The sequence below is a fragment of the Flavobacterium sp. KBS0721 genome (assembly GCF_002007065.3).
GTDB lineage: Bacteria > Bacteroidota > Bacteroidia > Flavobacteriales > Flavobacteriaceae > Flavobacterium > Flavobacterium piscis.
The window spans coordinates 4,844,248-4,901,918 of the sequence record NZ_CP042170.1; the positions used below are offsets into that span (position 1 = coordinate 4,844,248).

General features: G+C 34.5%; 49 protein-coding genes (1 of these 49 running past the window's edge). 29 read left to right on the forward strand and 20 right to left on the reverse strand.

All coding sequences use genetic code 11. The features are described from left to right. The 3 genes from B0M43_RS20310 to B0M43_RS20320 all read left to right on the forward strand — a co-directional run. On the forward strand, nucleotides 1–2,807 hold the 3' portion of the coding sequence (locus B0M43_RS20310) for an efflux RND transporter permease subunit (RefSeq protein WP_078007967.1). The gene continues 298 nt to the left of window position 1, outside the view; the window shows 2,807 of its 3,105 coding nt (coding positions 299–3,105); the start codon falls outside the window, past its left edge; its stop codon occupies nucleotides 2,805–2,807. 349 nt (nucleotides 2,808–3,156) lie between these two features. Further along, nucleotides 3,157–3,582, forward strand: coding sequence for a response regulator (locus B0M43_RS20315; RefSeq protein WP_078007968.1), 426 nt, complete (start codon nucleotides 3,157–3,159; stop codon nucleotides 3,580–3,582). A 333-nt stretch (nucleotides 3,583–3,915) separates the two neighbouring features. Further along, nucleotides 3,916–4,368 (forward strand): GNAT family N-acetyltransferase, encoded by a 453-nt coding sequence (locus B0M43_RS20320; protein ID WP_078007969.1) that lies wholly within the window; start codon nucleotides 3,916–3,918, stop codon nucleotides 4,366–4,368. A 471-nt stretch (nucleotides 4,369–4,839) separates the two neighbouring features. On the opposite strand, the gene B0M43_RS20325 is transcribed toward B0M43_RS20320, so the two are convergent. Next, the gene (locus tag B0M43_RS20325) at nucleotides 4,840–5,676 is read right to left on the reverse strand and encodes a helix-turn-helix transcriptional regulator (protein ID WP_078007970.1); all 837 of its coding nucleotides are present in this window, start codon (nucleotides 5,674–5,676) and stop codon (nucleotides 4,840–4,842) included. 100 nt (nucleotides 5,677–5,776) lie between these two features. Here B0M43_RS20325 and B0M43_RS20330 point away from each other — a divergent pair, with 100 nt between their 5' ends. The 14 genes from B0M43_RS20330 to B0M43_RS20395 all read left to right on the forward strand — a co-directional run bounded on the left by B0M43_RS20330 (nucleotide 5,777) and on the right by B0M43_RS20395 (nucleotide 18,788). Further along, on the forward strand, nucleotides 5,777–6,706 hold the full coding sequence (locus B0M43_RS20330) for a ketopantoate reductase family protein (RefSeq protein ID WP_078007971.1): 930 nt from the start codon (nucleotides 5,777–5,779) through the stop codon (nucleotides 6,704–6,706). A gap of 280 nt (nucleotides 6,707–6,986) precedes the next feature. Beyond that, entirely contained in the window at nucleotides 6,987–7,214 is a 228-nt protein-coding gene (locus B0M43_RS20335) for a DUF2683 family protein (RefSeq protein WP_065449067.1), read from the forward strand. Beyond that, nucleotides 7,204–7,503, forward strand: a complete 300-nt coding sequence (locus B0M43_RS20340) for a type II toxin-antitoxin system RelE/ParE family toxin (RefSeq protein ID WP_055091471.1) — start codon at nucleotides 7,204–7,206, stop codon at nucleotides 7,501–7,503. Before B0M43_RS20335 ends, B0M43_RS20340 begins: the two co-directional genes overlap by 11 nt. Before the next feature lie 286 nt (nucleotides 7,504–7,789). Then, a complete protein-coding gene (locus B0M43_RS20345; protein ID WP_065449068.1) occupies nucleotides 7,790–8,383 on the forward strand; it encodes a TetR/AcrR family transcriptional regulator in 594 nt (197 codons plus the stop codon). Nucleotides 8,384–8,627: 244 nt separating this feature from the next. Then, complete coding sequence (locus B0M43_RS20350; protein ID WP_078007972.1) at nucleotides 8,628–9,851, forward strand: efflux RND transporter periplasmic adaptor subunit; 1,224 nt, start codon at nucleotides 8,628–8,630, stop codon at nucleotides 9,849–9,851. A gap of 11 nt (nucleotides 9,852–9,862) precedes the next feature. Beyond that, the gene (locus tag B0M43_RS20355; RefSeq protein ID WP_078007973.1) at nucleotides 9,863–13,024 is read left to right on the forward strand and encodes an efflux RND transporter permease subunit; all 3,162 of its coding nucleotides are present in this window, start codon (nucleotides 9,863–9,865) and stop codon (nucleotides 13,022–13,024) included. A gap of 130 nt (nucleotides 13,025–13,154) precedes the next feature. Beyond that, complete coding sequence (locus B0M43_RS20360) at nucleotides 13,155–14,573, forward strand: TolC family protein (RefSeq protein ID WP_065449071.1); 1,419 nt, start codon at nucleotides 13,155–13,157, stop codon at nucleotides 14,571–14,573. 289 nt (nucleotides 14,574–14,862) lie between these two features. Then, nucleotides 14,863–15,468, forward strand: a complete 606-nt coding sequence (locus tag B0M43_RS20365; protein ID WP_078007974.1) for a Crp/Fnr family transcriptional regulator — start codon at nucleotides 14,863–14,865, stop codon at nucleotides 15,466–15,468. A 63-nt stretch (nucleotides 15,469–15,531) separates the two neighbouring features. Continuing rightward, the gene (locus B0M43_RS20370) at nucleotides 15,532–16,269 is read left to right on the forward strand and encodes a GNAT family N-acetyltransferase (RefSeq protein WP_078007975.1); all 738 of its coding nucleotides are present in this window, start codon (nucleotides 15,532–15,534) and stop codon (nucleotides 16,267–16,269) included. Nucleotides 16,270–16,724: 455 nt separating this feature from the next. Further along, nucleotides 16,725–17,105 (forward strand): DoxX family protein, encoded by a 381-nt coding sequence (locus tag B0M43_RS20375; protein WP_065449074.1) that lies wholly within the window; start codon nucleotides 16,725–16,727, stop codon nucleotides 17,103–17,105. 9 nt (nucleotides 17,106–17,114) lie between these two features. Further along, complete coding sequence (locus B0M43_RS20380; RefSeq protein ID WP_065449075.1) at nucleotides 17,115–17,324, forward strand: hypothetical protein; 210 nt, start codon at nucleotides 17,115–17,117, stop codon at nucleotides 17,322–17,324. 73 nt (nucleotides 17,325–17,397) lie between these two features. Then, entirely contained in the window at nucleotides 17,398–17,775 is a 378-nt protein-coding gene (locus tag B0M43_RS20385) for a VOC family protein (protein ID WP_078007976.1), read from the forward strand. A gap of 11 nt (nucleotides 17,776–17,786) precedes the next feature. After that, nucleotides 17,787–18,296 (forward strand): DinB family protein, encoded by a 510-nt coding sequence (locus tag B0M43_RS20390; protein WP_078007977.1) that lies wholly within the window; start codon nucleotides 17,787–17,789, stop codon nucleotides 18,294–18,296. Nucleotides 18,297–18,323: 27 nt separating this feature from the next. Next, nucleotides 18,324–18,788, forward strand: coding sequence for a DUF1440 domain-containing protein (locus B0M43_RS20395; RefSeq protein ID WP_078007978.1), 465 nt, complete (start codon nucleotides 18,324–18,326; stop codon nucleotides 18,786–18,788). Between the two features lie 233 nt (nucleotides 18,789–19,021). Here the strand turns inward: B0M43_RS20395 and B0M43_RS20400 are convergent, their stop codons facing one another. Continuing rightward, on the reverse strand, nucleotides 19,022–19,183 hold the full coding sequence (locus B0M43_RS20400; RefSeq protein ID WP_065449079.1) for a DUF1328 family protein: 162 nt from the start codon (nucleotides 19,181–19,183) through the stop codon (nucleotides 19,022–19,024). Between the two features lie 347 nt (nucleotides 19,184–19,530). On the opposite strand from B0M43_RS20400, the gene B0M43_RS20405 reads away from it, so the two are divergent. From B0M43_RS20405 to B0M43_RS20435, 7 genes are all read left to right on the forward strand, one after another. Further along, complete coding sequence (locus tag B0M43_RS20405; protein ID WP_078007979.1) at nucleotides 19,531–21,807, forward strand: glycosyltransferase; 2,277 nt, start codon at nucleotides 19,531–19,533, stop codon at nucleotides 21,805–21,807. 268 nt (nucleotides 21,808–22,075) lie between these two features. Further along, nucleotides 22,076–22,834 carry an ABC transporter permease gene (locus B0M43_RS20410; protein ID WP_065449081.1) on the forward strand — a complete coding sequence of 253 codons (759 nt, stop codon included), beginning with the start codon at nucleotides 22,076–22,078 and terminating at the stop codon, nucleotides 22,832–22,834. Nucleotide 22,835: 1 nt separating this feature from the next. Then, nucleotides 22,836–23,621, forward strand: coding sequence for an ABC transporter ATP-binding protein (locus B0M43_RS20415; protein WP_078007980.1), 786 nt, complete (start codon nucleotides 22,836–22,838; stop codon nucleotides 23,619–23,621). 25 nt (nucleotides 23,622–23,646) lie between these two features. Beyond that, a complete protein-coding gene (locus B0M43_RS20420) occupies nucleotides 23,647–24,528 on the forward strand; it encodes an MlaD family protein (protein WP_078007981.1) in 882 nt (293 codons plus the stop codon). Between the two features lie 137 nt (nucleotides 24,529–24,665). After that, nucleotides 24,666–27,485: an AsmA family protein gene (locus B0M43_RS20425; protein WP_078007982.1), complete on the forward strand. Its 2,820-nt coding sequence runs from the start codon at nucleotides 24,666–24,668 to the stop codon at nucleotides 27,483–27,485. Between the two features lie 7 nt (nucleotides 27,486–27,492). Then, nucleotides 27,493–27,981 carry a low affinity iron permease family protein gene (locus B0M43_RS20430; RefSeq protein WP_065449132.1) on the forward strand — a complete coding sequence of 163 codons (489 nt, stop codon included), beginning with the start codon at nucleotides 27,493–27,495 and terminating at the stop codon, nucleotides 27,979–27,981. After that, nucleotides 27,978–29,177, forward strand: coding sequence for an FAD-binding oxidoreductase (locus tag B0M43_RS20435; RefSeq protein ID WP_078007983.1), 1,200 nt, complete (start codon nucleotides 27,978–27,980; stop codon nucleotides 29,175–29,177). Before B0M43_RS20430 ends, B0M43_RS20435 begins: the two co-directional genes overlap by 4 nt. A 365-nt stretch (nucleotides 29,178–29,542) precedes the next feature. On the opposite strand, the gene B0M43_RS20440 is transcribed toward B0M43_RS20435, so the two are convergent. Continuing rightward, entirely contained in the window at nucleotides 29,543–30,568 is a 1,026-nt protein-coding gene (locus tag B0M43_RS20440) for an AraC family transcriptional regulator (RefSeq protein WP_078007984.1), read from the reverse strand. Between the two features lie 219 nt (nucleotides 30,569–30,787). On the opposite strand from B0M43_RS20440, the gene B0M43_RS20445 reads away from it, so the two are divergent. After that, nucleotides 30,788–31,270 carry a DNA-deoxyinosine glycosylase gene (locus B0M43_RS20445; RefSeq protein WP_078008031.1) on the forward strand — a complete coding sequence of 161 codons (483 nt, stop codon included), beginning with the start codon at nucleotides 30,788–30,790 and terminating at the stop codon, nucleotides 31,268–31,270. Between the two features lie 349 nt (nucleotides 31,271–31,619). Continuing rightward, complete coding sequence (locus B0M43_RS20450) at nucleotides 31,620–32,054, forward strand: DUF6526 family protein (RefSeq protein ID WP_078007985.1); 435 nt, start codon at nucleotides 31,620–31,622, stop codon at nucleotides 32,052–32,054. 187 nt (nucleotides 32,055–32,241) lie between these two features. Here the strand turns inward: B0M43_RS20450 and B0M43_RS20455 are convergent, their stop codons facing one another. Next, a complete protein-coding gene (locus B0M43_RS20455) occupies nucleotides 32,242–33,411 on the reverse strand; it encodes a hypothetical protein (protein ID WP_168199967.1) in 1,170 nt (389 codons plus the stop codon). Between the two features lie 569 nt (nucleotides 33,412–33,980). On the opposite strand from B0M43_RS20455, the gene B0M43_RS20460 reads away from it, so the two are divergent. Further along, on the forward strand, nucleotides 33,981–34,898 hold the full coding sequence (locus B0M43_RS20460) for a hypothetical protein (RefSeq protein WP_078008033.1): 918 nt from the start codon (nucleotides 33,981–33,983) through the stop codon (nucleotides 34,896–34,898). 195 nt (nucleotides 34,899–35,093) lie between these two features. Here the strand turns inward: B0M43_RS20460 and B0M43_RS20465 are convergent, their stop codons facing one another. The 6 genes from B0M43_RS20465 to B0M43_RS20490 form a co-directional block, all read right to left on the reverse strand. Continuing rightward, nucleotides 35,094–37,112, reverse strand: coding sequence for a glycoside hydrolase family 97 protein (locus B0M43_RS20465; protein ID WP_078007986.1), 2,019 nt, complete (start codon nucleotides 37,110–37,112; stop codon nucleotides 35,094–35,096). 26 nt (nucleotides 37,113–37,138) lie between these two features. Further along, nucleotides 37,139–38,383 carry a glycoside hydrolase family 71/99-like protein gene (locus tag B0M43_RS20470; RefSeq protein WP_078007987.1) on the reverse strand — a complete coding sequence of 415 codons (1,245 nt, stop codon included), beginning with the start codon at nucleotides 38,381–38,383 and terminating at the stop codon, nucleotides 37,139–37,141. Nucleotides 38,384–38,725: 342 nt separating this feature from the next. After that, the gene (locus tag B0M43_RS20475; protein ID WP_078007988.1) at nucleotides 38,726–40,240 is read right to left on the reverse strand and encodes a RagB/SusD family nutrient uptake outer membrane protein; all 1,515 of its coding nucleotides are present in this window, start codon (nucleotides 40,238–40,240) and stop codon (nucleotides 38,726–38,728) included. A 24-nt stretch (nucleotides 40,241–40,264) separates the two neighbouring features. Then, nucleotides 40,265–43,285: a TonB-dependent receptor gene (locus B0M43_RS20480; protein ID WP_078007989.1), complete on the reverse strand. Its 3,021-nt coding sequence runs from the start codon at nucleotides 43,283–43,285 to the stop codon at nucleotides 40,265–40,267. A gap of 119 nt (nucleotides 43,286–43,404) precedes the next feature. After that, on the reverse strand, nucleotides 43,405–44,487 hold the full coding sequence (locus B0M43_RS20485) for a hypothetical protein (RefSeq protein WP_078007990.1): 1,083 nt from the start codon (nucleotides 44,485–44,487) through the stop codon (nucleotides 43,405–43,407). 8 nt (nucleotides 44,488–44,495) lie between these two features. Beyond that, nucleotides 44,496–45,020 (reverse strand): DUF5004 domain-containing protein, encoded by a 525-nt coding sequence (locus tag B0M43_RS20490; protein WP_065449095.1) that lies wholly within the window; start codon nucleotides 45,018–45,020, stop codon nucleotides 44,496–44,498. Between the two features lie 484 nt (nucleotides 45,021–45,504). Here B0M43_RS20490 and B0M43_RS20495 point away from each other — a divergent pair, with 484 nt between their 5' ends. Next, nucleotides 45,505–47,103: a DUF6377 domain-containing protein gene (locus B0M43_RS20495; protein WP_078007991.1), complete on the forward strand. Its 1,599-nt coding sequence runs from the start codon at nucleotides 45,505–45,507 to the stop codon at nucleotides 47,101–47,103. A 240-nt stretch (nucleotides 47,104–47,343) separates the two neighbouring features. On the opposite strand, the gene B0M43_RS20500 is transcribed toward B0M43_RS20495, so the two are convergent. The 10 genes from B0M43_RS20500 to B0M43_RS20540 form a co-directional block, all read right to left on the reverse strand. Next, nucleotides 47,344–48,567: a sterol desaturase family protein gene (locus B0M43_RS20500; protein ID WP_078007992.1), complete on the reverse strand. Its 1,224-nt coding sequence runs from the start codon at nucleotides 48,565–48,567 to the stop codon at nucleotides 47,344–47,346. Nucleotides 48,568–48,919: 352 nt separating this feature from the next. Further along, the gene (locus tag B0M43_RS20505; protein WP_246860156.1) at nucleotides 48,920–50,206 is read right to left on the reverse strand and encodes a Glu/Leu/Phe/Val dehydrogenase; all 1,287 of its coding nucleotides are present in this window, start codon (nucleotides 50,204–50,206) and stop codon (nucleotides 48,920–48,922) included. Nucleotides 50,207–50,673: 467 nt separating this feature from the next. Further along, nucleotides 50,674–51,528, reverse strand: a complete 855-nt coding sequence (locus B0M43_RS20510) for a DMT family transporter (protein ID WP_078007994.1) — start codon at nucleotides 51,526–51,528, stop codon at nucleotides 50,674–50,676. 65 nt (nucleotides 51,529–51,593) lie between these two features. Continuing rightward, nucleotides 51,594–52,187: a 2OG-Fe(II) oxygenase family protein gene (locus tag B0M43_RS20515; RefSeq protein WP_065449100.1), complete on the reverse strand. Its 594-nt coding sequence runs from the start codon at nucleotides 52,185–52,187 to the stop codon at nucleotides 51,594–51,596. Between the two features lie 606 nt (nucleotides 52,188–52,793). Further along, nucleotides 52,794–54,257, reverse strand: coding sequence for an AAA family ATPase (locus B0M43_RS20520; RefSeq protein WP_078007995.1), 1,464 nt, complete (start codon nucleotides 54,255–54,257; stop codon nucleotides 52,794–52,796). Between the two features lie 163 nt (nucleotides 54,258–54,420). Continuing rightward, nucleotides 54,421–55,539 (reverse strand): VWA domain-containing protein, encoded by a 1,119-nt coding sequence (locus B0M43_RS20525; RefSeq protein ID WP_065449102.1) that lies wholly within the window; start codon nucleotides 55,537–55,539, stop codon nucleotides 54,421–54,423. Nucleotides 55,540–55,645: 106 nt separating this feature from the next. Continuing rightward, on the reverse strand, nucleotides 55,646–56,023 hold the full coding sequence (locus B0M43_RS20530; RefSeq protein ID WP_078007996.1) for a YchJ family protein: 378 nt from the start codon (nucleotides 56,021–56,023) through the stop codon (nucleotides 55,646–55,648). Further along, a complete protein-coding gene (locus B0M43_RS20535) occupies nucleotides 56,013–56,240 on the reverse strand; it encodes a hypothetical protein (RefSeq protein WP_168199968.1) in 228 nt (75 codons plus the stop codon). Before B0M43_RS20535 ends, B0M43_RS20530 begins: the two co-directional genes overlap by 11 nt. 92 nt (nucleotides 56,241–56,332) lie before the next feature. Then, the gene (locus B0M43_RS24520; protein ID WP_089477420.1) at nucleotides 56,333–56,479 is read right to left on the reverse strand and encodes a hypothetical protein; all 147 of its coding nucleotides are present in this window, start codon (nucleotides 56,477–56,479) and stop codon (nucleotides 56,333–56,335) included. Then, a complete protein-coding gene (locus B0M43_RS20540; RefSeq protein WP_078007997.1) occupies nucleotides 56,479–57,021 on the reverse strand; it encodes a hypothetical protein in 543 nt (180 codons plus the stop codon). The genes B0M43_RS24520 and B0M43_RS20540 overlap by 1 nt, the downstream gene beginning before the upstream one ends. 87 nt (nucleotides 57,022–57,108) lie before the next feature. Between B0M43_RS20540 and B0M43_RS20545 the strand changes: the two genes are divergently transcribed. Beyond that, a complete protein-coding gene (locus B0M43_RS20545) occupies nucleotides 57,109–57,360 on the forward strand; it encodes a hypothetical protein (protein WP_065449106.1) in 252 nt (83 codons plus the stop codon). Nucleotides 57,361–57,671 lie beyond the last annotated feature (311 nt).

Below are 57,671 nucleotides of genomic sequence, written 5' to 3' on the forward strand. Positions count from 1 at the left end.
TTGATGATGATGTCGAGGATTTTTACGCACAGCAATATGCTTCAAATCGCCTTAACGGATTAGATCTTCCGGAAGGTGCTGATGTTGATATTGAACCGCCATCCGGAGCAACGGGTGAGATATTCAGATATATCATCAAAAGTGATTTACCAATTAAGGAAATCAAAGCCATTCAGGATTGGGTAATCGAAAGAGAACTAATTGCCGTTCCCGGAGTTGCCGATGTGGTGAGTTTTGGTGGTGAAGAAAAAATCTTCGAAATCAAAATTAATCCAACCGAATTAGAAAACTACAACTTATCTGCACTTGATGTTTACGAAGCCGTTTCTAAAAGTAACGTAAATGTAGGTGGAGACGTAATTCAGCGTGGTGATCAGGCTTATGTAGTTCGCGGAGTTGGTCTGATTGATAAAGTCGAAGATATTGGGAATATCTTAATCGAAACCAAAGGATCATCGCCCATATTAGTAAAACACGTCGCCGAAGTTTCAATCTCTGCCAAACCAAGATTAGGTCAGGTAGGTTTAGATGGCGATGATGATGTGGTAGAAGGAATCGTGATTATGTTACGCGGAGAAAATCCGGGTGAAGTCATCAAGCGATTGAAAGATCGTTTGACAGAACTGAACGAAAGAGTGCTGCCGGATAATGTAAAAATAGTTCCGTTTATCGATCGTACCAAATTGGTCGACACAACAGTACATACCGTGACCAAGAATCTTATCGAAGGGATTTTATTGGTATCGCTAATCGTGTTTATTTTCCTCTACAACTGGAGAACCTCATTGATTGTGGCGTCTGTAATTCCGCTTTCGTTCTTGTTTGCGATTATAATGCTGCGTATTCAGGGCTTGCCTGCGAACTTAATTTCGATGGGAGCGCTTGATTTTGGATTACTGCTCGAAGGAACTTTGGTTATTGTCGAACAGGTTTTTGTCTCGCTCGAAAAGAAAGCGCATAAAGTAGGAATGGAACGCTTTAACAATATGAGTAAAATGGGACTTATTAAGAAAAGCGTGGGCAGCGTAGCCACGTATATTTTCTTTGCCCTCATCATTTTAATTGTGGCACTGCTCCCTATTTTCTCTTTCACGAAAGTGGAAGGAAAAATGTTCTCTCCCCTAGCCTTCACGCTAAGTTATGCATTATTAGGATCGTTGATTTTATCCCTTACTTATGTTCCGGCAATGTGTAAAGTCATGCTGACCAAAAACATAGTAGAGAAAGAAAATATGATTTCGCGTTTCTTTAGAGAAAACCTTTTTAAGCTTTTTAAATGGAGTACCAAACATCGCAAAGCAACCTTATATGCATTCTTAGGTTTACTAGCAATATGTTGTGCGAAGTTTGCTTTTTATGGTTCAGAATTTATTCCGAAACTGAATGAAGGAGCCATTTATGTAAGAGCCACTTTGCCTAACAGTATCAATCTGGACGAAGCAGTAAGACTTACCAAAGAAATGAAAACGAAAATAAGGAAGTTCGAAGAAGTAAAATTTGTCCTCACACAAACCGGGCGACCAAATGACGGAACAGATCCAACCGGATTTTTTAATATCGAATTGCATATCGAATTAAAACATCAGGACGAGTGGAAACGCGATATAAGCAAAGAACAACTAATCGCCGAGATCAAAAAAGAACTCGATGTATATCCCGGAATTGGATTTGGATTTAGCCAACCTATTCAGGATAACGTTGAGGAATATGTTGCCGGAGTAAAAAGTCCGCTGGTGATTAAGATATTCGGAAATGATCTTTTTCAACTCGAAGCCATGGCTGCAAAAGTGGCTAAATCGATCAAAGATGTAAAAGGAATCGAAGATATTAATGTGTATAAAAACATTGGTTTACCAGAATTAAGGATTCAGCTTCACGACGAAAAAATGGCGCGTTATGCCATAACAACCGCCGATGCCCAAGCCGTAATCCGAATGACCATTGGAGGTCAGGCCGCAACGAAGTTCTACGATGACGAAAAGATTTTTGATATCACTTTACGCTTCGAAAAAGAATATCGTGACTCAAAAGAAAAAATCGAAGACATTCTTATTCCAACTATGAATGGCAAGAAAGTCCCACTGAAAGAAATCGCAACCGTAGAATATAAAACAGGTCCCACGTTCATTTATCGTGAAGGAAACAGCCGCTATATTGCCGTAGGTTTTAGTATAGAAGGACGAGACCTGGGAAGTACGATTGATGAAGCACAGAAAAAAGTAGCTGCAGAAGTAAAACTGCCTAAAGAAAATGTAATGAAATGGGCAGGAGAATTCGAAAGCAAAGAAAGAGCTTCCAGACAATTAGCGATGATTGTTCCTGTTGTATTGATCTTGATTTTATGTTTGCTGTATTTCAATTTTGGCAATTTCAAAGATACTCTGGTCGCTGTGAGCGCAATGCCTTACGCCTTTATTGGTGGTTTCTTATCGCTTTGGGCAACAGGAACCGTATTCGGGATATCGGCCGGAATCGGATTTATTATTCTCTTTGGAGTAAGTGCCATCGACAGTATTGTCCTCATCGGAATCATCAAAGAAAACATGAGGGCTGGAATGCATTTAAAAGATGCCATCTCAAACGGAATTTACGCCAGAATTCGTCCTATTGTGATGATTGCCCTAATGGGATCGCTAGGATTATTACCTGCAGCATTGTCTACCGGAATGGGTTCCGAAGTTCAGAAACCATTGGCTATCATGATTGTGGGCGGATTAATAACCTGTATGATTTTATCCCTAACGGTTTTACCACAAGTATTTTATCTGGTCTATCGCAAAAAAGACCTGAGCAACACCGAGTCATAATTTATCTTACTATATTTATTTTTAAAAACACCTTTAGATGTAATGTTTAGAGGTGTATTTTTATTATAGCATACAATTGGATGTATCTCGTAGAGAATAAATATTGCTAAAAAAGCTTTTTCTAACGCAATCTTGACAAAGAAAATTTTACCGCAAAGTGCACAAAGAATTACGCAAAGTTCGCAAAGTATTGTGAATTACGCTTTGCTCTAAGTTCGCAAAGGAATTGTGTTTAAAGAATGACTTAATGAAAGCAAAACACTCTTTATAGGCTTTTATTTGATTATCAGTAAATTATAAAAACAAAAAATAGCTAAGAATAAAACATCTACCTTTGAAAAAAATATAAATGAACAAAGGCGGCCCAATTATTATAATTGAAGATGATTTAGACGATCAGGAAATTCTAACTGATATCTTTAAAGAACTTGATTATAAAAATGAAATTATCTTTTTTGCCGAAGGTGAAAAAGCATTAGAATACTTAACCTCTACACAAATTGAGCCTTTTATTATTTTTTCTGATATTAATATGCCAAAATTAAATGGCATGGAATTGCGGGAAAAAATTCATCAAAATGAAGATTTACGACTCAAATCAATCCCTTATTTATTCTTTTCTACAAGCGCAGAACAAAAACATGTTATAGATGCTTATTCAAAATCTATTCAGGGATTTTTTGTTAAGCCATCCGGCTACAACGAAATCAAAGAAATGATTAAAACAATTGTAAGTTACTGGGAAACTTGTGTTTCTCCCAACTATGTAAAGTAAATAATTGAAATTTTTCAACTTTAAAAACACCTCTGGACATAATCTTTAGAGGTGTTTTTTTTATGTTTAGGAGCAAATAAATTTCATTCCACCAGAACTTTAGTCCCGCTGTCCTCTATATCTTTTCCTGTCCGCCGCGGCAGACAGAAAAAGGATACCGTTCCCATCGGGGCTATTCTAGAAATTTAGTACTTCAATCACTTTTTAGCATTGCCCTAAAGTACCATCTTTGCTATAAAAAAAGATTAAATTCTTCATTTTATTTTGAATATATGTAGTTGACTACGTATATTTACACGCAGATTATTTTTATAAATACATAAGTAAATTAAAATGAGTAATAACATCAGTCAAACCCATACACAAAATACAATTGTAGTCAAGAAAGTCGACGATCAAGAACAAATAGAAACCGCATTTTCAATAAGAAGACAAGTATTTGTAGAAGAACAAAATGTATCACAGGAACGCGAATCGATGGATGATGAAGAAGCGGTGCACTATCTGGCAACCGTAAATGGATTACCAGCCGGAGCAGCGCGATACCGAAAAATGGAAAAAGGAGCGAAAATCGAAAGAATTGCTGTCCTGAATACCTTTAGAGGGCAACGAATTGGCGAAGCGATTCTATTGAAAATATTAGACGATTTAAAAAACGAAGCCAAAATTTATCTTTACGCTCAGGTAATCGCCACTCCATTCTACATCAAAAACGGATTCAGACAAACGGATAATTATTTCCTAGATGCCGGAATTGAGCACGTAGAAATGGACTTTATAAAATAATTTTAATAGTAAGCTCCAGCGGAGCGATATATTTATAGCAAATAATTAGCATCTCATCAGCAAAGCTCCAGCGGAGTAATATATATACCGCGTAATTTATATATCACCCCGATGGGGTTCTTGTAGAACAAACATATATTTTCTATAAATATTTCGTCCCGCTGGGACTTTTTGCTATTTAAAACAATCGAATTCATATTCCCGTAATACTCAATGATTTTTTAAATTTTGAAGATAAAAAACCCATAGTTTATAAAATCAATTTATTAATATGAAGTAAAGCTCCAGAGGAGCGAAATATTTATAGCAAACAATTAGCACCACGTCAACAAAGCTCCAGCGGAGCGATATATATATACCGCGTAATTTATATATCACCCCGAAGGTGTTCCTGTAGAACAAAACATATATTTTCTATAAATATTTCGTCCCGCTGGGACTTTTTTCTATTTAAAACAATCGAATTCAGATTCACGTAATACTCAATGATTTTTTAAATTCCGATGGCGATATTCCAGTGCTTCGCATAATGAATTTATTAAAATGACTACTATCAATAAAACCCAAATCATTGCTGATTTCAGAGAACGTCAAATTGCTTTTGCTTAATTTCTCTGTAACGACTTTCAGTTTTGTCTGCTCTATGTAATCACGTAAAGTTATATTGAGATGCGTTTTAAAATACTCACCAATATAATGGATCGAAACATTAAAATGATTCGCCATTTCTTTTTTCTTCAATAAATGCGGATTGGCAATATTCGATCTGATGTAACTTAAAATAGTATCAATTTTTAAAACTTCAGTCGTTTGAAAATTCAAACTATTCTCATTTATACTTGCATTTCGTCTAATAATCTGAATCAGTGACATCATTAAACTCTTGATTATGATTTCGTTTTGTCCTTTTGGTCTGGCAACTTCTTCAAGTATTTTCAGAATAATCATTTCACAAAAAGCTTTATCATCTTCAAGGAAAATCAAATTTCCGTTGGTTTGATTGTGGTAATAAAACAACTTCTCTATTTCCTCGATCTCTTTTTTATTCGAAAAGAAATTAGGCAGAAAACGCAAACAATGAAACTTGGTAGCTGTTACTGTTTTGAAAGAGTGATAATCCTTTGGCGTAAGCAAATAAATATCATGTTGTTTAAAATTATGAGGAATCGAATTTAGGATATGATTTCCGGTTCCGTACTCTATGTATAACAATTCGAAGAAATTATGCCTATGAACTTCCTTTTTCCAGGTAAGTTCTTCAACCGAATAAATTTCGAAATCTTTGTATATAAAAAAGGTGTCTTTCATAATCCTTAATTTTTACAAATATAACCGATATTTTTACATCAATTAATGATCTTGAACCTATTTACTTTGCAACAAGATTTAAAACTCAAAATACTACACTATGAACTCAGATATAACAAAAATAGGAATTCTTGGCATTGGCGGCATCGGTGGATTTGTTGGTGCTCCTCTGGCTAAAAAATATAAAGACAGCGAAACCAAAATCATATTCATTTGCAGAGGCAAAACCAAAAAAGCGATTCAAAATGAAGGTTTGCTATTTGAATCAAAAGGTGAAACCACCACTATATTTCCGGATTTAGTTTCAGACAATCCAACAGAAATTGGGATTCTGGATGTTTTAATACTTACTTCTAAATCCTATTCAATAAAAGATGTATTATCTACTTATAAAGATTGTATCAACGACAAAACGATCATAATCACTTTGCAAAATGTGGTAAATGCCAAAGAAATAATCAGAGAAACTTTGCCAGAAGCCGGACAAATTATGGAAGGTTGTATTTATGTGGCATCAAACGTAAAGAAACCCGGACATGTTCAGCATATTGGCGGACCAGGAAAAATTTTCGTTGGAGGAAAAGAGAATATACCATTAATAGAATTATTGACTGCCGGAGGTTTAGACATTACGTATGTCGATAACATCAATGAGATCTTATGGAAGAAATATCTTTTCGTTGCGCCCGTTGCCGGAATCACTTCTACCTATAAAGTTTCTTTTGGTCAGCTTCTGGAAGATGAAAATCTAATGCACATTCTTGAAAATATGATGATCGAGATTCAATCGCTTGCTAAGAAAAATAATATCAATTTGACTAATGAGGATATTGAAACTTCTAAAGACTTATTAACCAAATTTCCGTTTGAATCCAAATCATCTTTACAATTGGATTTTGAGAATCATAATCAAACTGAGAAACAATTTCTGGTTGACTATGTAATTCAAAATGCTAAAAAATACGGAATTGGAACTCCGTTTTATAATGATGTGAATGAAAAAATAAAAACGTCTTATAACGTTTTTTAATTATTCATTTTCAACTGGATTAAAATCCAGCCCTACAATATGAATCATTCCTCCGGAATTTTAAAATCTATGTGATATAATCATTAAATGATTTAAAAAAGAGCCGTAGGTTCCACCTATATTGAAGGGCCGGATTTTAATCCGGTTAAAAAATATTAGTTTATCATTAAATCCCGAAAATACATTTGATAAAAGTAGAGAAAGAAATAAATTATTCGGATTAACATGAAAATAAGAGTTTTATCTTAACTTTGTTCATCAACTTTAGTAAATTAATATCATGCAAGCAATTAACATCACAGCATATACCGAAGATGCTTCTCAAATAGAAGCTGTAAAAGCTTTTATGAAAGCACTAAAGATAAAATTCGAAATAGCAAATGTAAAGTCGTATGAATTATCTACTGAACAACAAGAAATTTTAGATAGTCAGATTAATTTAGACAAAAGTTTATACACAGATGCTGAATCAATTTATACCGATTTAAAAAAGAAGTATGAACTATAAGGTTATCGTTTCTCCAATTGCATTAAAAAATATTGAAGAAGCAGTTGAATATTACATTTTAAAAGCAACTAAAAAAGTAGCTTTAGACTTTCTTAATGATTATAAAAGTACTTATAAAGCTTTAAAGGTAAATCCATTCTATCAATTTCATGATAATAATTATCGCTTTTTACCTTTTAAAAAATTTCCTTATATCGCTTTTTTCATTGTTGACGAATTATCAAAAACTGTTTTTCTAAATGCCATTTTTCACACTTCTCAACATCCTGAAAAATATCCCACAAAATAAAAAAATACCATTTCTCGCCTAGCCCTGATCGAAGCGGCATCCTTTTATGGTGGGGTTCACCATAAAAGATATAGTGTAGAGCAGGACAAATGGTCTTTAAAACACGAAAATTATCTGCTCCTTAAAAAAATCATTATCGAAAAATCCCTTATAATTGAAGGCTTTCAGCGATATTTAATACTTGTCTATACAACAATAAGAAAATATTATGACAAATTTATTTCATAATCAGAAAAACCGCCATACATTTGCCTAACGGTGTTAAACAATTTAATACTTAATTAAAATGGCAAGTAAAGATCGAATTTTAAGACAAAAAGAAGAGACAAGAAGTAACATTCTTGAGGCTGCTTATGCTATCGTCAAAGAAGAAGGATGGCAAGGTCTGAGTATGCGAAAAATTGCTGACAAGATTGAATATACGGCTCCAATTATTTATGAGTATTTCTCGAATAAAGAAGCTATCCTTAACGAATTAACCGGGAAAGGGTTTATTAAGTTAACGAAAGAACTTCAGGAAGCCAAGGATAAATTTGAAAAACCGGAAGAACAACTAGAAGCCATGTGGATGGCGTATTGGGACTTCGCTTTTACAGATACTGAAATGTATCAGGTGATGTTTGGAGTGCAAATGAATTGTTGTCAGCAACAATGTTCGGCTCAGGAAAGACCCTATAAATTATTTACTTCGGTAATTGCTGAAATTATGAAAAACAGCAACCCTACTGATGAAGTAATCAAACAAAAATATTTTACTTTCTTCTCTGTTATTCACGGTTTAATCGCGATTAATATTATCAATAAAAGCGAAGTTATGGAAACTATCAACAATCAAATCCTAAAGGATGCGATTGGTGGAATTATAAAATCAATTCAATAAAAAAAATTTCATTTTAACTTAACAGTGATAAATGATTTAATAGGTAATTTAGCAACTATTTTTTTACTACTTTACTTAACAGTGTTAGAAAATTTAATTAGCGTAATATAGAGGCTTTTTTTTTAATTTTACTTAACAGTGATAAATAATTTAATACCGATTACGAAGTAGAATCGGAAAGCACTCTATTTGAATTTTTGCACTTATTTACTTAACGATGTTAGATAATTTAATATAATTAAATATGAATCCCGGGAATGCCACAGTACCAACAATTTTACAAAAACAGAATGTCCAACAAATTAAAACCAATACGAAAATGAAAAATGTAATTATAACCAGTTTTATTCTGGCGCTAGTGCTAAGCAGTTGTGCAGATAAATCGCAAGCTCCTGCAGCTCCTGCTCCACCATTATTACCAGTTTTAGCCATTACAAGCGAAAACACTACTACAGATGCTGAATATCCTGCTTCGATACAAGGAACAGTTGACGTTGAAATTCGCCCACAAGTAAGCGGAAACCTTGAAAGAGTGTATGTAGACGAAGGTGCTTATGTAACTAAAGGTCAGACTTTATTTAAAATAAACGAACGTCCGTTCCGTGAGCAACTAAACAATGCTTTGGCAAGTCTTCACGCTTACGAAGCTGCTTTAATCAACGCTCAGTTAGAAGTTGATAAATTAACTCCTCTCGTACAAAACAAAGTAGTTTCTGATTATCAGTTAAAAACGGCTAAAGCTTCTCAAAAAATTGCTGCTGCTAATATCGAACAAGCAAGAGCAATGGTAGGTTCTGCCAAAATTAACTTAGGATATACCAATGTTACAGCCCCAGTAAGTGGTTATATTGGGAGATTACCTAAAAAACAAGGAAGTTTAGTTTCTGCATCAGATGTTGAGCCATTAACAAACTTGTCTGATGTTCACGAAGTGTTTGCTTATTTCTCTTTAGGTGAAACTGATTTCATCAACTTTAAAGCGCAATACGCTGGAAATAGTTTAGGTGATAAACTAAAAAAATTACCTCCTGTTACTTTGGTTTTAGCAGATAACAACGCTTATCCTCAAACCGGAAAAATTGATATGGTAGACGGTCAGTTTGATAAAACTACCGGAGCAATTACTTTAAGAGCGACTTTCCCTAATGCTGGCGGAACTTTACGTTCAGGAAATACAGGAAAAATTCGTTTAGGTCTTCAACATGATGATGCTGTTTTGGTACCGCAATCGGCTACTGTAGAAATGCAGGATAAAGTTTTTGTTTTTACAGTAAATAAAGAAAATAAAGTGACCAAAATGCCTATCACGGTTTCTGGTAAAAGCGGAACAAATTACTTAATTAAAGATGGTGTAAAATCCGGTGACCAAATTGTATTAAGCGGTATCGATAAACTACAGGACGGACAAGTAATTCAGCCTGAGAAATCATCGCCTGCAAAAGTTGCCCAAATAATTAATAAAAAATAATTTTTACGAAAATGTTCAAAATATTTATACAAAGACCTGTACTGGCAACCGTTATTTCCATCTTATTGGTGATATTAGGTATACTTGGTCTTACGAAGTTGCCCTTACAACAGTTTCCTGATATTGCGCCGCCATCGGTTTTGGTAACTGCAGTTTATCCGGGAGCGAATGCAGAAACGGTTTTACGTTCTGTGGCACCATCTCTGGAAGAATCTATAAATGGTGTTGAGAACATGACTTACATGAGTTCTACAGCCAGTAATGATGGATCTCTTGCTATTACAGTTTTCTTTAAATTAGGAACAAATGCAGATCAGGCTGCAGTAAACGTGCAAAACAGAGTTGCTCAGGCAACGAGTCAATTGCCTGCAGAGGTTGTTCAGCAAGGTGTAACTACTGCCAAACAACAAAACAGTTTTATCATGGCCATTGGTATGTTTACCGAAGATGAGTCAAAATACGATCAGACTTTTGTTGCCAATTATGCACAGATTAATATTATTCCGGAGATCAAACGTATTCCGGGAGTTGGTTCTGCCAGTATTTTTGGAGGTGTAAAAGATTACTCGATGCGTGTTTGGTTAAACCCAACACAAATGTCAACTTACAAAGTGACACCAAACGAAATCATGAGCGCAATTCAGGATAAAAGTTTGGAAGCTGCTCCGGGTAAATTTGGAGAAAGAAGTAAAGAAGTTTTTGAATATGTAATTAAATACAAAGGAAAATTAACCAAACCCGAAGAGTATGAAAATATTGCTATACGTTCTAATGCAGATGGTTCAATACTTCGTCTTAAAGATGTAGCAAGAGTCGAACTTGGTGCTTATTCTTATAACAGTTTAACCCGTTTAAATGGTAAAAAAGGAGTTGTAATTGGTATTATCCAATTGGCAGGTTCTAACTCGAATGATATTCAGGTTGCTATCAACAAATTGATGGTGAAAGCCTCAAAAGATTTCCCAACAGGAATAAAACATAACATTTTCTATAGTACAAAAGTTGCCTTAGATCAGTCTATTGAGCAAGTTCAGCATACTTTACTTGAAGCGTTTATATTGGTATTTATCGTAGTATTTATATTCCTTCAGGACTTTAGATCAACATTAATCCCGGCTATTGCTGTACCTGTAGCAATTTTAGGAACGTTCTTCTTCATGCAGTTATTCGGATTCTCGATCAATCTTCTAACACTTTTCGCTTTAATTCTGGCGATTGGTATTGTGGTAGATGATGCGATTGTCGTCGTCGAAGCCGTGCATGCTAAAATGGAGCACAAACATTTGTCTCCAAAAGTAGCAACTCATGAAGCAATGCACGAAATAACGGGTGCTATTATCTCGATTACGCTGGTAATGGCTGCTGTATTCCTGCCGGTTGGTTTTATGGAAGGCTCAACAGGGGTTTTCTATCGTCAGTTTGCCTTTACGATGGCAATTGCAATTGTAATCTCGGCGGTAAACGCTTTAACTTTAAGTCCTGCACTTGCTGCATTATTCTTAAAAGACAATCATTCGGCTCATGGAGATGGTCCTTATGAGAAACAAGGATTTAAACAAAAATTCTTTAACGGATTCAACAAAAGTTTTGATTCCCTAACCAACCGTTATGTTGGAGGTTTGAAATTTTTAATCCGCAGAAAATGGTTAAGTTTAGGAGGTTTGGCATTAATTACTGTAGCTACTGTAATTATGGTAAAAACAACTCCTGCAGGATTTATCCCAACAGAAGATCAAGGATTTATTGCGATTGCAGTAAACACACCTTCAGGAACATCTCTTGACGGAACTCAAAAAGTAATGACCGAAGCAGAAAATATTCTGAGCAAACTGGATGCCTCAAGAGACGTTACCGCTATTTCAGGTTTCAACTTATTGACTAATTCTACAAGTCCGTCTTCAGCAGTTGTTTTCGTATTGCTTAAACCAAACGAAGATCGTGGAGAAATCAAGAATATCGACGAAATCATGAATCAGGTTCGTGGTAAATTAGGTGCTATTTCCGGAGGAAGTTTCTTCGTGTTCAGTTTCCCAACCGTTCCCGGATTTAGTAATGTTGAAGCTTTAGATTTGGTACTTCAGGATAAAACCGGAGGAAAACTGGATAAGTTTAGCGGAATTTCTCAAAACTTCATCGGAGAATTGATGAAACGCCCGGAAATTGCCGTAGCCTTTACCTCTTTTAAAGCCGATTATCCTCAATTGCAATTGGATATCAACGACGAAAAAGCAAACCAATTGGGTGTGAATGTAAAAGACATTTTGCAAACCATGCAAACCTATTTTGGTAGCGCACAAGCTTCTGACTTTAACCGATTTGGTAAATATTACCGAGTTGTAGTTCAGGCTGATATTGCTGACAGAGCTGATCCGTCATCAATTGACCGAGTTTTCGTTAAAAACAAAACTGGCGAAATGGTACCCATAAATACCTTAGTAAAACTAACTCGTATTTATGGTTCAGAAACCGCTTCGAGATACAACTTGTTTAATTCGATTTCGATAAATGCGATCCCAAAACCAGGATTTAGTTCCGGAGATGCCATTAAAGCAATACAAGAAGTTGCAGCACAACAATTACCTGCGGGTTATGGTTTTGAATTTTCAGGACAAACTCGTGAAGAGATTTCGTCCGGAGGTCAGTCGGCAACAATTTTCTTACTGTGTTTGATATTCATCTATTTCTTACTTGCTGCACAGTACGAAAGTTACATCTTGCCATTGGCCGTAATTTTATCTATCCCTGCAGGTATATTTGGAGTATTCGTAGCTATTGGATTAACAGGAATTGAAAATAACATTTACGTACAAGTTGCACTGGTAATGCTTATTGGTCTGCTCGCCAAAAATGCGATTTTGATTATCGAATTCGCCGTCCAGAAACGAAAATCAGGTCAGGCATTGGTAAAAGCAGCAATCGATGCAGCCAAACTACGTTTACGTCCAATTATCATGACGTCACTAGCCTTTATTGTGGGATTAATCCCGATGATGAGCGCCACAGGACCATCAGCACAAGGTAACCACTCAATTAGTATTGGTGCCGCCGGAGGTATGATATCAGGAGTAATATTAGGGTTGTTTATCATCCCGGTTTTATTCATCATCTTCCAATATTTACAAGAAAAGGTTTCTGGAAAACCAGTAGCCGTAATTCATAACGAAGAAAAATAAAAATGGAAAACTATATAACGACAATCCTCGTAGCCATTATCATTGGCATTGGATACATATCCTATAAAATCTCAAGAGATCTTGATAGTAGAAAAGATACTTGTACAGAAATTTAATGACAACATATAAAATGAAAAATTATATAACCAAAATCGTGATGATCGCCATTTTGATCACGACTATAATATCCTGTAAAGTTTCGAAGGATATTGAAACTCCAAAAGATGCATTTCCTGAAAATTTCAGGAATGCATCGGTTTCAAAAGATACTACAAGTATTGCTGACGTGGAGTGGAAAAATTTCTTTACAGAAAAAGATATTATTGAGCTCATCGATAGCGCTGTAGCCAGAAATAATGACTTACAGATTGCTACTAAAAATATCGAAATTGCACAATACCGATTCACACAATCTAAATGGGGAAATGTTCCTCAGGTAAATCTTAATGTAAGTGCAAGTACAAGCAATCCATCTGATAATAGTTTTACCGGAAAGAATTTAGGTCAGGCTTTGGGCCAAAACCATATTGATGATTATTCGGCCGGAGCAACACTTTCCTGGGAAGCTGATATTTGGGGTAAAATCCGTAATCAGAAAAAAGGGGCGTTTGCAGGTTATCTTCAGTCAGAAGAAGTAAAAAAAGCATTGCAAACGACTATCGTAGCCAATGTTTCTAAAGGATATTACAACCTTTTGATGTTAGATGCGCAGTTAGAAATCGCCAAACAGAATTATAAATTGAATGATAGCACAACCAATATCATTAAATTAAAATACGATGCCGGACAGGTTACTACATTAGCGATTCAACAATCTGAAGCACAAAAATTGGTTTCGGCACAATTGATTCCGCAATTAGAACAAAACATTGCCATTCAGGAAAATGCGTTAAGCGTTCTAACAGGATCATTCCCGAATTCTAAAACCAGAACAACTCGCTTAAGTGTTCTTGAAGTGAAAAACAATAACGCAATCGGAATTCCGTCTTCACTAGTAAGCCGAAGACCGGATGTAAAAAGTGCCGAATTAGCGCTTAAAGTTGCCAATGCAAATGTAGGAATCACAAAAGCCGACTTGTATCCTTCACTTAAAATTACTGCTCAGGGTGGCGTAAATTCATTCGAAACCAGCAATTGGTTCAACATTCCGGCTTCATTGTTCGGAACCGTTGCCGGAGGATTAACACAACCTTTGTTAAACAATAAAAAAGTAAGAACGCAATATAATATTGCCGTTGCCGAAAGAGAAAAAGCAGTTTTAAGCTTTAGACAATCTGTTTTGGTTGCAGTTAGCGAAGTATCTGATGCTTTGGTAAAAGTAGAGAAATTGCAACAGCAAGAATCTTTCCTAAAAGAAAGAGTAAAAACATTACAACAAGCCATTAAAAATGCCAATTTGTTATTCAAAAATGGTATGGCTGAATATCTTGAAGTGCTTTCGGCGCAATCAAATTTACTACAAAGTGAGTTAGAATTAGCTGATATAAAAAGACAACAGCTTTCTGCCAACACCGAGTTATATCGTGCATTAGGAGGCGGCTGGAGATAATACCCATTACCCGTTAATTATTTATTTTTTGAGATGAAAACGCTGTGAGACTTAGGTTTTACAGCGTTTTTTAATTTGCTGCAAAGTCGCTAAGACACAAAGTTTTAAAAATAATTCGTGAATTCGTGGCTGCAAAATTATCTTTGAATTTAATCGCCATGAATACACGAATTATTTTTTAGCAGAATTCTCAAAATTTACCACAATAAAAATTTGCGTAAATTTGTGTAATTCGCGGCAAAAAAAACTTTGTGCCTTTGCGCCTTAGTGGCAAAAAAAATTCAACAAAATGTCAATCAATCAAGCAAAATACATTAACGATCTAAAAGCAAAATTCAATAGCTACTCTACTATTTCTCAGAAATCCTGGCAATTAATCGAAAATAACATTGAGATAAATTCAATTGAAAAAGGAGAATTACTTTTAAGAAATGGTCAAATTGCAAAAGAAATTCATTTTGTTGCTAAAGGTGCTTTACGCGCTTTTATAACCGATAAAGAAGGAAATATTTATAATAAAAACATCTTTCTCGAAGGAGATCTTGCAGGATCTACAGCTTCATTAATACAGCAAACTCCTTCTGATTTTTCTATTGAAGCGCTGGAAGATGCTGTTTTAATCAACATTAATTATAAAAAATACAGGGAACTTATTTTTCAAAATGATGATTTAAAAAACTTCTATATTGCTTATCTCGAAAGAAATTGGGTAATCGAAAAAGAACAAAGGGAAATCTCGATAGTCATGGAAAATGCCACCGAACGATATCTGGATCTCTTAGCCAAACATCCTGATCTTGAAGAGCGAATTGCATTGCTTCATATCGCATCACATTTAGGAATCACACCCACACAACTAAGCCGAATCAGGAAAACACTGGAGAAAGATTTGTAAATCAACATATGTAAAGGTTTCTTATAAAACCTAAAGTTATCTTTGTGTCTCAATTGCAATAAAATGAAAAATACAAACCTCATCCAGGACAATATTAATAACCTTACTGATTTCTGGAAAACCGTTGGAACTCCTTTCCTCTCCTATCATAAAAATGATACTTTCGAATACTGCAAAATCGAAAATTCGGGTTGGCCCAATAAATTGTGGTTGCGTAAAGACATTGCTAAAAAAGACTTACCGGATATGATCAAAACTATGAAATCCAATTTGGGTTTGGTTCTACCGTATTGGGATATCTTCGGAACAAAGTCTTTTGAAATACTTGAAGCATACGGTTTTTCGTTAAAAACCGAACAAGTCGCAATGGCATTAAAATTAAATAAAAAATTCAAACTTGAACATGACCTTAGCTTCAAAAAAATTGATAATGAACAAGACGCCAAAATCTGGTCAGACTTATATCCTAATGCTTTTGGTTATGTAATCAGCAAAGAAATCCTGATTCAGCATTATACAAATGTTCATTTTTATTTGGTATCTAATGAAGATCAACCCATCGGCACTTTTATGCTTTTTCAAACCGGAAACACTATAGGAATTCATGGCGTTGGTGTGATCCCGGAGATGCGAAGAAAAGGATTTGCCGAAGAAATCATGAAATTTGCACTTAATCTATCGATAGATTTAAAAGCTGAATATGCTTTATTACAAGCTTCTGCAATGGGAAAAGACATTTATACCAGATTAGGTTTTGAGGATTTGTTTGTCATTAAAAATTATATTTTGAAGGCGTTGTAATGGCACACGGATGATACGGATTTGCTTCGCAAAAGCACGGATTGACACGGATTTTTTATTTTCAATCTTGTCATCGGGAACGAAGGATCACACTCGAAACTTCGTAAAGTAATTCCGTAATCTTTGTCGAGTCTCTTTGCGGAGCCTCTTTGTCGAGCTACTAGTGTGATCCTTCGTTCCTCAGGAGGACAAACTGTATGAAAAACTCTGTTTAAAAAATCTATATTCTATTCTCTACATTCTATTCTCTTTATTCTATTCTCTTTATTCTATTCTCTACATTCTATTCTCTACATTCTATTCTCTACATTCTCAAAAAAAATCTAAAATCTAAAATCTAAAATTCCTCAACTTGTCCTAAATGACCTTAAAATAGTCGTAAATAACTATTCGCACAAAAAATAACATTTGTAAGTTTGTAATACATTAACTAATAACCATTTAAAAACAAACCTATGAAAAAAGCTAAAATTATTTTTTGGATTACTACGATTATTATTTTCTTATTCGAAGGCGTTATGCCGGCACTAACTTCTCAGTCTGAGATGGCAAAAGAAGGACTCAAACATTTGGGATATCCGGAATATTTCGGGGTTGCTTTAGTTATCTTTAAAATATTAGGTGTTTTGGCATTGGTGATTCCGCAAGTGCCCAAAAATGTAAAAGAGTGGGCTTATGCCGGATTTGGTTTCGATTTTATATTTGCCTCTATAAGTCATTTTGCAGTTGACGGAGTTGGTTTTCAATCCTTTTTTCCGTTGATCTTTTTGGTAATCCTTGCAATTTCATATCATTATTACCACAAAATCGAACGATATAAAAATATCGCTTTATAATCAGAAATAATGATCGAAGTTTTTAAAACAAATGTTCAGAAAGTGGAACAATCAGAAATGATTGTCGAAAAACTTTTGAAACACTTTCCAAACAGCGCTATCAATTTTGATTTGGAAGATTGTGATAAAATTTTAAGAATTCATAGTTTATCAATTTCAAGCAGAAAAATTATTGCAATTCTTAAAGCGAACGGTTTCTATTGTGAAGTTCTTACCTAAGAAACAAACACAATAATCTGATTTTTAAATAACTAAATTTAAATTTATAGTATTAATTATAAAATCAAAAAACATGAATTTACCATCAGGACATCAGACTATAATGCCTTATTTAATTTTAAAAGGCGCATCTCAATTTATTGATTTCTGCAAAAAAGTTTTTGATGCAAAAGATTCTAATCAGCAAGTTTTACGAGATGACGGGACTGTTATGCATGCTGAAATTATACTCAGCGGAAGTACCATCATGGTGACCGATGAAACTAAAGACTGGTCGCAACAAAACGCAAATTTATTTGTTTATGTTCCTGATGCTGACGAAACGTATCAAAAAGCGCTGGATAATGGCGCGACAAGTCTAATGGGGCTAAGCGATCAGGATTATGGCAGAACTTGCGGGGTCACGGATCCTTTTGGTAATATCTGGTGGATTACCTCTGTTAAACAGTAAATAACAACGCGATGAAAACAGCACTTCAAAAAAATATTGTTGACACCTTTAAAAAATTTAACGAAACGCTTTCCTCCTTTTCCGAAGAAGAAATTAATACCGTTCCGTATAAAGGTAGCTGGACACCTGGTCAGGTAGTGCAGCATATCGTCCTGGGCAATTCCGGTTATCCTGAATTATTTGCAGGAAAAACAAAAGCTACTATTCGTAAATACGACGAACATGTAAAAGAACTCGAAGCTATTTTTTTGAATTTCAGTATCAAAATGGATTCACCGGATTTTTTACAACCTGAATTAAAAAACTACAATAAAAACTCGTTGACTTTATCTTTGCTTAAAATAGAATCTGATTTATTAAACGCTTCCGAAAATTATGACTTAACATTAACTTGTCTGGATTTTCAGATTCCGGGGTTTGAAAATTTCACGATCTATGAATGGATTAATTTTGCACTTGTACATTCTCAAAGGCACATTCATCAACTGCAAAAAATTTCAAATTATATAACGACATTATAATTATAAAAACGCAATATTTTTATTGATATGAAATCAAAATCAGGAACTATTTTTTTATCCGGATTAATCGCAGGAACATTAGATATTCTTGCAGCAGTTATAATTTATGCTGTAGTACTGGAAAAAACAACTGCCATCAAAATTCTTCAGTCTATTGCAAGTGGCGTGTTTAAGAAAGAAGCTTATACCGGAGGAACGCAAATGGCCTGGTACGGACTTGGATTTCATTATCTGATTGCTTTTATTTTTGCCTGGTTTTATTTTATAATATATTCGTATTTGCCATTTCTTAAAAAAAACGTGATCCTTTCGGGAATTTTGTACGGCATATTGGTCTGGATCATAATGAATCTTATTGTGCTTCCAATCGTATTTCCTCTGTTACCTGAAAAGCACTTCGATTTTCCGTTGCTCTTATCGATATTAATTTTGATAGTATGCATTGGACTTCCGATCGCCTCGATTACAAGAAAGTATTATTCTTTTCGTTAAAGTCTCGGTTTTCAGTCGCAGTCGCAGTCTCAGTCGCAGTTTTCAGTCGCAGTTGCAGTATGCGGAGTAAATTTAATATTTAAAAAAATCTCATTTTCAGCTGCAGTAAGAACTGAAAACCGGGACTGTATCCTTAGTAGCAGTCTTACTCGCAGTTTAAACAAAAAAAATCCCGGTTTCCAGTTTACATTAAACCTGTAAACCGAAAACCGGGACTGTATACTTCCTTATTACTAAACGTTTCGTCTTCCTGTAATTAATGAAATTACGAATAATACCAAAAATATAAAGAATAAAACTTTTGCAATGCTAGCTGCTCCGGCGGCAATTCCGCCAAAACCAAAAATTCCTGCTATAATAGCCAGAATAATAAATGTAACTGTCCAACGTAACATAATCTTAGTTATTTAATTAATAAATGACATTTTAATATATAAAATGTTTGTTTATTCAAAGATCAATAATTCGTACAAAATGCTTTAACTCTAAACGTTAATTTTGTATCGCAATCAACTATAAATCAGATTTTTGACTTACTTTTATAATTCTCCAATTCTGTTACAAAATTCCCACATAAATGCTTTTGAGTTAATTTTTTGCTCGATTGGATTAATCGGGCCTTGGGGCTTAAAGTAATTTTAGATAAATATTTTAAAAGATATGAAAGTAGCTCAGCAACGGCCAAATTCATATTCTTATATGTACCAAAATGACTTATTAACTGAACTAAAACAGAATCCCAATGAAAACGATATCAAATAAATCTAAAATAGTTTTTCTATCTACATTTCCACCAACACAATGCGGAATCGCTACTTATACACAAGACACTATAAAAGGAATTACGGACGTTTTTGGTAAATCAATTACTTGCGAAGTTTGCGAATTAGTAAAAGAACCAAAAGAGAACCCTACTCAGGCTTATACATTAAATACAAAAAACAAAGAGGAATATACTAAAGTTGCTCATGAAATCAATAAGGATAAGGCGGTAAAATTGGTTCATATTCAGCATGAATTTGGTTTGTTTGATGGAAATTACGGAGACTATTTATTAGATTTTTTGAATGAGGTAAAAAAACCTTTAACTTACACATTTCACAGTGTGATCCAAAATCCTAATAAAGAATTAAAAACATTTGTAAAACTGTTGCTTTCTTACAGCAATTCGGTTTTTGTGATGACCAATAAGTCAAAAGAAATTTTGATGAGAGACTATGACATCGCCGAAGACATTATTACTTGTGTGCCACACGGAACTCATATTGTAATTTACGAAGCGCCACAACAAGCCAAAGAAAAATTCAATATTCAGGACCGAAAAGTACTGGCTACGTTTGGTCTTTTAGGAGAAGGAAAAAATATTGAAACAGGCTTAAAAGCCCTTCCTAAAATTATTGAAAACACACCAAATGCATTGTATCTAATCATTGGCAAAACACACCCAAATTTAATAATTGATGGTGTTGATGCGTACCGTGATAAACTTGAAGGCATTGTTGCCGATTTAAATTTACAGAATCACGTACGTTTTGTAAATGAATATTTAGATACTAATGAACTTTTAGATTATTTAAAAGCTGCAGATATTTACATGTTCACTTCAAAGGATCCAAATCAGGCAGTGAGCGGCACTTTTGCATATGCAATGAGTTGCGCTTGTCCTATTGTAGCATCAAAAATTCCGCATACTTTAGAAGTTTTAACTCCTGATTCCGGAATATTGGTAGATATTGGAGAAGTAGATCAATTTGCTGATGCAGCGATTAAATTACTTTCTAATGATGATTTAAGAGAAGAAATGGGAATTAATGCATTTAGAAAAACCAGAGCATCATCGTGGGAAAATGTGGCCATTACTCATATGAACACTTACAAACAATTAATTGACAATCCGGCAGAAATAAAATTTAGCTATCCATCAATTCAGTTAGGACACATCAAAAAAATGACTACTGACTTGGGTATTATCCAGTTTAGCAAAATTTCGATCCCGGATTTAGAGTCAGGATATACATTAGATGATAATGCACGTGCATTAATTGCCATTTGCATGCACTACAAACTTACTCAGGACAAGGAAGATTTAGCCTATATCTTAATTTATTTAGACTTTATTATTCGCTGCCAGCAGCCAAAAGGAAACTTTATCAATTATGTCGATCAGGAAAATCGCGAGCATATCGAACAAAATGCCGAAGTAAACCTGGAAGATTCTAATGCAAGAGCAATTTGGGCTCTAGGAACTGTAGTGGCCAACAAAGAAATCTTACCTGAAACTATTATTAAAAAAGCTTCGCAATGTTTATTAAACTCATTAAAATGGGCCGAAAGTATTCAATCGCCTCGTTCTATTGGTTTTGCAACAAAAGGATTATACTTATACCATACTGCTGTTCCTAACTTATATGTAGCGGCAATTATCAATAAACTGAATGCTAAATTGCTTTCTAATTATGAAATCCACGCCTCACACGATTGGAAATGGTTTGAAAATTACATGACTTACGGAAATGGAATTTTACCGGAGTCTATGCTTTTTGCTTTTTTAACCACCAATAAACCTATTTATAAAAAAGTGGCTTTAGATTCTCTTGACTTTTTAATGTCGAAAATGTTTAAGGATAAAAACTTCAAAGTTATTTCTAATAATGGATGGCTGCACAGAGATTCGCAAGAACAAGTACACGAGTACGGAGAACAGCCTATAGATGTTGCTTACACGATTCATACCTTAAATTCATTTTACAGTGCTTTTGGTACTCCTGAGTACAAGCAAAAAATGAAACTGGCTTTTAACTGGTTTTTAGGAAAAAATCATTTGGGAGAAATTATGTACAATCCAATAAGCGGCGGTGGTTACGACGGACTCGAAAAAGAAAATGTCAACTTAAATCAGGGAGCTGAATCAACGGTTTGCTTTTTAACTGCCAGATTATTAATGGAAAACCTTAAACAATCTGAAATAAAAGTGATTCCGCTAATGAAAGCTAAAGCCGGAATTGCGATCAATTCATAATTGAATTACAATATATTCTAACTAAATATACTATTGAACCCAAAATCCCTTTTTATAAAGGGATTTTTTGTTTTTTAACATTTTTACCGCAACGCAACTTTATATTAATTATTGTGTTGCATTATGTTAATTATATAAACTTCTAAAAAAGTTGTGTAAGATTTTTTCTGTACTTCTAAAGTAATTTTAAGTTATCATAATCAAGGGGTACACTACCCCATAAACAGTTGATTTTCATGCATTAGCATTAACTTAAAAACATAGTATTTTGATACTTACTCTAAAAAATACATTTACAGAAATAGGAAATGCAACAGTGTTTGCAAAGCAGTTTTTTAAGGAGGTTTTTGTTCCGCCTTATGAAACAAAGGAGTTTTTGAAACAATGTTATGTTATTGGCTATAAATCATTACCACTGGTGGCTATAACCGGATTTATTATGGGTTTGGTGCTTACACTGCAATCCAGGCCAACCTTAGTAAAATTTGGAGCCGAATCCTGGTTGCCGGGTATGGTAGCTCTTTCTTTAATAAGGGAGATTGCTCCTGTAATTACAGCCTTAATTTGCGCAGGTAAAATTTCATCAGGAATTGGTGCGGAATTAGGTTCTATGAAAGTAACAGAACAAATTGATGCTATGGAAGTTTCAGCCATCAATCCTTATAACTATTTGGTAGTAACAAGAATTTTGGCCTGTACTTTAATGGTGCCTATATTAGTTTTCTTTGCTGATGCGATAGGTATTATAGGCGGATATGTAGGTATTAATATTCATGGTGATGTCAACTTTTATCGCTATCTGACCCAAATTCTGCAATCACTTGAATTTTTAGATATAATCCCGGCAACGGTCAAAACATTCTTCTTTGGATTTTTTATCGGAATGATTGGATGTTATAAAGGTTTTAATGCTTCAAACGGAACCGAAAGTGTAGGAAAAGCAGCAAACTCTGCAGTAGTCACCGCTTCGTTAACCATTTTTATTATTGATATGGTTGCTGTACAAATAACCGATTTATTTTTTTAAGATGATTAAGGAAAAAGAAAATATAGAAAAAGATAAAGTCTCTAAAACCAAAAAGCAAGATCCTATCATTGTCATTAAAGACTTGCACAAAACTTTTGGTAAAGACAACAAAGTCCTGCAAGGTGTAAATCTTACTGTAAACAAAGGCGAGGATTTGGTAATCTTAGGACGTTCAGGATCAGGAAAATCGGTAACGATAAAATGTATTGTTGGATTAATTGAACCTGATAAAGGCGAAATAAAAGTTTTTGACGAAAATGTACTGAACCTGACAAAACCGGAACTGAATGAAATTAGAGTCCGAATTGGATTTTTGTTCCAAAGCGGCGCTTTATACGATTCGATGTCGGTTCGGGAAAATCTGGCTTTTACATTAAAAAAGCATAAAAGAGAACTAACTTCTGAGGAAGTCGAAAGTGAAGTAATGGAAGCGCTGGACAATGTAGGTTTAAGCGATGCTATCGACAAAATGCCATCTGAATTATCCGGAGGAATGCAAAAGAGAATTGGCCTTGCCAGAACTCTAATCCTTAAACCGGAAATCATATTATACGATGAGCCCACAACAGGATTAGATACGATAACATCTCGTGAAATAAGCGAATTGATTCTGGACATCAAACACAAACGCAAAACCACATCTATCATTATTACGCATGATATGGCTTGTGCAAAACTCACAGCCGACAGAATTATGGTTTTGAAAGATGGAGTTATACATGCCGAAGGAACATACGAAGAACTAGAAAAAGACGAAGACGAATGGGTTCGTTCTTTTTTTCAATAATACTAAAAATAAATAATTAGAAATCATGGATAAGCAATCTGGATATACTTGGAAATTAGGAATGTTTGTAACAATAGGTTTATTGCTTTTTATAATGGCGATTTACTTTATAGGGAAACAAAAAAATCTTTTTGGTTCGACATTCAACATCACATCACAGTTTAAAACCGTAAGCGGTTTGGAAGTGGGTAATAATGTTCGTTTTTCAGGAATTAATATCGGAACGGTAGAAGAAATTCAATTAATAAACGATTCTTCGGTTGTAGTAAGAATGGTGATTAAGGATGAAGTTCGTGAATTTATTAAAACAGATGCCCGTGCCAGTATTGGTTCTGACGGATTAATGGGAGACAAAGTTCTGACTATTTCTCCAGGTGTTAAATCTACCAAAATAATCGAAAACGGCGGAGCAATTGCTTCTGTTAACGGAATTGAGATGCAGGATTTAATGAAAAGCGTTAAAAAAAGTGTTGATAATGCAGCTGTAATAACAGATGAATTAGCCATTTTTAGTCATAGTATGAATACCGGAAATGGTGCTTTGGCGCGATTAGTTCGTGATGATAAAATGGCGAACAGTGTTTCGAATACACTTTCGAACTTAGAATCCGGTACCAAAGGTTTTAGCGAAAATATGGAAGCCGCAAAAAGTAATTTTCTTCTTAAAGGATATTTCAAGAAAAAAGAGAAAGAAAAAGAAAAGAAAAAAGAGGAAATAAAAGAGCAACAAGAAGAGCAGCTGAAAAAAGCAGAAAAAGCTAAAGAAGAAAAGGCGAAGGAAGACAAAGAGAAAGCTGAAAAAGCCGAAAAAGAAAAGGAAAAAGCAGCAGAGAAAGCCAAAGAAGAAAAAGAAAAACTGGAAAAACAAAAAGCTGAAGAGGCAAAAAAAGCTGAAAAAGGAAAATAAAAAACATGCCGGATAAAATTACTTTCACTCAAAGCAATATCTTTTTTACGTAAAAAATTACACGCCTCTCGCCATTATTCTATGAGCCATATTTTAAAATCTATCCATACCTTTTTTATGGAATAAATTGAAATACTATGAAAACTTCATATAAAAATATAAGCCTGAAAATATTAAAAGTAACAGGAATAGTAATAGCAAGTATCTTGCTATTATTGTTTTTGATACCATTGCTATTTCCCGGAACCGTTGCTACAGAAGTAAAAAAAATCGCCAACGAGCGATTAGACACTAAACTGGATTTTTCGAAATCCAGACTTTCGTTTTTTACACACTTTCCTTCCCTGACTGTTTCTCTTGATGATTTGTCAATGACAGGATCGGCGCCTTTTAGCAATGATACTTTGCTAAAAGCAGAACAGGTCGCTTTTGGTATCAACCTGAAAAGACTGATTTTTGATAACGAAGTAAAAATTAATAAATTATATGTTTCTAAAGCCTTAATTAATATAATGGTCAACCAAAAAGGACAGGCCAATTATAACATTTATGTAGCTCCCGAAGATCGCGATAAAAAAACGGACGATCCTAATGCTCCGGAAGAAGGAACTGCGATTCGTTTAGAACGAATTGATCTTGAAGATTGTCATGTAAAATACAACGATCGTTCTGCCAAAATACTGGTCGATGCAAAAGGCTTTAATTATGTTGGAAAAGGAAACTTAAGTGAAGATATTTTTGACTTAAATACCGATGCCAGAATCGATAATGTCGATTTTTATTACGACCGTACCGCTTATCTTAGAAAAAAAGAAGTTCGTGCTGATTTAATTACCCGAATTAATACACATGCACTTTCGTTTATACTTCAAAAAAATGAATTGCGAATCAATAAATTACCACTAAAATTTACTGGTTTGTTTACTATTTTAAGAGAAGGATATAAAATTAATATCAAAGCAGCTTCTGAAAACACTACGCTAAAGGATTTATTTTCTGTAATGCCTCCGGAATATTTAACCTGGATGAATGAAACCGAAATCTCAGGTAATAGTGATTTGCTTTTTACTTTTAAAGGCGATTATAATGTTGCCAAAAAGCAAAAACCGGATTTAGCTTTTAATTTAAAAATCGATAAAGGTGCAATCAATTATCAGAATGCTCCTGCCCCATTAACTGATTTTCAGATGAATCTAAATGCAATTTTGCCTTCTCTTGACATCGAAAAACTTTTAATCAATCTAAAAACTTTTAAATTTAAAGTAGGCGAGAAAGATTATTTTACCGCTTATTTACGCAGCAAAGGATTTAACGAAATGACCGTAGATGCAAGCGTAAAAGGTGCATTAGATCTGGCTACAGTTGATGCTGCTATAGGTCTAAGCAGTATTGATCTAAAAGGAACTTTAAAAACAAATATTCAGGCTAAAGGTATTTTTAGTACTTCAAAAAAATTATTCCCAAAAACCATTGGCGGCATTTCATTGCGCAACGGATGGCTAAAAACCGACTCGTATCCTAATCCTATCAAAGACATCACTTTTGTAGCCAATGTACTCAACAAAGCCGGAACTTTTCAGGATTTGATTGTTGCTGTTGCTCCGGCATCATTTGTTTTTGAGGGAAGTCCGATGTATGTAAATGCTACTTTATCAGATTTTAGTGATTTGGCTTATAATGCCAAAATAAAAGGAGAGCTAAACGTGGGACGAATTTATCAGGTTTTCTCGCAAAAAGGACTTGATGTAACGGGTTATGCAAAAGCAGATCTTTCGCTTAAAGGAAAACAAAGTTATGCCACAAAAGGACAATATGATAAGCTGGACAATAAGGGAACTATTATTTTAAAAAACATCAAAGCTACATCAGAACTTTTTCCAAAAGCATTTTTTATCAAACAAGGGAATTTCCGTTTTCAGAATGAGAAAATGTGGTTCGAAAAATTCGATGCCACTTACGGAAAATCAGATTTTGCCATAAACGGATATTTACTCAATACGATTAATTATTTTTTGGAATCCCACGGAACATTGAGCGGAGATTTTAAAATGAAATCAAAACTGATTAATGTTGATGAATTTATGGCGCTTAAAGAAGGGGAAAATACAGATCGTAATCTTGAAGTAGAATATGCAAAAGAAGATCATCCTAAAATGAGCGGAGTGGTTATTGTACCTAAAAACTTAAATGTGGCCCTGACTGCAGATGCGGATAAAGTAGAATATAACGGACTGGTTTTAAATAAACTTAACGGTAAAGTTGGAATGACAAAAGCGGGTTTTTATTTAGAAAACGCCAATTTTAATATTATAGATTGTTTGGTAGGAATCAATGCTACTTATAAAGACGAGTCGCCAACATCTGCCCATTTTGATGCTCATTTTACTGCCAAAGATTTTAGCGTTCAAAGAGCATACAAAGAAATTCCGATGTTTCGTGAAATGGTGTCTGCTGCAGAAAAAGCACAGGGAATTATTTCTGTAGATTATAAAATAAAAGGTGATTTAGACGGAAACATGAGCCCTATTTATCCTTCTCTTGAAGGAGGCGGAAAATTGAATTTACGTGACGTACAAGTCAAAGGATTAAAATTATTTGATGGGATTAGTTCACAAACCGGACAAAAAGGTTTGGACGATCCTAATTTAAAAGGAATCGAAATCAATTCTACAATCGATAATAATTTAATTCATATTGAAGATTTTACTTTTAGTGTCGCCAGTTTCAGGCCCACAATAAAGGGAACGACAAGTTTCGACGGACTTTTGGATTTAAGAATGCGATTAGGCTTACCTCCTTTTGGAATCATAGGATTTCCTATTGTAATTACAGGAACGCATCAGGATCCTAAAATTAAAATATTTAGCAAAACGGGTCAAAAAATCAATGCTGCTGTTTATGACGAAAAACACAACAAACTTATTCGTAAAGAAAAAGTGAGTAAACGTAAAAGGTAAAATGAAAATGAAAACAAAAAAATCTAAAGGAAGTGGCGCTTTCGAAAAATTTGCCACAAATGTTTCTAAAGCTGCCGGAAGTACTACAGCGTTTATAGGTGCTTTTTTGATCGTGGTGGCGTGGGCAGTTTCAGGTCCCATTTTTGGCTACTCAGAAACCTGGCAGCTGGTAATCAATACCGGAACGACAATTATAACTTTTTTGATGGTTTTTTTAATTCAGAAAGCACAAAATAAAGATTCGCTTGCAATTCAGTTAAAGCTAAACGAGCTGGTTGCTTCAAATGAATACTCCAGCAATAGCTTAGTTGATATTGAAAGCATGACCGAAGAAGAGATGATGATTGTTCAGAAATATTACCACAAACTTAGTGAACTCGCCAAAAATGAGGAAAGCATCAGAAGTTCACATTCTATTGCGGAAGCCTCTGAACAACACGAACGCAAAGACAAAAACAGAACTAAATTACGTACCCGAAATATAACAAAAAAATGAAACTACGTTCCTCTGAAACTTTCTGGCCATTAAAAAGTGCCATGAGATACAGCTACCCGTCTATAGATTCAGATCTTAATACAGAAATTTTAATTATTGGCGGAGGAATTACAGGAGCTTTAATTGCATATCAATTAATCTCAGCAGGAAAAAAAGTTGTACTAGTTGATCGCCGCGACGTTGCTAACGGAAGCACTGCCGCAAGTACTGCTTTGCTGCAATATGAAATCGATGTTCCGTTGCATGAACTCATCAAAATCAGAGGTGTAGAATGTGCCGTTGACAGTTACACAAATGGAAAAAAAGCAATTTTTGATTTAAGGACTATCATAGATACCATAAAAAGTGAATGCCAGTTCGAATTTAAAAAAAGTATTTATTACTGTTCCTTAAAAAAAGATATCCCCTTTTTGAGAAATGAATTTAAGTGCAGAAAAGAACATGGATTTGATGTAAACTGGCTCGAAAGATGGGATCTTGAAAAAATGGGCTTAAATGCCATTGCAGCGATAGAATCTAAAACTGCAGCCGTTATGGATCCTTACAGACTGGCGAATGATTTACTGCATTACTGCAAAAAAAAGGGAATGCAAATTTATGATCGTACCAATATTACCTCAATACAGCATCAAAAAGCAAAATCTATTGCCCATACCGAAAATAAATTTACAATCACCGCAGAACATATTATTCATTGCAGCGGTTACGAAAGTACCGAAACGCTAACTGAGAAAGTAGTTGACTTAAAAAGTACGTATGTAATTGCATCAGAAAACATAGAAATGTTACCTGCAGCATTTAAGAATGCTATTTTCTGGGATACTTCTTCACCATATTTGTATTTCAGGGTAACCTCAGACAACAGGATTATTATGGGTGGCGGTGATGAAGATTTTAAGGATGCCAAAAAACGTGACAAATTATTAGATAAAAAAGAACAATATCTTTTAAGACATTTTAAGAAAAAATTCCCCAAAATCAATTTTAAAATTGACTATTCCTGGGCAGGAACTTTTGGCGAAACTAAAGATGGTTTGCCTTACTTTGGAAAACCGGATCCCAACAAAAACGAACATTACGTTTTGGGCTTTGGAGGCAACGGAATTACTTTTAGCGTTATCGGCATGAACTCAATTCTGGATTCTATTAATAATAAAAAAAATCAGGATTTAGAGTATTATAGGTTTGGACGTTAATTTTTAAGATACTAAGGTTCTAAGAAACTAAGATTCTAAGTTTTTCTTCGAGACGCACAATGGTGCGTCTTTTTTTTTGTAGATAGAACGCTGTAATTGCAAATTGAAGACATGTAATGATTTATTATCTACTCCTAAACAAAATATCTAATGAAAACCAGTGCCATAGCCCTGATAGAAGCGGTATCCTTTTTCTGGCTCCTTTAGCCAGGAAAAGATACAAGTGGATAGCAGGAAACAGCTCCTGAAAAATAGTATGAACATAAAAAAAAGACGCACTTGATGTACGTCTTAGTATATAGTATAATTTTTCGCAAATAAAAAACTTAAAATCTTAGTGTCTTAGAACCTCAGCAACTTTTCAATCAAGCTGTAATAGCCAATGGATTCAAGTTGAATTTATATTCTTTTGGACTGCAATTGAATTTTTGTTTGAATATTTTTGAGAAATAGCTTCTGCTGGTAAAACCAATGCAATAAACTATTTCGGATATATTAAGATCAGAAGTTCTGATTAAGATTTCGGCTTTTAAAACGCGCATGTGCGTTATATAATCGTTTACGGTTCTGTTATGTATGAGTTTAAAACCTTCCTGCAATTTATTTGGCGACAAACCTGACTTTTTGCTTAGGGATTTAATGGTAAAAGCTTCTTCTGGATTGGCTCTAATGGCTTCAGAAAGTTCTTTTATTTCTTCCATTTCGCGTAAGGTAAGACAATTAGTATCTTTTGCACTGACGCTTAAATCATCTGTATGCTGCTGAATTTCCATTGCGAGAATAATTCGAAGAATTCCTTCTTTCAAAAGATTTCTAACTATTCCGGTTTGCGTAATGGCATTTAATTGTTCGATTTTTTCGGCAATTTTCAGGTTGTAAGAACCTACGTAAAAGAAATCCTGAACATTATTATTTTCAAAGAAAGTTTCTTTTACTTTTTGATTCAGAGAATTTGTAGGATCCTGATGCAAAAGCTGGGTTCCTACTATTATAAGGGTAAATTTTGTTTTTTTATCTTTTTCGAAAAACAATACATTGTCCTGATTTTTCTTTGATGTAACTATCGCGGTCTGAAATGTTTTAAATTTTCGCTCTTCGCCGGTACTGCCAAAACTATGAGATAAACTTCCTTTAGAACAATACGCAAAATAAACTGGCGATTCTATTGGGTTTACAACATCCATTCGAACATCTTCAGCGAAAGTCATATCGAACTCAACATACGAAATATTATCATTAAAAGAGGCACCAATTATAGCACCTTTTGCAAAACTATTGTTCGTTTCAAGTCTATATTCGTCTAAATCAAAAGTTACTTTACCGCCGAAGTTTGTTTGTAATTCTTCAAAAATATTTTGAATTCTTTCTGTGTTTATAGTAACTATTTTCATTTTGCAAGGGATTTAAAATTCAACATCATTTTATATAGATTTATAAAAAAAGAAAAGCCAATTTGTGGTTCCGGATTTCTAAAAATCAACAAATCAAAGTTCGCTCACAAGTGAACGAAAAGTGTTATATAATTTTTCGAAATTGTTTTATAATTACTTATGAATGATGTTTTTAACAGTAATATTTTTTACCTTTCTTCTATAAATAGTACAACATATATGAAGAGTTTTTCTTTTTCGCCTATCGCTAATGATGATGCTAATGTTTTGATTTTAGGCACAATGCCCGGAACAAAATCATTAGAACTAAATCAATATTACGGTCATAACCAAAATAATTTCTGGAAATTCATGTTTGAGATTTTTAAGGAAGATTTTTCGAATGATTATGAAAAGAGAAAAGCGCTTTTGCAAAAAAACAAAGTTGCATTATGGGATGTGCTGCAGTTTTGCGACAGGATTGGAAGTTTGGATAGTGCTATAAAAAATGAAATAGCAAATGACTTTGAAACATTTTTAGAGCAACATCCAAACATTAAAACCATACTATTCAACGGGCAAAAGGCAGCTGCTTTCTTTAAGAAATATGTTCAATTAAAGAAAAATTATGAGTTTATTACTTTACCTTCTACAAGCCCTGCTAATGCAAGTCAAACCTATCAGTCTAAAGTACAGCAATGGAAAATTATAAGTTCGCTATAATGACACATCAATCACAATATCAACAACTTAAATCTGCATCATTATGAATTTATAGAGAAAAAAAATAACTATTCAGCTTAGAAAGTTGAAATAATGTAACATTTACACTTTAAAATATAAAAGCTTTTTTTATCAGATCAACTAATTTTACCAAACAAAATAAAGCCATTGAAAAAAGAGGATGCAGATTGAGGCTTTTTTTTAAATATAGATACTACTAAGAGAACTTTTAAATAAGTTTAATTATAAAGAGAACATTGGTTATGTTAGTTTATTTTTGGAAAAAAAGCTATTCTATTTTTTAGGGTAGCTTTTGTTTTTTAATATCACACCATAAACAAAATAAATTATGAAAATTCAGACTTACTACAATCATATCAGGTTCTACACCCCTCATCATTTTGTTTACTACCCTATTCTGACTATCTTTTTGGCTGCAAGTATTTACTTTGCTTTTACTACAAACGATACGCTAATATGGTCTTTTATAAGCGTTGTTTTTGTGTTTTTATTTTGCCTGGCTTTTATGCTTCGTCAGCATTATGCCCTGATTCTTCAAAACCGAATTGTACGTCTCGAAATTCGGTATCGCTATTTTACTCTTACCGGAAAAAGATTTGAGGAAATTGAATACAAACTAACCGATGATCAAATTTTCGGCCTTCGTTTTGCTCCGGATGACGAACTGCTGCCTCTTATAGAAGACGCGCTAAAAAATAACCTTAGCGGAGATGCCATAAAAAAAGCGATCGTGCACTGGAAAGCCGATTATAACAGGGTTTAGCAATGGCAAAAGCAATGGCAATGACAAAAATCAATGGCAATGGCAATATCAATTGCAATGGCAAAAATCAATTGCAATGGCAATATCAATTTCAATGGCAATATCAATGGTAATGGTAATGGCAATATCAATTTTAAATTTCAATTCAAAAATTAATATGAATGTCTAAATTAAAAATCAATTTGACTTAGACTTTTTTTCTTTTATAATTGAATAAAATGTACATTAAGAACCCTATTAACCAGGCTCCCACAACAACAGCAAAGAAGATTTCAATAATAGAGGGATGAAGATAATTGGGTTGGTAAAACAAACGTTCCAATGTATCAAATTTATCTGTTAGCGCCTTTCTGTCATAATTATTTCTAATCGCATTCAGAGGTTCATTATCATGATTTTGATAAAACCTAACGTCTTTGGCCAGATCTCTTGGTACTATACTTGTTTCGATCTTATATTTTCTTAAAAGTGTATCCAGCTTTTGAAAATTATAGAGTAACGAATCTTCTTTAATGGTATAAAGCAGCTTATATCGTTTTACCGCAGCATCATATTGTTGTTTCTCTATCGCAATACCTTTTACAGGCTTGTACAAAGCTTTATTTTTTATAAATATGCAAATATCCTCGTCATAGTCAGGATTTACATTCCTGCCTTTGTAGATGATTTCGGTGCTGTCTTTTATAGTATTTTTTTTGATGATACGCTCCAGAAGTTCTTTTTTACCAAAACCAATGCTGTCTAAAATCGTACTCGTTGCTGTAGAGAGTTTATCTAAATCTGCTGTTAACATTTTTAGCGTGTCAATACTGTAATAATTATATTCTACACTATAATAGCTACCAATCAAAGTACTGTCGGCAACTTCAATAACCGGATACGGTTTTGGGTATAATATATTTACAGGATTAAATAATTTCTCTGAACTGTACGAAGTATAATTATACAAAAACGGACGTAAGACATTCAGCAATACTTTGTCCTTATTCAGCTTTTTCTCAGACAATTCAGTTCTTAATTTGGCATTTAGTCCAAAACTATAACTAATAAAAAATGAAAAACTAAAAAAAGAAATAAGGAGCAATAAGCCTCCTATTTTAAGCAGTTTTACAAAAGAATAATTTTGTTTCGAGTGGTTCTTTAATAAAAAAATCAGGAAAAAAAGCAAAAACAAACCTGTTATAAAAAATTGCGAAATAGAAACATCATCATAAAACTTAAACCTGTAAAACTCGGTATAGATGTCGATATTCCCAATTCCTTCAAACTTAAAATAGCCATATAAAAAATAGCCTAAATGAATCAATAATAGTACTACGAAAGACTTTACAAGGTATTGTTTTAATTTTTTATCCATAATTGTTTTCAGATTTACTCTCAAATATAGCCTAATCAATTACAATGGCAATGGCAAAAATCAATATCAATGAAAATTACAATGGCAATGGCAACTACAATGGCAATGGCAATGGCAAAAATCAATTACAATCAAAAATAAGATAGAATACAAAATTTTAAAAAAAATATTTCATTGATACTCTTTTTGATATTGAAATTGAGTTTTGAAATTGATATTGAATTTTGATATTGATATTGAATTTTGATATTGATATTGAATTTTGATATTGAATTTTGATATTGAATTTTGCCATTGCCATTGATATTGAATTAGGGCGTGCCATCATCGCGGCGGACTACTTCTATCCCTCACGCGGCTCACTTTTTTATAAGACATTTTTCCGAAAATTGCCATTCTAATAACAAAGGTTTCTAAATTAAATGAATACTAACAAAGCCTACCAAACCTATAATTTACTGATATTCAGATCTAATTTATAAATTACAAGATCTAAAAACAAAAATGAATGTTTTTTTTTGTTAACTTTAAGTGTTAAAATTTTATCAATAAATTTAAAAATAAATCCAATGAAAAAATTATTTTATTTTTTGATAGTTTCTCTTTCCTTTCTTTCAATTCAGGCACAAACCACTGCAGAAATTCCTTCAGAACATTCTTTACCTTCTCTGCAAGGAAATAGTTCAGAAGACTTTCAGGACTATGATGCTAACGAGTTACCCTGGCACGCAAGACGTTTTAAAGTAACTGCCGGAGTTTTTTTTCCTGTCAATAATACACAAATCCAAGTGGGCAGCAACAATGGAAATCGTGGTACAGAAATAGATCTGGAAGATGATTTAGGATTTTCAAAATCAAGTACTTCCTTTGTGGGAACATTTGACTGGCGTATTTCAAGAAGATCAAGATTGGGTTTTGAATTTTTTGCCCTTGACAGAAGTTCATCGAAAACTTTACAAAAAGAAATTAATTTTGGAGAACACACCTATAATATAAACACAAGGGTTAATGCCTTTTTTGATGTTCAAATTGCCCGAATTGCCTATGGTTATGCCTTTTTATCTCAACCAAAATATGAGGCCGGTTTGCTAATTGGTGCTCACGTTTTATTTGCTGATTTAGGAATACGCGTTGAAGCCAATCAGGCAATTGCAGAGTATAGAGATAATTTTAATTTTACTGCACCATTACCGGATGTGGGAATCTGGGGAGAATTTGTTTTAGCAAAACGATTTGGCTTATATGTTAATGCCAATTATCTTGCCCTAAAAATTGATAATATTGATGGCCGTATCATAAGTTATAATTTAGCTCTTTCTTATAATGTGCATCAAAATTTCAGTCTTACTGCAGGATATACAGGATTAAATTTTAAAGTAGATACTGAAAGAGACAGGCTAAACGGATATTTAAAATGGGGCTATAACGGTCCCACTATTAGTGCTGCTTATACTTTTGGGAATCATGTTAAGCTATATAAGCATTAGTTTTTTTAAAGGACCTAAGTTTCTAAGGTACTAAGATTCTAAGTTTTAGATACAAATGGTCAAAGGTTTTTTTCTGAAACTTGAAACTTGAAACCTGAAACCTGAAACTTGAAAAAATAACAAACCCGATAACTATTACAGCTATCGGGTTTTATTGCTCAAACTTAAACTTAACTCAAAATAAAACTTACTAACTTATTTTTCTATTGGAGTAAATTTTATAGCTGTTCCTCCTCCAGCTGCCAATTTAAGATCTAATATTGTTTTGCTATTTACTTTTTGTTTTGAAATGGTCACAGGATACGGATTTGTTTTGTAATTTGCTCCTGCTCCATCTGCATACACTTCGGCTTCGTATTCTTTTCCGGCATCTAAAAACGATAATGCAACTTTAAGATTTCTGGCATAACTATTTGTGATAGCTCCCAAATACCAGTCTTTCTCGTCCCAGTCTTTTCTGGCAATGGTGGTATATTCTCCTATTTTAGAATCTAAAACTTTGGTATCAGACCACGTACACGGAACATCTTTTATGAACTGAAATTCCGGTTTTCCTTCGTAATTCTCCGGTAAATCTGATGCCATTTGCAACGGACTGAAAATAATGACATACAAGGCCAACTGGTTTGCCAAAGTCGTTTGTACTCTTGCTCCTGATGGTGTTTTATAATCAAAATTGAAATTCCCCGGCGTATAATCAAACGGTCCTGAAAGCATTCTGGTAAAAGGCAAAGTGGTTAAATGTTCCGGTGTATTTCCGCCGTCGACAGACCATGCGTTGTATTCCTGTCCTCTTCCGCCTTCTTGCGTCATAAAGTTTGGGTACGTACGCTGTAATCCGGTTCCTTTTATAGGTTCGTGATTGTCGATCATGATATGATATTTAGCCGCAGTTTCCATTACTTTTCTGTAATGACGTGCTCCGTATTGGCTATCGTGCCATTCTTTTTTATCCAGATATTTATTTACATAACCCGTTTTTACAGTATTTACGCCCATTTTCTGATACAGTTTAAAAGCATCTATTAATTGGCTTTCGTAATGTTTTGTGGCTCCAGCCGTTTCGTGATGTCCTATTAAACGAACATTTTTAATAGCGGCGTATTTAGTAATTTCTTCCAGATTAAAATCAGGATAGGCTTTTACAAAACTAAAAGAAGAGCCATCTGCAGTCCAGTCGCCATCCCAGCCTTCGTTCCAGCCTTCTACCAGAACTCCGTCAAGATTGTTTTTCGCCGCAAAATCAATGTATTCTTTTGTGTTTTTAGTCGTCGCGCCATGTTTTGGTCCTTGTCCCCAAGTGAATTTTTCTAAATGCATTCCCCACCAGATTCCGATATATTTTGAAGGTGTAATCCAGGAAAGGTCTTCAATTTTTGAAGGATCATTTAAATTTAGCATGATGGTCGAAGTGGCTACTTCTCCAGGATTTTTTCCCACTACAATGGTTCTCCACGGAGTTCTAAAAGGCGTTTGAGCATATACTTTTACACCATTAGCCCATGGCACTAATTCGCTTTTGTATTGTTTATCATTTGTTTTAAGTAACGTCATTGAGGCAAAATCGGTTAAGTTGGCTTCGTGAATCGCCACAAATAATTTTTCTTTGGTTTCTAGAGTAGCCGGTGTATTGATAGTATCGGTTTTACTAACAGCAGTTTTACGGTAGGTACTTTCGTAATAGCTGTTTTCGCGATGCACGGGAATCCACCACACCTCATTATCTGATTTAAAAGTGAATTGCGTGATTTCGTTTGAAATTTCTACTTTCCCTAAATTAGGCTGTTTTGGAAATTCGTATCTAAAACCAACACCGTCATCAAAAACCCTGAAAACAATATCAACCAGACGTTCTTCACCTTTTGATTCTTTCAAATGCACAATCAGTTCATTGTGGTGATCTCTTACTTTTTTGAATTCGCCCCAAGGCTGTTCCCAGGTTTCATCAGCTGCTTTTTCTTCGGTGGAAACCACTTCAAAACCTTCTGTCATTTTTTGGATTCCTTTAAATTCAAATCCTAATAACGAAGGTTCTATAACAGATTTTCCGTTTGATGTTAAACTATATTGCGGCTGACCCGAAGGAGTTAATTCAAAAATTAATTCGGTATTTTTTCCGGGAGAACTTATTTTGTATGTTTTTTTAGTACTGCAGGCAACGATCAACATTGATGCTAAAGCGATTAGACAGTATCTATATTTTATGTTTTTCATTATTTAATTGTATTAATGACAACTCTTTATTTAATTTCGTTTAGTAACTGTTTTGCTTTTGCTGGCTGCATAGAGACAAAATAATTAAAAGCCTGATCTAATTTTTTCTGGGCATCGGCATTGCCTTTCTTTTCTAATCTCAGATTATACATTTTACTGATTTCAGGAAAAACAGTCTCGGCACTTTTTACGCCCGCAAATGCTTTTACTTTTTCGATATAGGTATAACCAAATTCTACTGTTGGTTCGAACATTGTTCCTTCTCCAAAGTCATTCCATGTAATTAATTGCAGGTAATTTAAATTTGCATTTTTAGCCAGAGCAAGTGTTTCATCAAGAGTTGCTCCATTGTTGTGTTCTATTGTCCATCCAATTGCAGCTCCGCCACCACCTTCGGCATAAAAATCTTTAAAACCGGGATAAGCGCCTCCCATTGCAACAGCTAATTTTGGTTTGTTATTGGTATAAAAATCACTGAGATAAGTGTTATTTTTATATACCCAGGCATATTCTCCCGAGGCATTATCTCCGGCATCTACAGATTCGTTCCAGAGTGTTAAAAAAGTAGGTTTTGTTGTCAGAACATTAAAAACGTTCGTCCATTCGGCTGGTGTTTGTAATACGATTGGACCGAAATTAAGCAGTAATGGTTTTCCGTTTATTTTGATGTAATTTTTATCATCAAAATAGTTTTTCTCCATATAAGATAAATCGGTTTTGGCTGCACTGGTAACCGAAATTGCTTTTCCGGCGTTGACAACATTTGGCAAAAATCGGTCTTCATAAACAATGGCATATTCTAGTCCAACTTTGTCCAGCATCGCGATAAGCTGTTCTGTATTTTCTTTTACCATTCGATAATCGTTTACATCAAAAGTGCCGTACCAATCGATCAAAACACCATCGATTCCTGAATATTTCATCAATAATAAATGATTTTCGATCACATTTTTATCGCCTGAATGATAAGGGCCAATGAGCGGATAATAGTACGACGCAATGTCTCTGCGATTGTTTGCGCCAATGTTATTTGGATTTTTGTTGGCCATTGTCCAGTGATATCCCCATTTTTTATCGGCACTACTTTCATTGGTTTCAAACCAAGGCATATAATGAACATAAATTTTGGTGCTATTTGTTTTTTCAATCGCAACAGGTTCAATTGTTTCCGGTTCTGTGGGAGTATCAGAATTTTTATCATCGCTGCTACAACCGGCGGCGACTAAAACATTCATGATCCCAAAAAACAATAATGTGATAGCTCTTTTCATATTGACGTTTTATTTGTTTTTATTTTTTTGCCACTGAATTTTCTCACGCAGATTTGGCAGATTGAGCTGATTTTTTTTGCCACAGATTAAAAGATTATCACAGATTTTTTAATCATTTTAATTTTGAAAAACTTTGGCTAAAATTATTTCACGCAGATTTAAATTGATTGAAGCAGATTTTGCAGATGACTTTATTTTTTTAATCAAAATTAAATCCGCTTTAATCTGAAGAATCTGCGTGAAACAAAAATCATTTTAATCTTGTAATCTGTGGCAAAAATTATTTTTAAAATATGTCAGCCTTCCACGACTAACCAACATGGAAGACTGACATTCAATAACCTAGTTTACAGGATACCCAGGATTTTGTACCAAATTTTTATTTGTTGTCAGCACTGTACTTGGAATTGGGAAAATCGCTCTGTATTTCTCCGTTGGTCCTTTTTCCCACCATGAGTCGAAGAATGTTCCAAAACGGATATTGTCTGTTCTTCTTCTTCCTTCAAAAGTAAATTCCTTAAGTAATTCTTTGTCTATAAAAGCAAGATCTATTACGGTAGGCATTTCTTCTCCGGCACGTGCTGTAATTTGCTGTACAAAAGGTTTTGCCAAATCTGCAGCTCCTAAACGTACATAACATTCTGCTTGCATCATTAAAATTTCGGCATAACGAATTAAAACTAAATCATGATCACGTTCCCATTGTTCGCCGGCTTTCATTTCGTATTTTCCTAAACGAACGCCCTGGTTTTCTTTGGCATCAGCCACACTTGTAATTTCTTCTGTATAAGTTAAAGGTTCTCCGTTATCCATAGTAATTATAGAACCTGTAGCTACACTAATCTGATCTCCTGCCACCATACATTTTCTTCTTTTGTCTGTAGCAGCAAAAGCAGAATAAACGCCCGGTTGTGCACACATTCCGTTGGCACTCCACGGATAATCATTTCCTGAGGCAGAAATGGTTAGTTTATGTAAATAGTGAAGCGACATGGAGTTCATATAATTCCCTACTGTTCCTGCTTTTTGATCGTAAGGAATAGCGAAAATAATCTCTGGTGATTTTTCATTTTCTGTAGCAAAATTGGCAAAGAAATCAGGCGCTAAAGTATATCCTGTTACTTTTTGGCACATATCAATACAATCCTGCCAACGCGGTGTACCAATAAAAGCTTCTGAATTTAGGTACAATCTTGCTAATAGTGAATACGCTACATTTTTTGTTAGTTTAGAATATACCACATTTGAAGTTAAATGCGGAATAGCGTCCAGCAATTCTTTTTCTACGAAATCATATACTTGTTTTCTGGTAGAATTTGATGGCAAAGAGGTATCCTCAAAATTTACTACAATTGGCACATTCCCAAACAAATCTAAAAGATTATAGTAATAGTAAGCTCTTAAGGATTTTAATTCGGCATAAATTGGCGCTTTAGCCGCAGTTGTCAAACTTGATTTATCAACCTGATAAATAATCGAATTGATTTTTGCGATTCCGGTGTAGTTGTAACGCCATGCCGATAAAATCAAACGGTTATCTGTTTTCCAGGTATGTCTTTGTGCATCCTGATATTGCCCGCCATCGTACCAGTTTGTTCCTCTGGTAGGAATGGTAGCTTCATCTGAAACGGTCTCATTCAAAAAGAATACGTACTCACTCGTTGGATAATTGGTAGAGATACCATCGGAAAATCCTCGTAAAGAAGAATAGGCTCCTCCTACTAATGCATCAACTTCTTTTGGAGTTTGTCCAAAATTCCCGTCTTCTACTCTATCATATAAATCTTCATTTAAATCTGTACATGATATCGTAAAAAGCATACTTACTAATAATAATGCTGTTATTTTGACTTTCATTTTTTATATTTTTGAGTTATTCGCTTAATTATTCAGCGTAAAATTTAATCCAACAGAAATTGTAGTTGGTCGGGGATAATTATTGTATCTGTCAATTCCGGGAGCCGCTAATCCAGTTAAATCCATTACTCCGGTTTGATTGATACCGTCTTGCGCATTTAAACCAATTTCAGGATCTACACCTTTGTATTTTGTAAATACGGCAAGGTTTTCTCCCATAAGATAAATTCTAAGTTTTGAACTTTTGTATTTTAATGGCAAAGTATATCCTACTGAAACTGTTTGAAGTCTGAAGAAAGAAGCGTCTTCGATCCAGTAATCTGAATATTTTGGAGCTGATGTTATGCCGCTATTCAGGAAATCATCCGGAACATTAAAAGTGGGTAATCTGTTAGGATCGTTCAGCATCATGTTGGTTGCATTTAATGCTTTTTGACCAAACATTCCGTATCCTGTAACCCCTAAATCAAAATTTCCGTAAGTAAAATTCATTCCGATACCCATTGTCAAATCAGGCTGAATATTTCCTAAATCTCTTTTATCAGCATCTACCAGAGCACTTTCTGCCACTACACTTCCCGCTGCATTATAGTATTGAATTTTACCATCTGCATCAAGACCGGCATTTTTGAATCCCCAGAAAGTTCCAACGGGATAACCCTCGGCAATAATTTGAGAATATTGTCCTGACATACCCGCTAATCCGTGTAAAGATCCGCTGTAAATAACATCTGTTTTATAAGTAGGATTCGATAACTTTTCGATTTTTTGAACGTTATGTCCTAAAGTTAAATTAGCATTCCATGAAAATTTATCTCCCTTTATAATATCAGCATTCAATGTAAGCTCCACTCCTTTATTAGACATTTCACCAACGTTAGCCAACATAGTTCCTACTAAATAAGGAGGCTGAGGCACTTCGTAAGTATAAAGCAAATCGTCTGTGTTTTTTGAATAATATTCGAATGAACCTGTAATTCTGTTGAATAAACTAAAATCGACACCAATGTTTAATTGTTTTGTTGATTCCCATTTTAAATCAGGATTTGGATTTTGTTTTGGCGAATAAGCCAAACTCCATCTTCCTGTAGTGGGATCGTAATAACTGTCATTACCCACTCCTAAAATCGAAAGCGATTTGTACTCTCCAATTCCGTCCTGATTACCGGTAACTCCATAACCTACTCTAAATTTAAGAGTGTCTAACCAACCTTTTGTTGAACTCATAAACTCCTCGCTCGACACTTTCCAGGCTACAGATGCAGATGGAAAAGTTCCCCATTTATTGTTTTCTCCAAAACGGCTTGAACCATCTCTTCTTACCGTACCGGTTAATAGATATTTTCCGTCATAAGAATAGTTGGCGCGGGCATAAAACGAAACCAGATTTGATTTTCCTTTATAAGAATACACATCGCCCAAACGATAATTGTAACCTGCACCAAGATTGTTATAACTAAAAGCATCGGTAACAAAACCACTACGCTGTGCGCCAAAACCTTCGTAAATATTCTCTAAGTAAGAATATCCGGCAAGAGCTCCAATAGTGTGTTTATCAATAACTTTATTATAATTTACATAAAGTTCTCCTTGCGCATTGGCATATTCAGCATATGTTTTTTGAGCATATCCTTTTTCATCTATTCCCTCCATAATGGCGTAAGATGGCTTGTATGTGCTACCTTTTAATGCATTATGTTCGTATGAAATATTGGCTACAGCAAGAAAATCTTTTAAAAATTTCACTTCGGTTTTAAAATAACCTAATAATCTGTGTCTTTCGTTATCTACTGTTCTGTTGGTTAAAATTTCAACCGGATTTTGGTAAATATTTCCACTAACAGCAGAGAACTCTCCGTTAGCATCATAAACCGGAATGGTTGGATTTAAATTGTAAGCACGCTCAAAAATTCTGTAATCCATTGGGTGCCATTTATCAACATTGGCAAATAAACCCATATCAAATTTTACATCTTTATTGTCTCCAAGATATTGGTAAGCGTTAATATTTCCGCTTAATCTTTCAAGACCCGTTTTTTTGATCACTCCTTCGTTGTTTAAGTACGAAAGTGAAGTTCTAAAACCGCTATCAGCTTTACCCGAATTGATGCTCAAAGTATGCGATTGCGAAATAGCCGTTTGCTGGATTGCTTTTTGCCAGTTTGTATTTCCGCCATAATCAACAGCATCATTGTTTCCTGTATTACGGACATAACCTCTCCATTGATTGGCTGATAAAAGATCTAAATTATCTGTTACATAACCCACACTTGATAATCCGCTGTAGGTTACAGAAACTCCTTTTGTACCTGATTTTGTAGTAATGATGATGACACCGTTTGCTCCTCTTGATCCGTAAATGGCTGTCGCCGAAGCATCTTTAAGAACGTCTACCGATTTAATATCTGATGGCTGAACGATATTGATATCAACCCCGGCAATACCATCAACTACAATAAGCGGACTGTTGCTTGCTGTAAGTGAAGTTCCTCCACGTAAACGTATGGTAGAACCTGCAGCAGGATCTCCAGAAGGACGAATGATATTTAATCCCGCTACTTTTCCTTGCAAAACCTGTTCTGTAGAAGAAATTGTTCCTTTTACCAGATCATCGGCTTTTACACTTGAAATTGCGCCTGTTAAATCTGATTTCTTTTGCGTTCCGTACCCAACAGAAACTACCTGAACTTCGGCAAGCTGATAACCATCATTTTGCAAACGAACGTCGATGTTTGGTTTTGTTGCTGCTGTAATCTGAACCTTTTGATTGGTAGATCCAATAAACGAAACTTCGATAGCACCTCCTACGGCTACATTCAAGACAAATTTTCCGTCAAAATCTGTAGTGGTTGCATTTCTGGTTCCAACCTCAATTACCGTTGCTCCCGGCAATACACTTCCTGTATTATCATAAACAGTACCTGATACCTGCTTTTTTTCCTGCGCAAACATTCCTGCGGAAAGAAAAAGCATGAAAATCATGAATACTGCATTTTTAGTAGTCCACATTTGATGCAGGACTATTTTTTTATTTTTACTATTCATATCTAGTTATTTATTTTTTTATATCGGTCATATGTAATTTGCATATCAATTTTTGGCATGACAACCAATTTGTGGCTATGCTCATTTCATTAGAATTGATGTTTTAATTTGATAGAGAATTACTTGTCTAAAGTTTTAAGTGGAATCGTTGTATCCGAAATTGTTTTGTCTTTATTGTCTTTTACCACAACATGAATTTCACTTAGATTGGGAACATCCTTAAGTTCTGAAACTAAATTGACAAATCCTTTTATCTCAGCAGTTCCTCCGGTAAACTCACCCGAAATAACTTTGCTTCCGGCTGTAATGGTGTAGATTAATTTGTTTACGCCCGATTCGTTATTTTTTCTTGACATTCCAAGAAAATCTTTCTGACTAATTTGTAAAGGGAAAAATCCAAAAACCGGTGCTGGTGGTGGTACAAACGCTCCAGCGTATAAAACCTGATCCGGAGTTGTTCCTGCCCAATTGTCTTTTACCATCAGGAAAACCATGTTTTCCATCACGAAATCGTCCGGAGCATTGTAATAATCTTTTGGAACTAAATCCATTTTATAAAAACCGTTTCCTAAGTCTTTCAATTTTGTTTTTTCGGCAATTTCCGGTTTCGATGCCTCGTACATTTGCTGAATAGTCCAGTCGTTAAGTCCGCTATGCATGTGTACGCTTGTTGCACCTGCAAATCCCGGAGCCAGATTGGCATTAAACAAAATACTAACTCCTTTATCAATTGTTGGTTTTGTTGGGTAAGCTCTGATCAGCTCATTCGCCGTATAAAATGAAGAGAAATCCGTGTATGGCATATTGGCCACTTCACTTTGTTTCGATCCGTTTTTGTTTTTTATACGAAGCCAAAATCCTGCACTTGCAGCGATATCGGTTGGAGTTTTAGAAAAATATTCCGTTGGAGTCAAAGTAATACTCCAGATTTTGTCTTTTACATGAGTAAGTTTCGCAAAGTCTGATGAGTTTTCCCAATTTCCTGCATCCGGTTCTGATGGCGACCAAATCCATAAATATAAAACTTCATTTTCAGCAAATGTTGTTGCTGAAAGATCAAAAAACCATGTCACTTTTTCATCATATTTGTATACTACAGGAAATGATGTCATACTGCCTACAGCTCCGGTTGTTTCTTGTGCCTGCACAAAATTAGGAGCGATTAATAAGGCAAGTAAAATTGTATATATAAATTTTTTCATATTACTTTTTAATTAATAGCAGTTAATTTAAACACATAGGAAATAAACACACTTCCGCCGGAAACACGTGCTAACTGAATTTCCATCTCTCCGTTTTTTCCCGGAACCGATGATAATCGAAGTTCATCTGTTTTTTGAGTTTTTTGAGCATCACTGTACAAATAAATTTTGACAGGGTTACCCGGATTTGTTGGCTGAAAATCTGAACTTAACTGCCAGTATCCTTTTGGAGCAAATAAAGGAGGAACATCTCCTGTAACTTCGTAACTTGTTGGATTGTTCTTTTCATCTACATTAAACTTGATTTTAAAATCTTCGTAGTTGAAATAGGTACTCAAGTTTTCTTCGCTTGGCTCGATCTTATTTGCCTTTGCAAATTCATCGACCATTTTCAAATTTGTCAATCCCCAGTTTCCATTTACTTTCTCATAAATGGTAATCGGATCAACGTAGCTTCCGTCTTCTGTGTTATCACAGCCAATGGCAAATAAACACATAAAAACAGCTAACCAGTAAATACTTTTACATCTCATAAATTTTGGTTTTTGTTAGTTTTTTTTATCCCTTAAAAAGGACAGTACGAAACTAGAGGTTAAATAAATCTAAAAAAAAACATCTGTGAAAAATCAAGATATAATTCAGTAATTTCAAACTCTAAATAATTGAAAACCAACAAACTATAACGTTTTCGTAAATTAAAAAATCAAGGTTTTGTTGAGATGAAAAACGCAAATAAACTATGGTAAAAATGACAATAACTAAATTAAAACAGATTTTTTTTTCACTATACATATATTTAATTCCTTTTTATTGTATAATTGCAAGTTATTAGAGTACTTTTAACATTCTAAACCCGGTTTCACACGATAATTACTTCACTTTTCTTATATATATTACAAAAGAAGCTACCCTATTTTAAAGTTGCTAATCATCAGCTCTTAAACTATTTTTGAATTAAAAACGAATTAACTCAAGCCGAACTAAATTTTTTCTTACCTCCTAAACCAAACCAAAAACATGCGAAGAATAGTAATTCTGTATTTTTTACTTGCAGGTTTTTCTCTCTCTGCGAAAGAGACAAATCCTGTTCTGGAAGAATTAGATAAAGTACTCCTTAAAAAGGAAATCTACTTAAAACAGAAGTATCGTAAAATAGAAACGCTAAAGAAAAACGTCTCTAAGTTTACTCTGAGCCAGAACAACGAGCAGCTTTATAATAATTATATGCTATTGTTTGAAGAATATAAATCTTTCAAATACGACTCGGCTTATTACTATTTAGAGCAAGCCAAGATCAAAGCTATTGTACTTAAAGAACCTATTTATTTGGCCAAAAGCCGAATAAAAGAAGGCTTTGTATTGCTTTCCTCTGGTCTCTTTAAAGAAGCTATTGATACCCTGAATGTTATCGACGATAAAAAACTCGATCAAAGAAATAAGTTCGAATTTTATTCGATCAAAGCCCGCGCTTATTATGATCTGGCAGATTATAATAAAGATCAGCGTTTCAATATCCATTACATACAGCAAGGAAATCATTTCCTCAAAAAGGCGTTAGAATTAATAGGAACCAATACAAACGAATATTGGGCCGCAGAGAGCTTAAAACGCCTAAAACAGCAAGACTGGCGTGGTGCCGAATTTGCGTTTAGCTACTGGATCAACAATTACAAATTACCATCTGATTATTATGGAATTGCAACTTCAAGTCTCGGTTATATTTATTCTGAAAGAGGCTATACAAAAAAGGCAATTCAATATCTTGCTCTTGCCGCTATTGCGGATGTAAAAAATGCCACGAAAGAAACTGTGGCGTTAAGAAATTTGGCCAACGAACTCTTTAAAATGGGTTATCTGGACAAAGCCAATGAGTACATTAACATTGCCATGGATGATGCGACTTTTTATAATGCCAGACATCGTAAAATTGAAATTTCGTCGATATTGCCTATTATCGAAAAAGCGCAATTAAACAATGTAAAAGAAAAAAACGATAAACTCGAAAGGATTATTATTCTGCTAACGATTCTTACGGTAATTATTATTTTGTTTTCGATTATCATTTTTAAACAATTGAAAGAAAGAAATAAAGCCAGAAAAATAATGGCTTCGTCATACGCGCAGCTTCAGGAAATGAATATTAGCCTCAGTGAAGCTAATGCTATTAAAGAAGAATATATTACTTATTTTATAAAGGCAACTTCAGCTTTCATTAATAAAATAGATCACATTCAGAAAAGTACACTTCACAAAATCATTACAAAAAAAACAGACGAAGTTATTGCAAGTTTAAAATGCTATAATGTAAAGGAAGAACGCGAGAATCTTTTTCATCAATTTGACGAAATCTTCCTGAAGTTATTTCCCACGTTTGTGACAGATTTTAATCATTTATTTCCCAACGATCATAAATGTGTGGTAAAAAAAGGAGAACTCTTAAACACAGAATTGCGAATTTTCGCATTGTATCGCTTAGGAATTCAGGACAGTAACCAAATGGCGGAATTCCTGGAACTTTCTGTAGCTACCATTTATACCTACAAAACCAGAATCAAAAGCAAATCAGACTTTAAAGATACTTTTGAAGAGAAGATTATGGCGATTAAAACGATTTAATTTTTTTTTGCCCACGGATTTTACGGGTTAAAACGGATTGACACAGATTCTCTTTTTTTTACCCTTTCAGAAAATATAGCCACGAATTCACGAATTATTCACATAATGACTGTGCATAATAATTCGAGAATTCGTGGCTGTTTTTCTAATCCTTTATTCGGTTCCCAAATCATACAAATTCATCTAATAAAAAATCTGTGAAAATCCGTTTTAACCCGTAAAATCCGTGGCCCAATTTTTTCATTCTGAAGCCTCTAATTGAAGAACAACATTTTGATATCGTGTACTTAACGAAAACAACTGCTCCGCAAAAATCATAATGGCTAGCGGAATAAAGAAAAATGAAATTAAATTTTCTACATATAAAAAGTACGTCGTAATCATAAAAATACGGGCATATTCAAGATAATACATCCATTTTCGCTGTTCTAATAAAGCACCACAATTGACTAAAGTGATAAGGATAATCGAAAGCACAAAAACCTTATCAACGACATTCAAATATTCGAAATAATACGTAAAAATCGTTAGAAACAAAGTGCATACCCCTAACTGAATATATAGATAATTCTTAAACCGAAGCCTTTGATGCGGATTGGTTTTATCCTGCAGAAATCGCTTTTCTAATATAGGACGAATATCCTGATCCATATGAGCCGGACTACCAAAAACAGCTTTCCATTTGGCTTTAAAACCTTCAGAACGTTTCCACAATTCGTAGATTTCAAAGTAGTAATGAAAATGCTGCCAAAGGAAACTATAACTTTTTAGCGGATGCGTTAAACCGTATTTTGGTTTTTCTTCTTCTTCCTGAAAAGTTCCAAAAAGGCGGTCCCAAAAGGTAAACATATCGCCATAATTTTTATCTAAATATTTCTCGTCAGAAGCATGGTGAACGCCATGAACCGATGGTGTTACAAAAACATATTCCAGCCATTTTATTCGGCCTATAAGTTGTGTGTGCGTGAAGAAAGAATAAGCGCCGTGAACAATAAGCATAGTAATGACCATTGACGGATGAAAACCAACCAACGGAAGTACGCACCAAAATCCGGTTCTTACAACGGCCTGAAAAGTAGTAATTCTGGCCGCAGCGGTAAAATTAAATTCTTCGCTGTGGTGATGCACTATATGCGCTGCCCAGAAAAAGTTGACTTCATGACCCAATCGATGGTACCAATACCAAACAAAATCAGTAGCAAGAATCAAGGCAAACCAGACAAAAATATTGCTTGGTATATCAAAAATTCTATAATTATCATATATCAAATAATACAATTGATAAAAACTTGCGGCTATAAATAAATTGATCAGTCGTTCTGCAATACCAATACTAATATTAGACACTGAACTTTCGTAGTTAAAAATTTCCGGTCTCTTTTTGCGTCGCGCTAATTTATATTCTAAAAATAAGAACAGAAAAAAAGCGGGCATTGCAAAAGCTAGAAAATTAATATGTTTCATTTTAAAAATTCCTTTTTTGATTTAAAAAAAACTCAAATACATTTTACTATAAACACTGGGACAATTATTTTTAACACATAGAAACATAGCTTTTGCTTACTCAAAAAAAAGGACGTTTCACTTATCTAAATTCACATCCCGATAGCTATTGGGACTATGCGAAAGAAATGTATTTCTTTTTGTATACTTTATTTCACATAAAATCCTATGTTTCTATGTGTTTAATAATTTTTTACGTCATACAGTGCATTACTATTAACTTAAAACAAAGATATTTTCATCGATTAATACCTTCTCTTTTGAAAATAATAGTAATCAATGAAAACAGTCTTTATATGCTAAAACCTTCTTTTTAATTCTGCTTAAATTTTGGCTCAGCCAAAGCAACTTCTTTTACAGATTGCGTATCAGCTACTTTTTGCAAAGCAATAATGTAGGCAGCAATACGTGGCGTAACATTGTGTTTGGCAGCGATTCTAAAAACAGTTTCAAAACCTTTTTCTAAAATATCTTCTAAGCGTGTATTAATCTGGTGGATTCTCCAGGATTCTAAAAGCGAATTCTGAAGCCACTCGAAATAAGAAACAGTAACTCCGCCGGCATTCGCTAAAATATCCGGAACTACCAATACATTGTTTTCATGCAATATCTGATCCGCATCAGACGAAACGGGTCCGTTTGCACCTTCTACAATAATTTTAGCGCGAATAGCATTGGCGTTCTTTTGTGTGATTACATCTTCTTTGGCAGCCGGAATCAACACATCTACATCTAACAGTAATAAATCTTCATGTTTGATGGCCACTGAATTTGGATATCCTTTAATGCTTTTATTATTCAAATTATAATACAAAATTAATTCCGGAATATTCAACCCTTCAGGATTGTAAAAAGCTTCAGAAACATCACTAACGGCGACTACTTTTAGTCCTTTTTCGAACAAAAACAAAGCCGAATGCAATCCTACATTACCAAATCCCTGAATCGCCACAGTAGATCTTGCAGGTCTTAGTTTTAGTTTTTGAAGCGCCAATAAGGTAATAATACTCACACCTCTTCCAGTAGCTTCTACCCTGCCCAAAGATCCTCCTGAATGCAAATGTTTTCCGGTTACAACAGCATGAATTGTTTTGCCGTGAACCAATGAAAATTCATCCATCAGCCAGCCCATTTCGTCAGGACCCGTGCCCATGTCCGGTGCAGGAACATCTTTTTCAGGACCAAAAATATCCGCTAAAGCTTTCGTATAAGCTCTGGTAATTTTCTCTAATTCACTTTTAGAAAGCGTTCTTGGGTCACAAATAATTCCTCCTTTTGCTCCTCCAAACGGAATTCCGGTTACAGCAGATTTCCAGGTCATCCAGGCAGCAAGCGCTTTTACTTCGTCAAGATTTACGGCATTATCGTAGCGAATTCCTCCTTTTGATGGCCCTAAAGCCGTATTGTGAATAACACGATATCCTTCAAAATTTTGCTCTTTTCCGTTATCTAATGTGATAGAAAAATTAACAACAATTTGTTTTTCCGGTCGCTGCAGTTTCTGTCTGATAGATTCATCCAGATTTAAGATATCCGCGGCGATATTAAAGCGATCAATCATCGATTGAAAGGGATTCTGTTTTATTAATTGTGTACTCATGATATATATTTTTTTAATTTGGGTTTATTGGGTTTAGAAATTGATCCATTAAAAAAGTCCTTTTGATAGTTACAAAGAGCTTTTATTATTTTAATAATTACTACAACTGCAACATGGAATTTTCATCACACAACATTCCATCATACTATTTGTATTTCTATTTGATCTCATTTTATTCATTTTTTAATGGTTCTAAAAAAAAGCCTTTCATGGTGCATGAAAGGCTAAAAAAAAAAATAACTAACAAGTTTTTCTCTATTAACGCCATTTCATCGCATCGTTTGACATGCAACACATCGTGAAGCTGCACATAAACGGGATGATATATAGACTAAAGTTTTTCATTGTCATTGCAAATCTATAAATTATATTTATAAATTCTATAGAATTAGTCGAGTTTATTTCAATAATTATTAAATCCAGCCTAAAACAAACTGTAAACTAACCAATTAAGAGTGAAAAATAAATTATTTAAATTGAGAAATGACGATAAAAACAATCGAAATCAGGGCTAAAAAGATCCCTATAAAATTAATTTTAGATAATTTTTCCTTGAAAAAAAGCAAACCAACAAGACTTCCTAAAACAATAACTCCCATATTCATTCCGGCAAAAACTGTCGAAGGATTTTCGGCGAAAGCCTTATGAGCTTTTAAATAAAATAGAATATTTCCGAAATTAAAGATTCCCACCAAAGCCCCAAAAAGGATGTTTTTAGGTTCTAATTTCACCTTTTTAATCCCTATTTCATAAATAGAAATTACTATCGCTACCGATAAAGCAACACAAAAAACAACAAATAAAGAGGTTGGATAAGGCAAACTCGTATAAAGTGCTACTTGTTTGAAAAGGATATCAATAACTCCAAATCCCACTAAAACTGCAGCCGGGAAAAACCATTTATTTTCTGTGTTTGAAGATTGTTTTCTTAGAATAAACAAAAGAGCCATAAAACCTATAATGATCCCAATGACTTTATAAGAGTTAAATTCTTCCTTAAAAATAAGCCATGCTGCCAATATGGGTATAAATAGAGATAAACGTTGCGCCGCATCAGTTTTTACGATCCCCATATATTTTATAGAAGCCACCAGAGAAAGCAATACAAAAGGCAATAAAATCCCAATCGCAATGTAAATATTCCAGGGTGCGCTTGCATCGACTTCGTCGAGATTTGGACTAAAAGTAAAGTAACACAGCGCTAAAGCAATCGCATAATTGAAAGTCACAATTTGCGTTGGATTGCCTTTGTATTTTCGGGTTATTTTAAAAATCACACCCACAATTACGCTACACAAAATACTTAAAACAAGAAACAACATAGGATTACATTTTGGGCACAAAAATAGTGTTTATCTACTTTACAACTTTTAAAAAAGACAATTAATTAATCACTTTTCAACCATCCTGTAATACTCATTCTTGTATTTTGAGTCACCAAAACTTCATGCACGAGTTCGTTGCTTTTAAAGAAAACCGTTTTCCCCTGAGTAGGCGAAATCTTTTGATTGTTATTTTCCTGATGAATCATCAATTCTCCCCCATCGCTTTCCTGCCAATTGCTGTTCAGGTAACTGATCATCGAATACTTTCGGCTTGGATTGTTTTTAAACTGATCCAAATGTTTCAGGTAAAAATCTCCAGTTTCGTATAATGAATAATGAAATTCGTAACCGGTAATTCCGGCATAACAACTTTCATTCAAATAAATAATAAAAGCGTCAATTTGAGCAAAGAACTCATTTTCAAACACATTATTATGCTTTTTATCCAGCCAATAAATCGAATCACTTCTAATTGCTCCATCATAAGACACTTTCTCTGAATTACCAATTCCGGCAGCCATCAACAAACTTTTCTCGTTTAAGTCGAGTAAATTTTGTTTTAAATGATTCGCCAGTTCAGGACTTAAAAAATGTTCTGATATCCCCACTTTGTTTTCAATATAACTCGCAATCAGATCTTCGAAACCATTTTCCATTTTGTTTTTGGGAAAACTGCAAATACAGCTAACGGAGCAAGGTAGAGTAATTAAAAATGGTAACGGGTTTATTTTCAACAAATAAAAGAAGAGAAATACTTTGGGCGAGCCACCATCCCGATAAGAGGGCAAAATCACTATGCGCGTATTCGCCCTCTTATCGGGATGGTGTCGGGCAATCCGCGCTACAAGGTAGCTAGCTTCTATCCCTCTCGCGAGCGAACGGGCGTAGTATCCAGTCTCAGTTTTCAGTTTTCAGTCTTTGTCTTTGTTTTTAGCCAGTCTTGTCATCCTGACGAAGAAAGGATCATACTAGAAACTCTGTAATAAAAATCATCTTTTTTTATAGAATTATGTTCGTGAGTCAACTTCTCGATAAAACTATGGCAATTTTTTTACGGATTGTTTTGTCAGGCTGAGCGAAGTCGAAGCCCATTTCAATTGGAGCGCCCTTCGACTCCGCTCAGGGTGACAAACTTAAAAATTAGCCAAAAAAACTAAAATAAAAAACCCGACAGGTTTTAAAAACCTGTCGGGTTTGACTTGTAATACGCAATCTTAAATTAATAATTTATAACTCATAATTTATAATTGATAATTAATAATTTACAATTTACTAATATAACTTCCGTACATATCTTTAAACTGGTGTCCTTGTGCAAAGCGATCTTTGCTTAATTTTTTATATTCTACCAATCCCCATAAAATAAATTCTTTAAAGAAATATTCGTCTTTTTTATCCAATTGCGGCTGGTATTTCTTCAATAAAACATCTAACGGCGTTACTTCATCCAAAATAGCGTGATATTCCTTGTCCGAAGCATCATCTAATAATTCGAAACCACTTTCTGCAAAAAACCATTCGATTAAGTCTGAATATGGTGTTTTTGCATCTGGCTTTTCAAGTTTTTCTATCTTAGGCAAAAGTGTTGGAAACAAAGTTCGAATTGCAGACCCAATTAAGTTTTGTGCCACTGCGGCAGCTCCCTCCTGCTCTCCTTCATAAACCAACTCTACTTTTCCTGTAATCGCAGGAATAATCCCAATGAAATCTGACAAACGTAAAGTTGTTTTATCTACTCCGGCTTTTAAGGCGCGGCGTTCTGCCGTACTCATTAAATTCTCGAAAGCAGTAATACTCATTCTCGCACTTACACCGCTTTTATTGTCGATGTATTCGCTGTCACGAGCTTCAAAACTTATTTGCTCTAAAATATCTTTGGCTAAACTTGGCACATAAACCAATTTATGTTGTGTTTCGTCCAGCTTTGCTTCTTGTTCTGTAATGGTTCTTGCAATGGCAACACTCTCCGGATAATGTGTCAGGATTTGAGACCCAATTCTATCTTTTAATGGCGTTACAATACTTCCACGATTCGTGTAATCTTCCGGATTGGCTGTAAATATAAATTGCATATCAAGTGGCATTCTCAGTTTAAATCCTCGAATCTGAATATCGCCTTCCTGCAAAATATTAAACAATGCAACCTGAATTCTGGCTTGTAAATCGGGTAATTCGTTGATGACGAAAATACAACGATTCGCTCGCGGGATCATTCCAAAGTGAATTACGCGATCATCAGCATAAGATAATTTTAAATTTGCTGCTTTTATCGGGTCAACATCTCCAATTAAGTCGGCTACGGTTACATCCGGTGTAGCTAATTTTTCGAAGAAACGCTCGTTTCTGTGCAACCACGAAATTGGTGTTTCATCTCCTTTTTCATCAATTAAATCTTTTGCAAAACGCGAAATTGGGTTCAACGGATCGTCATTGATTTCAGATCCCGCTACTAACGGAATATATTCGTCTAATAATTCGACCATTTTGCGCGCCAAACGTGTTTTTGCCTGACCACGAAGTCCTAATAAATTGATGTTATGACGGGATAAAATAGCGCGTTCCAGTTCTGGAATTACGGTATTTTCGAAACCATGAACACCTTCAAAAACAGGTTTTCCGGATTTGATTTTCTCACGAAGATTATTTCGCAATTCGTCTTTGATACTTATACTTTTATATCCTGAGGCTTTTAATTGTCCTAATGTTGTTATATTATTTATTTCCATTTTTATTGAAATATGTTTTTATTATTTTTTATTTAAATGACATGGATTCTGTCATTTCTTTGCGGGAGACGCACAGCAGTGCGCCTCTACGATATGCGTTGTGTATAAAAGCGCTTCGACTTCGCTCAGCGTGACAGCTGTAAACTGAGACTGAGACTGAAAACTACCTAACTCTCTTCTTCCTATTCGTCTCATAATCTTCAAAAATCATTTCTCCCAAACCTTTGAGTCCGGTGTAAAACGCTTTTCCCTGATTAGCTTCGGTAAAATGATTGACAAAACGCTGTAAATACGGATCGTTTGCAATCATAAATGTCGTTATCGGAATGTGTAATTTTCTGGCTTGTTGCGCCTGAGTGTAACATTTATCTACAATATATTCGTCCAGTCCGTTGCTGTTCATATAATACGAACCGTCACGCTCCCGCACGCAACTTGGTTTTCCGTCGGTAATCATGAAAATTTGCTTGTTGGTATTTCGCTTTCTTCGCAAAATATCCATCGCCAACTGAAGTCCCGCAACCGTGTTTGTGTGATATGGACCGACTTGCAAATAAGGTAAATCCTTGATTGGGATTGTCCATGCATCATTACCAAAAACCAAAATATCCAGCGTATCTTTTGGATAACGTGTCGTAATTAATTCGGCCAAAGCCATGGCTACTTTTTTGGCTGGCGTGATTCGGTCTTCGCCGTATAAAATCATACTGTGGCTGATGTCGATCATCAAAACCGTACTCATTTGGGCTTTGTATTGCGTTTCTTCGACCACCAAATCATTTTCGGTCAGCATGAAACTTTCGACACCATTATTGATTTGGGCATTTCGAAGACTTTCTGTCAGCGAAATACGTTCTAAACCATCTCCAAAATTAAATTCACGGAATTCCCCGGTATGTTCATCGCCATTTCCGGCATGTTTTGTTTTGTGATTTCCCGCTCCGGAACGTTTTAAATTTCCGAAAATTTGATCTAAGGCTTGTTGACGAATGGCGCGTTCTGTTTTTGCAGTAATTCCAAAACCGCCAGTTCCGTCTTCTTTGACCTCGTCTTTTATGTAACCTTTCTTTTTTAAATCTTCGATAAAATCATCGATTGTGTAGTTCTCGTCGGTCAGTTTATATTCTTTGTCCAACTCCCGAAGCCAGTCTATAGCTTCATCAAAATCGCCCGAAGTATGGGTAATTAGCTCTTTGAAAATGCCAAAAAGTTTTTCAAACGGAGACTGAAATGGGGCTTCGTACGACTTAAAATAAAAACCTTTTTTAAATTCGTTTTTCATAATTCTAAAATTACGCTATTTTAAAATTACGAAAAAAGAAACGTTTATTAATTTTTAGTTAAAGTATTTGAATAAAATTAGCCAAAATTGGCAAGAAGTATATTAATTATTCAAACTTTCCATCAACATAATACCATGCATTATTTTCGAATCTGAAGGTCGAAAATTCGTAATGCACCTGAGGCTGATGGTTTGAATCGAGAAAATAGGCCTTGAATTCAACTGTGTTTTCAGTAGAACTTAAAATCTCCAGTTTTTGCCATTTATTGCTTGTTGCCCATTTTAGGATTTCTGCTTTCGAATAATATTTTCGTTCAGAAACATAGGTGGTTTCCATAAGATAATCTGCATTATGAGTGGCATACGCCGAATATCTTGAACGCATCAAAGCCAAAGCTGTTGGTGCTTTTTGATTATTTTCGAGATACAATCCGCAGCAATCTTTAAACAATAAACCAGTATCACAAAAACACTTATTCTCCATCAACCTGCTCTTCGCCGTTAATTTTTACGTGTAATTGATTCAGTAAAACCTGATATCTGCTGATTTCTCTCAAATCTTCGTCTTCTTCTGCGTGATCCAGCATTTCGTCTAATGTTTCGTTTACCTCAAGCAATTTGTTATTGGCTTCTCTATTGTTTTTTGCAGCAATTAAATCTATAATTTCCTGTACGCTTACTTTTAAATCTTCGAATTTCATATTTATATGTATTGTTATTTTTTGTTTCAAGTTTCAGGTTTCAGGTTCCGTGACGCAACTTGAAACTTGAAACTAAAAAAACTTGAAACTTTTTAGCTTTGTTTGTTGTCTTCGTTGAACTTTTTGATAATTTCTTTTAGTTTTTCTTTACGCGCAATTTCAGCCTGTTTTACTTTGTTTTGGGCTTTGTGCAATTTGTCGTTGTGCTTTTTGATATTCCTTTCGTTGTTGCGTCCCATTATATTTCTCTTTTAATTTCTTCTAAAGTTTTCTCGGTGTAAATCAGTCCAGTGATAATTTGCTTTCGTAAATCATCTATATCATCATAATCAAAATGTTTTGCCCATGATGTTAGTTGCTGCAAATTCCTGATTTGTTTGATGCGTTTTGTAGTTTCAAAACTGGTTCTTAAAATCGGTTTTCCATCATACTGTGGATTCTTTTTGTGTTGATAGGTTACGGTATTATTATCAAAATTAGCTTCTATATAATATAGTTTCTCATCGGCATTATCAGGATAAAACTCATTCCAGTTAGCGAATCCTATTTTTGTTTTCGATTCGGTTTCCGGTTCACGTGCCACCAAACGCCATTTACTGTTGGCAAGTCTACCCCAATGATTCGAAACGCGATACATTCCTGCTTCGGTATAATAATAGGTACTTCCTGCTTTACTTTCAAACTGTTTCTTTAATCCTTCAATTTCATTTGAAAGGACCTCATGAAAAACACAAAATGTATTTTTGAACGAATTGGGATGTGGCTTGAAGTTTTTTTGCATGTGCAAATATACTGAGATTGTAAAGAACTCCCTAAAACAAACATAAATTGATTAACTTTGTACCTTTAATTTTAAAATAAACAAGTCATGTCTAAAGATTCACAAGAAAAAATGTTGCAAAAAGGGGTTTATACAGGCATCATGGAGAAAGATGAAAACAACAATTATTTTTGTGGTGAATATCTTTTAGATTATAAAATCGCTCATACTAATCATACTTTAGGAGAATTGATTACTATAAAGTCTGTGATTGAAAACCCTAGCGATATTAGTTATGATAAATATCCTAAGAAATCAAAAAACTTTCATAAAGCGAATCAGAAACCTGAGGATAAATAAAAAATTGTTTGAGGTTTTCTTTGTTTCAGGTTTCAGGTTTTGAAATGAGAGTTTAACCGCAATCCCGATAGCCATCGGGAGCTAAGAATTTTCGCAAAGTTCGCAAAGCTTATTACCACAAAGCTTTGCGAACTTTGCGTTTTTTATAAACTGCTTAATTTAAAAGCCTTTACGCGCTTTGTGGTTAAAACCTTTTTTTGAAACTAAATTTCTTATTAGAACTAGCGCCTGGCTCCTTACTATTTTTAAACAAACAAAAATCCTTCTTCTGGAGATTCAGAATCAATATTTTATATATTTTTCGAATATTT

What these genes read in the sequence shown, in the direction of transcription:
- B0M43_RS20480 (WP_078007989.1), bottom strand. Translation starts at nt 43,285, where the DNA reads ATGAATAGTAAAAATAAAAAAATAGTCCTGCATCAAATGTGGACTACT.
- B0M43_RS20515 (WP_065449100.1), bottom strand. Translation starts at nt 52,187, where the DNA reads ATGGAAAATGGTTTCGAAGATCTGATTGCGAGTTATATTGAAAACAAA.
- B0M43_RS20545 (WP_065449106.1), top strand. Translation starts at nt 57,109, where the DNA reads ATGTCTAAAGATTCACAAGAAAAAATGTTGCAAAAAGGGGTTTATACA.
- B0M43_RS20500 (WP_078007992.1), bottom strand. Translation starts at nt 48,567, where the DNA reads ATGAAACATATTAATTTTCTAGCTTTTGCAATGCCCGCTTTTTTTCTG.
- B0M43_RS20315 (WP_078007968.1), top strand. Translation starts at nt 3,157, where the DNA reads ATGAACAAAGGCGGCCCAATTATTATAATTGAAGATGATTTAGACGAT.
- B0M43_RS20495 (WP_078007991.1), top strand. Translation starts at nt 45,505, where the DNA reads ATGCGAAGAATAGTAATTCTGTATTTTTTACTTGCAGGTTTTTCTCTC.
- B0M43_RS20325 (WP_078007970.1), bottom strand. Translation starts at nt 5,676, where the DNA reads ATGAAAGACACCTTTTTTATATACAAAGATTTCGAAATTTATTCGGTT.
- B0M43_RS20465 (WP_078007986.1), bottom strand. Translation starts at nt 37,112, where the DNA reads ATGAAAAACATAAAATATAGATACTGTCTAATCGCTTTAGCATCAATG.
- B0M43_RS20455 (WP_168199967.1), bottom strand. Translation starts at nt 33,411, where the DNA reads ATGGATAAAAAATTAAAACAATACCTTGTAAAGTCTTTCGTAGTACTA.
- B0M43_RS20460 (WP_078008033.1), top strand. Translation starts at nt 33,981, where the DNA reads ATGAAAAAATTATTTTATTTTTTGATAGTTTCTCTTTCCTTTCTTTCA.
- B0M43_RS20440 (WP_078007984.1), bottom strand. Translation starts at nt 30,568, where the DNA reads ATGAAAATAGTTACTATAAACACAGAAAGAATTCAAAATATTTTTGAA.
- B0M43_RS20400 (WP_065449079.1), bottom strand. Translation starts at nt 19,183, where the DNA reads ATGTTACGTTGGACAGTTACATTTATTATTCTGGCTATTATAGCAGGA.
- B0M43_RS24520 (WP_089477420.1), bottom strand. Translation starts at nt 56,479, where the DNA reads ATGGGACGCAACAACGAAAGGAATATCAAAAAGCACAACGACAAATTG.
- B0M43_RS20365 (WP_078007974.1), top strand. Translation starts at nt 14,863, where the DNA reads ATGTCAATCAATCAAGCAAAATACATTAACGATCTAAAAGCAAAATTC.
- B0M43_RS20390 (WP_078007977.1), top strand. Translation starts at nt 17,787, where the DNA reads ATGAAAACAGCACTTCAAAAAAATATTGTTGACACCTTTAAAAAATTT.
- B0M43_RS20320 (WP_078007969.1), top strand. Translation starts at nt 3,916, where the DNA reads ATGAGTAATAACATCAGTCAAACCCATACACAAAATACAATTGTAGTC.
- B0M43_RS20395 (WP_078007978.1), top strand. Translation starts at nt 18,324, where the DNA reads ATGAAATCAAAATCAGGAACTATTTTTTTATCCGGATTAATCGCAGGA.
- B0M43_RS20330 (WP_078007971.1), top strand. Translation starts at nt 5,777, where the DNA reads ATGAACTCAGATATAACAAAAATAGGAATTCTTGGCATTGGCGGCATC.
- B0M43_RS20345 (WP_065449068.1), top strand. Translation starts at nt 7,790, where the DNA reads ATGGCAAGTAAAGATCGAATTTTAAGACAAAAAGAAGAGACAAGAAGT.
- B0M43_RS20420 (WP_078007981.1), top strand. Translation starts at nt 23,647, where the DNA reads ATGGATAAGCAATCTGGATATACTTGGAAATTAGGAATGTTTGTAACA.
- B0M43_RS20340 (WP_055091471.1), top strand. Translation starts at nt 7,204, where the DNA reads ATGAACTATAAGGTTATCGTTTCTCCAATTGCATTAAAAAATATTGAA.
- B0M43_RS20510 (WP_078007994.1), bottom strand. Translation starts at nt 51,528, where the DNA reads ATGTTGTTTCTTGTTTTAAGTATTTTGTGTAGCGTAATTGTGGGTGTG.
- B0M43_RS20360 (WP_065449071.1), top strand. Translation starts at nt 13,155, where the DNA reads ATGAAAAATTATATAACCAAAATCGTGATGATCGCCATTTTGATCACG.
- B0M43_RS20540 (WP_078007997.1), bottom strand. Translation starts at nt 57,021, where the DNA reads ATGCAAAAAAACTTCAAGCCACATCCCAATTCGTTCAAAAATACATTT.
- B0M43_RS20385 (WP_078007976.1), top strand. Translation starts at nt 17,398, where the DNA reads ATGAATTTACCATCAGGACATCAGACTATAATGCCTTATTTAATTTTA.
- B0M43_RS20485 (WP_078007990.1), bottom strand. Translation starts at nt 44,487, where the DNA reads ATGAAAAAATTTATATATACAATTTTACTTGCCTTATTAATCGCTCCT.
- B0M43_RS20520 (WP_078007995.1), bottom strand. Translation starts at nt 54,257, where the DNA reads ATGGAAATAAATAATATAACAACATTAGGACAATTAAAAGCCTCAGGA.
- B0M43_RS20435 (WP_078007983.1), top strand. Translation starts at nt 27,978, where the DNA reads ATGAAACTACGTTCCTCTGAAACTTTCTGGCCATTAAAAAGTGCCATG.
- B0M43_RS20450 (WP_078007985.1), top strand. Translation starts at nt 31,620, where the DNA reads ATGAAAATTCAGACTTACTACAATCATATCAGGTTCTACACCCCTCAT.
- B0M43_RS20430 (WP_065449132.1), top strand. Translation starts at nt 27,493, where the DNA reads ATGAAAACAAAAAAATCTAAAGGAAGTGGCGCTTTCGAAAAATTTGCC.
- B0M43_RS20445 (WP_078008031.1), top strand. Translation starts at nt 30,788, where the DNA reads ATGAAGAGTTTTTCTTTTTCGCCTATCGCTAATGATGATGCTAATGTT.
- B0M43_RS20525 (WP_065449102.1), bottom strand. Translation starts at nt 55,539, where the DNA reads ATGAAAAACGAATTTAAAAAAGGTTTTTATTTTAAGTCGTACGAAGCC.
- B0M43_RS20425 (WP_078007982.1), top strand. Translation starts at nt 24,666, where the DNA reads ATGAAAACTTCATATAAAAATATAAGCCTGAAAATATTAAAAGTAACA.
- B0M43_RS20375 (WP_065449074.1), top strand. Translation starts at nt 16,725, where the DNA reads ATGAAAAAAGCTAAAATTATTTTTTGGATTACTACGATTATTATTTTC.
- B0M43_RS20350 (WP_078007972.1), top strand. Translation starts at nt 8,628, where the DNA reads ATGAATCCCGGGAATGCCACAGTACCAACAATTTTACAAAAACAGAAT.
- B0M43_RS20530 (WP_078007996.1), bottom strand. Translation starts at nt 56,023, where the DNA reads ATGGAGAATAAGTGTTTTTGTGATACTGGTTTATTGTTTAAAGATTGC.
- B0M43_RS20490 (WP_065449095.1), bottom strand. Translation starts at nt 45,020, where the DNA reads ATGAGATGTAAAAGTATTTACTGGTTAGCTGTTTTTATGTGTTTATTT.
- B0M43_RS20335 (WP_065449067.1), top strand. Translation starts at nt 6,987, where the DNA reads ATGCAAGCAATTAACATCACAGCATATACCGAAGATGCTTCTCAAATA.
- B0M43_RS20370 (WP_078007975.1), top strand. Translation starts at nt 15,532, where the DNA reads ATGAAAAATACAAACCTCATCCAGGACAATATTAATAACCTTACTGAT.
- B0M43_RS20415 (WP_078007980.1), top strand. Translation starts at nt 22,836, where the DNA reads ATGATTAAGGAAAAAGAAAATATAGAAAAAGATAAAGTCTCTAAAACC.
- B0M43_RS20505 (WP_246860156.1), bottom strand. Translation starts at nt 50,206, where the DNA reads ATGAGTACACAATTAATAAAACAGAATCCCTTTCAATCGATGATTGAT.
- B0M43_RS20475 (WP_078007988.1), bottom strand. Translation starts at nt 40,240, where the DNA reads ATGAAAGTCAAAATAACAGCATTATTATTAGTAAGTATGCTTTTTACG.
- B0M43_RS20405 (WP_078007979.1), top strand. Translation starts at nt 19,531, where the DNA reads ATGAAAACGATATCAAATAAATCTAAAATAGTTTTTCTATCTACATTT.
- B0M43_RS20535 (WP_168199968.1), bottom strand. Translation starts at nt 56,240, where the DNA reads ATGAAATTCGAAGATTTAAAAGTAAGCGTACAGGAAATTATAGATTTA.
- B0M43_RS20380 (WP_065449075.1), top strand. Translation starts at nt 17,115, where the DNA reads ATGATCGAAGTTTTTAAAACAAATGTTCAGAAAGTGGAACAATCAGAA.
- B0M43_RS20470 (WP_078007987.1), bottom strand. Translation starts at nt 38,383, where the DNA reads ATGAAAAGAGCTATCACATTATTGTTTTTTGGGATCATGAATGTTTTA.
- B0M43_RS20355 (WP_078007973.1), top strand. Translation starts at nt 9,863, where the DNA reads ATGTTCAAAATATTTATACAAAGACCTGTACTGGCAACCGTTATTTCC.